Consider the following 57,671-nt stretch of genomic DNA (forward strand, 5'->3'; position numbering starts at 1 on the left):
GGCGTTGACTTTTGGCACGCTGTTGAGTTCTCAAGGAACGGACGCTTCCTTCGTACTCACCCTCTCGGGCTTTCCTCCGGGCGCTTCCCTTCGGTCTTGCGTTTCCGACTCTATCAGATCTTTCCGATCCGATTTCCTCGGTGCTTTCCAGGTTCCCGCTCCGCTTTCGCTTCGCGTTTCCCTTTCCGGCGGTTCCGACTCTATCAGATCCTTTTCGGCCTGACCCCCAGTCAGCGGGGTTCGCCTTCCCGGCCGTTGGGCCGTTCCGACGTCTCACACCTTAGCGGATCCTCGTCGTGATTCCCAATCGGGCCCTTGGCGGATCCGGCCTGAGTCGACGAGTTCCATTCGAATTGAATTCGGGCACGCCGAAATCAACCCGGACGGGAGATCGTGCTGATGGTGTGAGTGCCGCAGATGCGGCGGAGGTGTTGCCGGAAACCGTCACGGCTCCGTGGCAACCCGAAGAACCTTACGGATCCGGCAGAGGCGTGTCAAGGATCCTCTGTCAAGATCTTTAGTCGAGGTCGCTGAGGCGTCCGCCGGCGTCCGGCTGGGCGTGCTCCACCCTGCGCAGCAGGCGGGTCAGGACCTCGCCGAGGACCGCGCGTTCCGCCGGGGTGAGGTCCTGGAGGAGGTCGCCCTCGAAGACGGTGGCGAGGCGCATGGCCTCCATCCACTTCTCCCGGCCTTCGGGCGTCAGCTCCACGATCACGCGGACCCTGTTGTTCTCGTCGCGCTCACGGGTGACCAGGCCCTCGCCGACCATACGGTCGATGCGGTGGGTCATGGCGGCCGGGGTGAGGCCGAGTCGCTTGGCGAGGTCGCTCGGGCCCAGACGGTAGGGCGCCCCGGACAGGACGAGGGCCTTGAGCACCTCCCACTCGGCGTTGCTGATGCCCAGCTCGGCGGTCTGGCGGCCGTACGCGACGTTCATCCTGCGGTTGAGGCGGGACAGCGCCGAGACGATCTTCTCGACCTGGGGGTCGAGGTCCTGGAACTCGCGCTGGTAGGCGGCGATCTGCTCTTCGAGTGTCGGCTCGCTGCCGATGCCGGGGGTGTCGCCCATGTCCGCAGTATCGCACGGACCACCTTGGCGTCGAAGTCCTTCCGGGTGTACTCTTTAGCTTCGAACTTTAGAGTCGAAGTCTTCAGGTCTAACTACTGATCGCTTCAAGGACTCCATGACCGTCCTTCTGTTTGAGAGAGGTGAACGTGACCAGGGCGATGGGCGCAGCGATGCGCCGGATCCACGTGGGCAACGCACTCAGCGCGTTCGGGCTCGGCTTCACCGTCCCCTACCTGTACGTCTATGTGGCGCAGGTGCGGGGTCTGGGGGCCATGACGGCGGGTCTCGTACTCGCCGTCTTCGCCGTGGCCGCGCTGATCGTGCTGCCGTTCGCCGGCCGGGCGATCGTGCGGCGCGGCCCGCTGCCGGTTCTGATCGCCGCCCTGGTCACAGCCGCCCTCGGGGCGCTGAGCCTCGGGCTGGCGGGCGGGGCGGCGGCCGTCCTGCTGTCGGCCGCGGCGCTGGGGGCCGGCCAGGCCGTCATGCAGCCCGCCCTGGCGACGATGATCGTGGACTGCTCGGAGACGGAGACGCGATCGCGGGCCTTCGCCATGCAGTTCTTCCTGCAGAACCTGGGGCTCGGTGTCGGCGGCCTCATAGGCGGGCACCTCGTCGACACCTCACGGGTCTCCTCCTTCACCCTGCTGTTCGCGATCGAGGCGGCGGTCTTCCTGCTGCTCGTCGCGCTGATGGCGACCGTGCGGATGCCGCGCGCCCCGCGCGTCGCGGGGCCCGGGACGGCGGCCGGGGCCGGCCGGAGCGGCCGGCGGCAGTTGCTCGCCAACCGGGCCATGGTGCAGCTGTGCGTCCTGGGCTTCGTGCTCTTCTTCGCGTGCTACGGCCAGTTCGAGTCGGGCCTGAGCGCGTACGGCGTGGAGGCCGCCGGGATCTCGACGTCGGCTCTGGGCACGGCGCTGGCGGCGAACACGCTGATGATCGTGGTGGCGCAGTTCGCCGTGCTGAAGTTGGTGGAGCGGCGGCGGCGCTCCCGGGTGATCGCGGCGGTCGGCGTGATCTGGGCGGTGGCCTGGGCCGCGGCGGCGTACGCGGGCCTCGGGCACGGCAGCCAGGCCATGGCGACGGCGGCGTTCGTGTCGACGTACGCCCTGTTCGGACTGGGTGAGGCGATGCTGTCGCCGACGCTGGCGCCGCTGGTGGCCGACCTGGCTCCGGAGGGGATGGCGGGGCAGTACAACTCGGCCTTCGCTCTGGTGAAGCAGCTCGCGCTGGCGGTCGGTCCGGCGGTGGGCGGTCCGCTGGCGGCGTCGCTGCCGGGGCCGTACGTGGTGACGTTCCTGCTGTTCTCGCTGGGGATCAGTGTGCTCGCGCTGCGGCTGGGGCGTGGGCTCAGCGCCGTGCAGGATCATCCCTGGGGTGCGCGCAGCCGCGTGGTGGCGCGGGGCGGGTCCGCTCACGAGCCGGTGACCGCCAAGGCGTGAGGGAGAGCGGGTGCGGGGCGGCCGTCGTCCTCGGGCGACGGCCGCTTCGTCGTACCGCTGCGCTGCGGCAGTTCCACGGCCGGGGTGCGGCTACGGCCGTCCTGCGGGCAGGGTGAACTCGCACCAGACGGCCTTTCCGCCGTCCGGGGTGCGGCGGGCGCCCCAGTGGGCGGCGATGGTGGCGACGATGGCGATGCCCCGGCCCGATTCGTCGGCGGGTTCGGCGCGGCGGCGTCTGGGCAGGTGGTCGTCGCCGTCGGTGACCTCGACGATGAGGCGGCGGTCGGTGCGGCGCAGGCGCAGGCGCATCGGGGGTGTGCCGTGCTGGAGGGAGTTGGCGACGAGTTCGCTGGCCGCGAGGACGCCCGCGTCGTGCAGTTCGGGCGGGAAGCGCCAGCTGGTGAGGACTCCCGAGGCGAAGGCACGCGCGCGGGGGGCGGCTTCCACGCCGCCGAGGAGTTCCAGGGCGGCGTTGCGGAAGAGTTCGCCCTCGGGGCCGGTGCGGGCGGGGTGCTGGAGGACGAGGACGGCCACGTCGTCGTCGTGGTCGGCCTGGACGCCGGCGGAGCGCACCAGGCGGTCGCAGACGACCTGGGGGGTGCCGGTGGCTCCGGCCAGGGCGCGTTCCAGGGCGGCGATGCCCTCGTCGAGGTCCTGGTCGCGGCGCTCGACCAGGCCGTCGGTGTAGAGGACCGCGGTGGATCCCGGGGTCAGGGGGACCGACCCGGAGGCGTGCATCCAGCCGCCGGTGCCCAGGGGCGGGCCGGTGGGTTCGTCGGCGCGGACGACGGTGCCGGTCTCGTCGCGGACCAGGATCGGCAGGTGCCCGGCGGAGGAGTACACGAGCCGGCCCTCGTTGGGGTCGTGCACGGCGTACACGCAGGTGGCGATCTGGTTGGCGTCGATCTCGGCGGCGAGGCCGTCGAGGAGCTGGAGGATCTCGTGGGGCGGGAGGTCCATGCGGGCGTAGGCGCGCACGGCGGTGCGGAGCTGGCCCATGACCGCGGCGGCGCGGACCCCGCGGCCCATGACGTCGCCGATGACGAGGGCGGTGCGTCCGCCGCCGAGGGTGATGACGTCGTACCAGTCGCCGCCGACGGCGGCTTCGGTGCCGCCGGGCTGGTAGGTGGCGGCGATGCGCAGGTCGTCGGGCTGTTCGAGGACCTGCGGGAGGAGGGAGCGCTGGAGGGTGACGGCGGTCTCGCGCTGGCGGCGTTCGCTGGCGCGCAGGCGGTCGGCGGCCTCGGCGTGGTCGGTGACGTCGGTGACGAAGACGAGGACGCCCGCGCGGCCCTGGCCGGCGGCCGGCTCGCCGCGCTCGGGCTCGGTGACCGGGGTGCAGGTGAAGGTGTAGGACCGGCCGTCGGGGGTCTTGCGGGACTTCAGGGTGCGGGGTCTGCCGCTGCGCAGCACCTGGTCGAGGAGGGGGAGCAGGCCCAGTTCGCGCAGTTCGGGCAGGGCGTCGCGGGCGGGTTCGCCGAGCGGGCGGGCGCCGAAGGCCGCGGTGTAGGCGTCGTTGAGGTAGGCGAGGCGGTGGTCGCCGCCGTGGACGAGGGCGACGAGGGCCGGGACGCGGTCGAGGACCTCGCGGGCGGGGAGTGCGTCGACGGCGGGCACGGGTGCCCTGCCGTCGGCCAGTTGTTCGACGCGGGCGGCGGGGACGGAGCCGTCGCCGCGCCGGTCCGCAGCGGTCGCGAGGTCGCTCCGCGCCGCGGCGCGGCGCTGCGTTCCGGGGATCGGGGGGAGCCGGGCGCTCCAGCGCGTGAAGTTCACGAATCCTTGCCTCGTGTCAGTCGTGTCGGGCCGGCTCCGGGCCCGGCCGGGGTGCGGGGCCGCGCGGTGGTGGCCGCGCCTTTCCCTCGGGTGCCGGGGTGCGGCACGGTGTCCGGGCGTCGTCCGCGGCCGGGGCGGGCGGCTGTCCGCCTCCGGTCGTGGACCAGTGTGGCAGTGCGGCCGCCGCGTACCGGCATCCGTGGGACGCCGGGGCGTCCGGCGGAGTTCCCCTCTCCGGTCAGGACGACCCTTTCGGGTTGATGTTCGGGTCGAGAGGATGCTTTCCACCGGCCGCGAGTTCGAACTCGGCGCGGGGATGTTCCAGCGAGCCGAGGGAGACGATCTCCCGTTTGAAGAGTCCGGCCAGGGCCCATTCCGCGAGGACCTTGGCCTTGCGGTTGAAGGTGGGGACCCTGCTGAGGTGGTAGGCACGGTGCATGAACCAGGCCGGGTAGCCCTTCAGTCTGCGTCCGTAGACCTGGGCGACGCCCTTGTGCAGTCCGAGGGAGGCGACGGAGCCGGCGTAGGCGTGCTCGTACGTCCGCAGGGGTTCGCCGCGCAGGGAGCGGGCCAGGTTGTCGCCGAGGACCTTGGCCTGGCGCACCGCGTGCTGGGCGTTGGGCGCGGTCTCCTTGCCGGGCTCGGCGGCGGTGAGGTCGGGGACGGCGGCCGCGTCTCCGGCGGCCCAGGCGTGCGCGACGCCGTCGACGGTCAGTGCGGCGGTGCACTTCAGGCGGCCGCGGCCGTCGAGCGGCAGGTCGGTGGCGGCCAGCAGGGGGTGCGGTTTGACGCCGGCGGTCCACACGACCGTGCGGGTGGGGAAGCGCTGGCCGTCGCTGAGGACCGCGACACGGCCGGCGCACGACTCCAGACGGGTGCGCAGGAGCACCTGGATGTTGCGGCGGCGCAGTTCGGTGACGGTGTAGACGCCCATCTCCTCACCGACCTCGGGCAGGATCCGGTCGGAGGCCTCGACGAGGATCCACTTCATGTCCTCGGGCCGGATGTTGTGGTAGTAGCGGGCGGCGTAGCGGGCCATGTCCTCCAGCTCGCCGAGCGCTTCCACCCCGGCGTAGCCGCCGCCGACGAAGACGAAGGTCAGGGCGGCGTCCCGGATCGCGGGGTCGCGGGTGGAGGAGGCGATGTCCATCTGTTCGATGACGTGGTTGCGCAGGCCGATGGCCTCCTCGACGGTCTTGAAGCCGATGCCGTGGTCGAGGAGGCCGGGGATGGGCAGGGTGCGCGAGACGGAGCCGGGCGCGAGGACGAGTTCGTCGTAGGTGAGGCGTTCGGTGCCGCCGCTCTCCTCGGTGGCGAGGGTGGTGAGGGTGGCGGTGCGGTGCGCGTGGTCGACGGCCTTGACCTCGCCTGCGATGACACGGCACCGGTCCAGGACGCGGCGCAGCGGTACGACGACGTGGCGCGGGGAGATCGCGCCGGCCGCCGCCTCGGGCAGGAACGGCTGGTACGTCATATAGGGATCGGGGGTGACGACGGTGATCTCCACCTCGCCGCGCCTCAGCTCCTGTTTCATCCGCCGCTGCAGGCGCAGGGCCGTGTACATCCCGACGTAGCCGCCGCCGACAACGAGAATGCGCGCACGTTCCTTCACCATCCCATGACGCACCCGTGACTCTCGTTTGTCCACAGCCCCGGCGATTTGTGTGACCGCCGGGCGGTGCGGGGCGGGATTGGCCGGATCGCCGGGGGCGGGGGCAGGCACGCAGGTCAGCGGGGGTGATCGGGGACCGGGGAAGGACCGTGGCGGGTACCTGGGGGGCTCGTACTCCGATCGGGGGGCGTTCCGTGCGGAACTGCCCCTTCTGAATTGACTCCCTCTCAACTATGTTCGTGTGTCGACGGGGTGTAGGGGATGTGGTCGAACGGGTCCGCGGGTCCCACCGGATCTCGCAGGGCGGGCTCGGTCGTGCGCGAACCCGTTGGGTGCACACCGCATTCAGTGGCGGGGAAAGTCTCCGGGGGGAGACGTCATCACCGGGGGATCAGCTATGCACATTCAGGACACTCATTGGTCCACCGCGTCCGCCGTCGCGTCCGGTGGCGGGGCGACGGGCACGGCGGCGGCCGGCGGGCGCGGGGAGGAGGCCCGGTCGGTGCGGACCACACCGCTGCGGGTGGACGCACAGCGCAACCTGGAGCACGTGCTGCGGGCGGCGCGCGAGGTCTTCGGCGAGCTGGGGTACGGCGCGCCGATGGAGGACGTGGCACGGCGCGCCCGGGTCGGGGTCGGCACGGTGTACCGGCGCTTCCCGAGCAAGGACGTCCTGGTGCGGCGGATAGCCGAGGAGGAGACGTCCCGGCTGACCGACCAGGCGCGGGCCGCGCTGGGCCAGGAGGACGAGCCGTGGTCGGCGCTGTCCCGCTTCCTGCGGACGTCGGTGGCGTCCGGCGCCGGACGGCTGCTGCCGCCGCAGGTGCTGCGGGTGGGGGTCGCCGAGGAGCAGGACGGGGCCGGGGCGGACGGCAGGCGGGTGCCGCAGCAGCGGACCGAGCCGGGCGCCGGTGAGCTGCGGCTGGTGCCCGACCAGGCTTCCGCGCCCGCACCGGAGGTGGTGGACGACACCGGGGCGGCGGAGCTGCTGGAGGTCGTGGGCCGGCTCGTGGAGCGGGCCCGGGCGGCGGGCGAACTGCGGGCCGACGTGTCGGTGTCGGACGTCCTGCTCGTCATCGCCACGGCGGCGCCCTCGCTCCCGGACCCGGCGCAGCAGGCGGCGGCCTCGGCGCGACTGCTGGACATCCTGCTGGAGGGGTTGCGCTCGCGGCCCGCGTGAGCCGGGGCGCGCGCGCCGGGGCGATTCCGTGGAGCATGCCCCGTACGGGTGACGCCGATTCCCCGGGGCGGCAAGTCCCCACGGACGGGTGGAGGATCCTTTCCGCGGAGTCCTGGCGGGGAACCGTTGTGGCACGCTGACCCGGTGATCGGGTCGGCTGAGCTGGCGGCGGGGGCTATCGGCGATGGGCGTTGACGGACGTGGTGAGTCGGTCGGTGACGAGGGGGCGGGCACCGGGGGGCCGCGGCCGCCCCAGGTACCGAGCCGGGGCGGACCGGCCGACGTCCCGGACGATGACGTCCCGTGCGCCGGCGGCCCGTGCGCCGGCGGCCCGTGCGAGGACGTTCGGTGCGACGAGGGCCGGGGTGGTGGGGCCCGGTGTGACGAGGCTCGGGACGGTGAAGGTCGGCGCGGGGAGGCCCCGTTCGACGGACTCCCGCACGACGGGGTTCTGACCGACAGGTCACCGGCCGACGGCGTTCTGAGCGAGGGCGTTCTGGCCGAGGACGAACCGGTGGACGACAATCCCCACACGGACGGACCAGCCGAGGACCAACCGACGGACCACAGACCCCGCGCGGGTGAACCGGCCGGGCTGCGGGCTGTGGGGAGCGGGGCGGTGGGGCTGTGGGAGGGCGCGGCCGGGGTGCCGGCGCAGCGCGAGTGGCGTGAGGACAGCGTGCTTCCGCCGCCGCGGGAGGTGCCGCCGTCCGACGCCGACCTGATCGCCCGGATGCGCGCGGGGGACGACACGGCGTACGAGGACCTGTACCGGCGTCACGCCGATGCCGTACGCCGCTACGCCCGCACCTGCTGCCGGGACGCCGACACCGCCGACGACCTCACCGCCGAGGTGTTCGCCGCGATGCTCCAGGCCGTGCGCGGCGGCTCCGGGCCCGAACACGCCGTACGCGCCTACCTGCTCACCAGTGTCCGGCGGGTCGCCGCGCGCTGGACGAGGACGGCCCGGCGCGAGCAGCTGGTGGACGACTTCGCCGTCTTCGCGGCGCAGGCGGCCCGCACCCCGGAGGCGTCCGGCGACACGGCCACCCTCGGCTCCTTCGGGGCGGGCCTGGACCTGGGCGCGGACGTACGGGCGATGCGGGAGGCCGAGCAGTCGATGGCCATGCGGGCCTTCCGCTCGCTGCCCGAACGGTGGCAGGCCGTGCTGTGGCACACCGAGGTCGAGGACGAGTCGCCGAGCGAGGTCGCCACGCTCTTCGGCCTGGACGCCAACGGCACCCGGGTCCTGGCCAGCCGGGCCCGCGAGGGTCTGAAGCAGGCCTATCTCCAGGCCCATGTGAGCCCGGCCCTGACCGACGACGAGGAGTGTGCCCGCTACGCCGACCAGCTCGGCGGCTACGCCCGGCGCAAGCTGCGCACCCGTGCCGAACGGGGGCTGCGCAAGCATCTGGAGGAGTGTGCGCGGTGCCGGCTGGCGGCCGTGCAGATCGAGGAGGTCGCGAGCGGTATCCCCGCCGTCGTCCCGGTCGCCGTCATCGGCTGGTTCGGCGCCGCCGGGTACGCCAAGGCGCTCGGTCTCCTGGCGGGCGGCGCCGGAGCGGCGGGCGCGGCGGGGGCGGCCGCGGCCGCCGGGGGTGCGGGAGGCGCGTCGGCCGGTGCGGCCGGGGGCGGCTCCGCCGGAAGCGCGGGTGCCACGGGGGGCGCGGCGGCCTCCGAGGGACTCGGCGCGCCGGTGAAGGCCGGCATCGCGGCCGGGGTCGTCGCCGTGGCCGCCGCGGCGCTCGCCTTCGCCCTGACGGGGCAGGACGCCCCGGCCGGGAAGCCCGCGGCGGCCCCACCGCCGGCCCCGGTCGTCGAACCGCAGCCGCCGGCGCCCGCACCACCGCGGCCGGCGCCCCGCCCCGCACCCGGCCGGAAGCCGCCGGTGCGGGCCGCCGCGGCCCGTCCCGTCCACCGGCCGTCCCCCGCTCCCACGCCCACCCGGGCGCCCGAGCCGTCACCGCGGCCCACCCCGGAACCCACCCCGGCGCCGACTCCGCCACCGGCCCCGAAGCCCACGCCGACCCCGTCGCCCGCGCCGTCCGTCTACCGGTGGAGCGAGCTGGACTACGACCTCACCGGCGACGGCACCGGCCCGGAGATGCGGATCGGCCGGAGCAGCTGGGTGTGGCAGCGCGACAGTGTGTCGATCGCGGGCAAGCGGTACCCGCACGGGGTGAGCGTCCACGGCGAGTCCTCGGTCACCGTCGACCTCAACCGCACGTGCTCCGCCTACGACGCGGTGGCCGGGGTCGACGACCTGGCGGCCGGGCTGGGCGAGGTCACCTTCTCCGTGTACGCGGACGGGGTCCGGCTGTGGCACTCCGGCACGGTCGCCGGCGGGGAGGCCGCCGTCCCGGTCCATGTGGGTCTCGCCGGACGCCGGACCGTGCAGCTGGTCGTCCGGCCGCGCAGCGCCTTCGACGCGGTCACCCTCGCGGACTGGGCCGAGTCACGGTTCACCTGCGGGTAGCGGGCTCGCCCGTGGGGAGCCGGTACACCCTGGGGAGGCGGTTCACCCGCGAGGAGCCGGGTGGTCCCGGACGGCCCGGTCGAGTTCGGCGAGGACGCCGTCCGCGGTGAGCGAGGCGCCCCGGGCGCGCTCCGCGGCCAGCCGGCCGGCGGGCAGGGCCGCGCGGGCGGCGGCCTCGGCGCGCTCCGCCGCCGCGCCCTCGGGCAGCGGACGGGGACGGCCGTCGCACCAGTGGTCCGCGGCGGCGAGCAGCCGCATCGCGCACGCCACCTCGCCGAGCCGGGTGAGCACGTCGGCCGCGCTGTACACGAGGGCGGCCGTCACCACCTCCGAACAGCGATGCCCGACGGCCGTGCGCAGTGCCTCCGTCAGCAGCGGAAGCCCGTGCCGCGGGCCGTGCTCGTCCGCCGTGACGAGGGCGTCCATCGCGTTCAGCAGGGCCTCGAACTGCGGGGGCGGACTGCCTCGCCGGCTCTCCTCGCGTGCCCCGTCGCACAGGACCCGCGCGGCGGCCACGTCCCCGTCGTCCAGGGCGAGATGGGCGCGCAGGAGCAGGACGAAGGCCTGGGAGTCCGCGACCCGGTACTGCTCGGACGCCTCGCCCGCCTCGTCCAGGGCTTTCAGGGCACCGGCCCGGTCACCCGAGCGGTAGGCGATCTCGGCGAGCCGGGCGACCAGGAACGGTGTCTCGGCGTAGGCGCCCACCTCGTGGGCGAGCCGCAGCGCCTCCTCGTACTCGGCGTGTGCCTCCCGCAGCCGGCCGCGGGCCATGGCCGCCTCCCCGGCCGCGCTGCACACCTGCGCCCGCATCCAGCGGTCGCCCACGCTGCGGCTGATCCGCCGCAGCTGCGCCAGGTCTTCGTCGACGCCGCGCAGGTTGCCGGGCGAGTCGACGACCATGTGCGTACGGAACATCAGGGCGACGCCGACCTCCCAGTCACCGCCGTACGCCCGGCAGTTGGCGACGGCCATGTCCATGGCGGGGCGGATGTCGTCGGCGCTGCTGTACAGGTAGGTGGTCAGCGGCCAGATGAGTCCCGGCATCCGGGCCGCTCGGGGTCCGCCGCCCTCGAAGGAGGCGCGGACCAGGGAGACGTAGCGCAGGGTCCGCTCGTCACGTGCCACGTCCCCCGGCTCGGTCTCCGAGGTCAGGAACAGGTGCATCATCCGCAGGTCCATGCGCAGTTCGTGCCGCGGATGGTTCACCTCCCCGTCCGGGGCGGCCAGGAGGGCGTCGACGGGGTCGAAGCCGTCGGCCACGGGCGGGGGGACGGCGCCGTCGGTCCGCCCGCCCTCGCCCGCCCGGCGGGCGGCGGCGTCGAGGGCGGCGCCCAGGCACAGCACGCGGCGGAACCACTGCATGGCCTCGCGGCGGTAGTTGCGCAGCCACCAGAACCAGCCCATGCCGAGGGCGAGTTCGCCCGCCCGCTGCTCGTCCCCGGCGGCGAGCGCGCGGTCCAGGGCCGCCCTGATGTTGTCCAGCTCGGTCTCCAGCCGGGCGATCCAGGGCAGTTGCCGGGCCGAGCGCAGCTGCGGCTCGGCCTCCTGGACCAGGGCGTGCGCCCACGCGCCGTGCCGCCGCTCGGCGGCCGCACGCAGGCCGGGCACCTCCGCGGCGCGCTCGGTGGCGTACTCGTGGATGGTCTCCAGCATCCGGTACCGCATGCCGCCGTCGGCGGCCGGGGCGGCGACGACAAGGGACTTGTCGACGAGCGCGCCGACGAGGTCGGCGGCGGGGCCGCCGCACACCGCCTCGGCGGCGGCGAGGTCCCAGCCGCCCGCGAAGACGGACGCCTCGCGCAGCATGGTCCGCTCCCCCTCGTCGAGCAGGTCCCACGACCAGTCGACGACGGCCCGCAGCGTCTGCTGGCGGGGCAGGGCGGTGCGGCTGCCCGCGGTGAGCAGCCGGAAGCGGTCGTCGAGCCGGTCGGCGATCTGCCGGGGGGTGAGCATCCGCAGCCGGGCGGCGGCCAGCTCGATGGCCAGGGGCAGGCCGTCGAGGCGGCGGCAGATCTCGGCGACGGCCTCCTCGTCGCCGAGCACCTCGGCCGCGTCGGGGCGGGCGGCGGCGGCACGCTCGGCGAAGAGGCGGTGCGCCTGGTCGGGGACCAGGGGCTCGACCGGGCGCACCAGCTCGCCCGGCACGCCCAGCGGTTCCCGGCTGGTGGCGAGGACCGTGAGTCCGGGACAGCGGGTGAGCAGGACTTCGACGAGGCGGGCGGTCTCGTCGATGAGGTGTTCGCAGTTGTCGAGGATCAGGAGTTCGCTGCGGGGTGCGCAGTACTCGACGAGCAGGGCCACCGGGTCGCTCTGCGGGGTGACCAGCTCGTTGGTCATCAGGACGGTCTCGCGCAGGCCGAGGGCGCTGACCACCGCGCCCGGCACCGCCTCGGGGCGGTCCAGCGGCGCCAGCTCGACCAGCCAGGCCTGGGGAAGCCCGGCGGCGGCTTCCTCGGCGAGGCGGGTCTTGCCGGAGCCGCCCGGTCCGGTGAGGGTGACGAGGCGGGCCCTGTGCAGATCGGAACGGATGGCGGCGAGTTCGGGTTCCCGGCCCACGAAAGAGGTGAGCCGCGGACGGAGGTTGCCGGTCCGTCCGGGCGGGCGGTGGGCGTGGGGCGGGGCCGGCCGCGTGTCTGGGGGCGGCGCCTGGGCCGGGATCGGGGGCGGGTCCTGAAACGGTTCTGCCGCCGGGCCGGGGGAGGCGGTCGCCGGGGTGAGCAGGTCGGCGTGCAGGGCGCGCAGTTCGGGCCCCGGGTCGGTGCCCAGGCCGTCGGCGAGGGCGCGGCGGACCCGCTCGTAGGCGGCGAGGGCGTCGGCGCCGCGGCCGCTGTCGCGCAGGGCGCGGACGAGAAGGGCGTGCAGTGTCTCGTCGTACGGGTGTGCGGTGGTCAGTTCCGTGAGTTCCGGGACGACGTCCACGGCGCGGCCCAGGCGCAGCCGCGCGTCCGCGCGGGCCCGCAGCGCCTCCAGGCGCAGGCTCTCCGGGCGGGCGGCGGCCGTCCGGTCGGGCAGGTCGGCCAGAGCGGGACCGTGCCACAGGGCGAGGGCCTCGTCCAGGTGGCGGTCCGCGGCGCAGGCGTCGTCACGGGCGAGGGCGGCGGTGCCCTGCCGTACGAGCCGTTCGAAGGCGAAGAGGTCGACGTCCTCCGGTGCCACGGCGAGCCGGTAGCCGCCCGGCTCGGAGCGGACGGCGTCCTTGCCGAGGGCGCGGCGCAGGCGGCCCACCAGGGCCTGGAGCGCGGCGGGGGCGTTCTGCGGCGGGGCATCACCCCACACCTCGTCGATCAGGACGTCCGGGCCGGCGATCCGGCCGGGACGCAGGGCGAGGGCGGTGAGCAGGGCCCGCAGCCGGGGACCGCCCACGGGTACGGCGACACCCCGGCCGTCCTCCGCCCGGGTGACACCGAGAATTCTGTACTGCACCGGACCATTGTCGCCGGGGGCGGGAAGTGGGGCACCGGGATTGTCCCCGGGCGGCCCCGGCACGGCCGGCCGCGCTCGGCGGCTGCGCGCCCGGTACCACCGGCCGCCCGCCGAGCCCGTCCGAGCCCCGGCCCCCCGCTACCGCTCCACCCCGGCACGCTCCCGCACCTCACACCCGGGCCACCGCACTGCCCCTGCGCGCACCCGCACGACGCACCAAGGTCACCGCACCGTCCCTGCGCGCGCCCACACGGGGCGCCCGGCGGGCCCAGGCGACGATCCGGGTCAGCTCCTCCCCTGCGCGCGCCCGCGCGGGGCGCCCGGGCTCCGCACCGGGACGGTCGCCGTCTCACGCCCCGGACGCCAGTGCTCCGCGCTGGGGGGCGATGCCTCCCGGTACCGCGCGCGAGCGGGCGGGGGTGCCCGTCCAGCAGGTGCCGCGGCGGGCCAGCAGGCGGCGCAGCCACATCTCCAGGGAGACCAGGTCCGCGAGGCCGTCCAGGGGCAGCGGTTCGCCCTGGGCCGCCGCGCGCAGGGCCTTGCGGACCACCCGCGCCTCCACCAGGCCCGCCTCGGCGAGCAGGGGGGTGGCGAACAGGGCCATCAGGTCGTCGACGGCCACGCGCAGACCCGCGCGCGCGGCGGACGCCGCGGGGGCGTGCGAGGGCGCGCCCCAGCCGGGGGGCAGCTCGCCCACTCCGGCGCCCTCGAGGACGGTGCGCAGGATGGCCGCGCGGGCTCCCGGCCGCACGCGCAGCGCCTCGGGCAGCGCCCGGCAGGCCCGTACGACCTGGTTGTCGAGGAAGGGGGTGTGCAGCCGCTGGGAGCGGATCTCCGCGGCCTGCTCCAGGACGCGCAGGTCCGCGGCGTGCCGGGCGAGGGCGGCACGCGCGCGGTAGTCGCCCGGCCGCTGCCCGGGGCCGACCCCCGAGCGGTTCGTCGCACTCTGGAGGCGAACCGATACTTCAGCCAGGGCCTCACCGGTCAGCCAGCGGGCCGCGGGGCCGGGTCTGGCCCAGGTGAGCGCGGCCAGGGAGGCGCCCACCGCGCCGCCCGGCTCCTCGAACCGGCGCTGGAGCAGCCGCTCGGCCAGCTCCTCGAGACCGGCCCGGTACGGCGTCCGGGCGAGCCGCCGCGCCGCGCTGTACACGCGCGCGGGGACCGTCACCGACCCGTCGGCCCTGGCGAGCGCGGCGACCGGCCGGACCAGGTGGCGCCGTTGGCGGTCCATCAGGAGGTCGGCCAGGCGGGCGGGGTGCGCGTCCAGGACCTGGCGGGCGCCGTGGCCGGTGAAGTGGTCCGCGCTGCCCGACGCGAGGCGGGCCCGGTGCCGTGCCGCGGTCACCAGCGAGGGGCCGGGCTCGTCGGTCAGCGGGCCCTCCAGGTCGGCGTAGGGCAGTACCTCGTCACCGCCGGCCACCACCACGTGGTGCAGGCGGGGGTTGGCCGCGAGGGTCCCGGCCCGCTCCAGTTCGGCCTCGCGCCCGCCGACGGCGAGGTCGTTGAAGGTGACGGCCAGCAGGCGCTCGCCGGCGCCGGTGCCGTGGCCCAGGAGGGTGCCGGGGTTGCCGGGCAGGCCCGCCGCCAGCAGGGCGAGGGTGCCCGAGGCGGGTCCGCCGGACAGGTCGGCGCCGATGCCGGGCACCGGCATGCCGCGGGCCGCGCGGCGCTCGGCGGGGCCCATGCCCGGGACCGGGCCGGGGTCGATCTCCGGTACGTGCCGGGGCGCGGAGAGGCGGGCGCGGACGGCCTCGACCAGGGCGTCCCGTACGGCGCCGACCGCGCTGTCGGGGTCCGCCGGGGGCGCGGCCACGGCGAGGGAGGCGACCGGCTCGTAGCCCGCGACCTCGCGCGCCCCGGCGCGCAGGATCAGCGCGTGCCCCGGCGGAATGCGCCGTACGGCCTCGTACGGCGTGGAGTCGTCCAGCGCGGCGGGGACGTCGGGGGCGGCGAGCAGGGCGGCGAGGTGCCCGAAGTCGAGGTTGGCCTCGACGAGGTCGGCCAGCGGCAGCGCGGCCGTCGCGTACGCCGTGCCGCCCGCCCAGGGCGTGTGGAACACCGGGCGGGCGCCGGCGAGGTCGCCGCAGACGGTGAGGCGGCGGCCCACCTGGACGACGGCGGTGTAGCTGCCCGGCCAGGCGGTCAGGTGCCGCAGTGCGCCCCCGCGCGCGGCCAGCAGGCCGACCCGCAGCTGTTCGTCGGAGGCTCCGCAGGTGCCGAGCACCGCGATCCGCGTCTGGGCGTCGGCCCGTACCAGCCGGACCTCGTCGGGCCGCCAGTCACCCACCGCCCACAGCGGGTCCGGGTCGCCCCACAGGAGCTGTGAGCCCACCGGCTGCACGGTCTCGCCGTCGTACCCGGTGGCACCCGCCGCACCGATCCCTGCGGTGCCCGCGGCGGCGCTGCTCCATCCCACCAACCACCGCATCGACGCCTCCACGGACCCGGGACCGCACGAACCGGGTCCCATGCTGCCACGAAGGCGGCGCACCGGAGGGGAGGCGGAGCCGCCTTCGGTGCACCGTGCGCGCCCTCGCGCGCCTGCCCGCCCGATGGCCAACGCCCGTACGGGGCAGGGACACTGCGACCTGAATGCGCCCCCTGATGCGCTCCCCGCGATACCCCATGCGCCCTCAACTGCCGTGGTGGGGACGGAAATTCACGGCAGGAGGCAGGGGCGCCTTTCGGCCAAATCGGCGCGCCGGAGACGGACGTGCACACGCTCCGTACACGCTCTGCGCAGGGCGCGGACAACGCGCGGTCCGGGAGGCACGGTTGGCCTCCCGGACCCTTCCGCCGCCCGCGGGGATGAAGGCGGCGGTGTCCCCCAGCCCACTGGATCCAGTACAGCGGGCCGACCCACGCACCGCCCATGGAACCGCTCCCGGGATGGCCGGAGAAGAGCGCACGGGCGGGCGCACGACCACACACAGGGGGCACGTCGCCACCGTGCGTGCAGGGCCCGTACGGCCGTGCGGGCCACAATCCCGCCAACCGGAAGAATGCCCCTTAACGCTTGGGATGCGGCGAACTACGCTGGGTTTACGAATGCCGCGTGGTTATGCCAGCGCGGCAGCCGTCTGTGTCGAGGGGTGGCGCATGTCCAGGGAGCAACGCGGGCCGAACGAGAAACTCGGCGCCGTTCTCGCCCTCGCGGGAATCAGCAACGCAGGACTCGCGCGGCGCGTCAACGACCTCGGCGCCCAACGCGGGTTGACCCTCCGCTACGACAAGACCTCCGTGGCGCGCTGGGTCTCCAAGGGGATGGTGCCGCAGGGTGCGGCGCCGCACCTCATCGCGGCCGCCATCGGCCAGAAGCTCGGCCGCCCGGTGCCGCTGCACGAGATCGGCCTGGCGGACGCGGACCCCGCGCCCGAGGTGGGCCTCGCCTTCCCCAGGGACGTCGACCAGGCCGTGCGCGCGGCCACGGAGCTGTACCGCCTCGACCTCGCCGGCCGCCGGGCCGGCTCCGGCGGCATCTGGCAGTCGCTGGCCGGATCGTTCGCCGTGACCGCGTACGCGACACCCGCCTCCCGGTGGCTGATAACCCCGGCCGACAGCTCGGTGGCGCGCGAGGCGGGCGGGGCGGAGGGCTCGGGCGCACCGGTCAAAGTCGGCCACAGCGACGTGCGGAAACTGCGGGAGGCCGCCGAGGACGCCAGGCGCTGGGACTCCAAGTACGGAGGCGGCGACTGGCGTTCGTCCATGGTGCCCGAGTGCTTACGCGTGGAGGCCGCGCCGCTCCTGCTCGGGTCGTACTCCGACGAGGTCGGCCGTGCGCTGTTCGGCGCCTCGGCCGAACTGACGCGGCTGGCCGGCTGGATGGCGTTCGACACCGGCCAGCAGGAGGCCGCCCAGCGGTACTACATCCAGGCGCTGCGCCTCGCGCGCGCGGCGGCCGACGTGCCCCTGGGGGGATACGTCCTGGCGTCGATGTCCCTGCAGGCCACCTACCGGGGCTTCGGCGACGAGGGCGTCGATCTCGCGCAGGCCGCCCTGGAACGCAACCGCGGCCTGGCCACGGCCCGCACCATGAGCTTCTTCCACCTGGTCGAGGCACGTGCCCACGCGCGCGCGGGCGACGCCCAGGCGGCGGGCGCCGCCCTGAAGGCCGCCGAGGGCTGGCTGGAGCGGTCCCGGGAGGGCGACAACGACCCGACCTGGCTCGGTTTCTACGGCTACGACCGGTTCGCCGCCGACGCCGCCGAGTGCTACCGCGATCTGAAGGCGCCCCGCCAGGTCCGGCGCTTCACCGAACAGGCGCTGTCGAAACCGACGGAGGAGTTCGTGCGCTCGCACGGCCTGAGACTGGTGGTCTCGGCGGTCGCCGAACTGGAGTCGGGCAACCTCGACGCGGCCTGCGAGCAGGGGGTGCGGGCGGTGGAGGTCGCCGGACGCATCTCCTCCGCGCGGACCACCGAGTACGTCCGGGACCTCCTGCACCGGCTGGAGCCCTACAGCGACGAACCGCGGGTGGTCGAGCTGCGCGAGCGGGCCAGACCGCTGCTGATGACCACGGCCTGAGCGGGACACCGAGGGGCCCCGGTCCGGGCGGGCCGCCGAGGATCACGGCCCGAGCGGGACGGGGCCGGCCGGGCACAGGGGGGACACCCGGCGCACACGGACGGGCCGCTCCCGGTTTGAAGGCATTGTCAGTGGCGCAGTGCACTATCGGAACCGGGAGGTGGAGCAGGTGCGGGAGATCGCTCACGACTGCGATGCGCTGGTGATCGGCGGCGGCATCGTCGGCCTGTCGACGGCGTACGCGATCACACGCGCCGCGCCGGGCACCCGGGTGACGGTGCTGGAGAAGGAACCGGGCCCGGCCCGCCACCAGACCGGACGCAACAGCGGGGTCATCCACAGCGGGATCTACTACCGGCCGGGCTCCCTCAAGGCGCGGTACGCGGTGCGCGGTGCCGCGGAGATGGTCAAGTTCTGCGCGGAGTACGGCATCGCGCACGCCGTCACCGGCAAGCTGATCGTCGCCACCCGGCGCGAGGAGCTGCCCCGGCTGCACGCCCTGGTGCAGCGCGGCCGGGAGAACGGCATACCGGTGCGTGAGCTGGGCGCCGCCCAGATCGCGCAGTACGAGCCGGAGGTGCGCGGCCTGGCCGCGATCCACGTGGGCACGACCGGCGTCTGCGACTACACGGCCGTGGCCCGGCAGCTCGCGGCCGCCTCGGGCGCGGAGATCCGCTACGGCGCCCGGGTCGTGCGCGTGGACCGGCGTCCCGGCCGGGGCGTGGCCGTCCGGACGGCCCGCGGCGACGTCGTCCGCGCGCGCGTGCTGGTCAACTGCGCGGGGCTGCACTGCGACGAGGTGGCGCGGCTGACCGGGGACGAGCCGGAGGCGCGGATCGTCCCCTTCCGCGGGGAGTACTACGAGCTGGCGCGGCCGGAGCTGGTGCGGGGGCTGGTGTATCCGGTGCCCGACCCGGCCTTCCCGTTCCTCGGCGTGCACCTCACGCGCGGGATCGACGGCGGTGTCCACATCGGTCCGAACGCGGTGCCGGCGCTGGCCCGCGAGGGGTACGGGTGGGGCGTCGTACACCCCCGTGAGCTGGCGGGGACGCTGACCTGGCCCGGCTCGTGGCGGATCGCCCGGCGGCACTGGCGCTACGGGGCGGGGGAGCTGCGGCGGTCGGTGTCCAGGGCGGCGTTCACCGAGGCGGTGCGCAGGCTGCTGCCCTGCGTCGAGGAGAGCGACCTCGTGCCCGCGCCCGCGGGCGTCCGGGCGCAGGCCGTCCTGCGGGACGGGACGCTGGTGGACGACTTCCTCATCCGGGAGGGGGCGCGGGCCGTGCACGTGCTCAACGCGCCGTCCCCGGCGGCGACGGCCTCCCTGCCGATCGGGCGGGAGGTGGCCCGCCGAGCGCTGCGTGCCCTGGCGACGGGATGAGCCCCGGACGCAGCGCCGAGCGGCGCCCCCGGGGGGGCGGCGGGCGGCCCGTGCGGGAGGGCCGGGGCAGCCGGGGGCCGGGGAAGCGTCCGGGGCCCGGGCAGCCGGGGCCGACGGAGCGTCCGGGGCGGGCGCCGGACGGAACAGAGGCGGGCGGTCCGAGCCGGAGGGCCGGGCCGACCGACGGGCCAGGGGGGCGTCCGGGGCCGGCGCCGACGTGAGAGGGACGGGCGGGGAGGCCGGGTGCGTCGCTCGGCATCGTCCCGTGCCGTCCGGCCCGTAAAATGGAACGCACTGTGTCTGACTCCTTGAACACCCCCGCCGCCTCCACTGCCCCGCACGCCCCCGGTGTGTCCGTCCGGCACACCCGGGCCAAGGGAGAGCCGCGGTTTCCCGACGGGCCGCAGGCGGACCCGGCCGGGTCGCACTTCGAGCGGCGGATCCGCAGTTTCCAGCCGCGCCGCAGCCGGGTGACCGCCGGGCAGGCGGACGCGCTGCAGCGGCTGTGGCCCCAGTGGGGACTGGACATCGACGGACAGCGGGTGCTCGACCTGGCCGAGCTGTTCGGCAACGCCCGCCCCGTCGTCCTGGAGATCGGGTTCGGCATGGGCGAGGCCACCGCGCAGATGGCCGCCGCCGACCCGGACACCAACATCCTCGCCGTCGACGTGCACACCCCCGGCCAGGGCAATCTGCTGAGCCTCGCCGACCGGAGCGGACTCACCAACGTCCGGGTCGCCAACGGCGACGCGATCATCCTGCTGCGCGAGATGCTCACCCCCGACTCCCTGGACGGACTGCGCGTCTACTTCCCCGACCCGTGGCCCAAGAAGCGGCACCACAAGCGGCGGCTGATCCAGCCGGAATTCCTGACTCTGGCCGCCGCCCGGCTCAGGCCCGGCGCGATCGTGCACTGCGCGACCGACTGGGAGCCGTACGCCGAACAGATGCTTCAGGTGCTGAGCGCGCACCCCGCCTTCGCGAACACGCGGCCCGACGGCGGTTACGCGCCCCGCCCCGCCTTCCGCCCGCTGACCCGCTTCGAGGGCCAGGGCCTGGACAAGGGCCACGTCGTGAACGACCTGCTCTTCCGGCGCGTACCGCACGGGGACGCCCACGGCACCGGCCCCCGCACCGGACACCCCGGCCGGCACCCCGGCCTGGACTGACGCACCGCCACACCCCCTCGCCCGGACCGACGCACGACCCCACACCCTGTCCCGGCGGACGCACCACCACGCCCCCCGGTCCCGGCGGACGAGGCACCGTCGCGATCGTCACCTCCCCTCGTTAGGGTCAATGACGTGGCCACCTGTCCCCCGTACCCGACGTATCCGAGCGGTCCGCCGCCCATAGCCGACGGCCGGCCGCGGCACGCGCACTGGTGGCACGGGCGAGGGGTGCGCTACGGCGCTCTCGCCGCGCTGCTCGCGCTGTCCGGGCTCGTCATCCTCGCCCTGGTCCGCCGGCAGACCGGCACCGAAGGGTTCCTGGTCGGTCTCGGCCTGGCCGTGCTGCCGGTCCCGCTGCTGACGGCCGCCTTCCGCTGGCTGGACCGGGTCGATCCCGGCCCCTGGCGGAACATGATCTTCGCCTTCGCCTGGGGCGCCTGCGCGGCGGCGCTGATCGCGATCGTCGCGAACAGCTTCGCGACCAAGTGGATCGCGACCGCGACCGCCGACCCGGCCGGCGCGGACACCCTGGGCGCGACGGTGATAGCGCCGGTCGTGGAGGAGTCCGCGAAGGCCGCCGCCGTCCTGCTGATCTTCCTCTTCCGCAGACGCGACTTCACCGGCATCGTCGACGGCGTGGTCATCGCCGGGACCACGGCCACCGGCTTCGCCTTCACCGAGAACATCCTCTACCTCGGCACCGCCTTCGGCACCGACCAGATGACCGGCGGCCAGGGCATCGCCTCCGTCACCGCGGCGACCTTCTTCGTGCGCGTGATCATGTCCCCGTTCGCGCATCCGCTGTTCACGGTCTGCACCGGCCTCGGTTTCGGGATCGCCGCCCTGGCCGGGGAGCGCCGGCGCCGCGGCCGGCTGCTGCTGCCACCGGCCGGCCTGCTGCTCGCGATGGGCATGCACGCGTTCTGGAACGGCTCGTCGACCTTCGGCCGGTACGGGTTCTTCGCGGTCTACGGCGGTTTCATGGTGCCCGCCTTCGGACTGCTCACCTGGCTGGTCGTCTGGACCCGGCAGCGCGAGCTGCGCGCCATCCGCGAGGAGCTGCCCGCGTACGCCGCCGCCGGCTGGCTGACGGCCGCCGAGCCGTTCGCCCTGGGGTCCATGCGAGCACGCCGGCTGGCCCGTGAGTACGCCGGCCGGCACCTGGGCAAGGCCGCGGCGCGGACGGTGGCGCAGTACGAGGCCTACGCGACCTCGCTGGCCTTCCTGCGCCGCCGGGGGCGCCTGGGCCGGGTCCGCGCCGGCTTCGGCGAACGGGAGCGGGAGCTGCTGCACGAGATGTGGCGCAGGCGCGAGGTGGCCCAGCCCGCCCTGGACCACGCGGCACGGATGACCGCGCCGCCCGTACGGGTCGTCCCGCCGCCCTGGCCGACGTACGGCCTGTACGGGTACGGGACGTCCGGGTACGGATACGGGCAGGCCCCGCAGGGACAGCCCGTGTACGGGCAGCCGCCGTACGGGCAGCCGCCGTACGGGCAGCCCTCGCCCGGACAGCCTCCCCACGGGCCGGCGGGACCCGCGGGGCCGGTCGCGCCGTACCCCGCGGGCTCGGCGGGGTACGGCCCGCACCAGCCCTACCGGGCGCAGCCGTGAGGCCGTGACGCCGTGAGGCTCAGGCGGAGGCCTGCGTGAGCCTCGTGACCTCTTCGTCCGTCAGTTCCAGTCCGGCCACCGCCAGCAGCGCCGGGAGCTGTTCCACCGTCCGGGCCGAGGCGATCGGGGCGGCCACGGTCGGCTGGGCCGCCAGCCAGGCCAGGGCCACCGTGGCCGGCTCGGCACCGCGGGCGCGGGCGACCTCGTCGAGCGCGGCCAGGACCTTCTGGCCGCGCTCGCTCGCCAGGTGCTTGGCCGCACCCTCCGCGCGCGGGCTGTCGACCGTGGCGCCGGGCCGGTACTTGCCGGTCAGGAACCCCGAGGCCAGCGCGAAGTACGGGACGGCGGACAGACCGGCCCGCTCGGCGAGGTCCCGCAGGCCGCCCTCGTAGGTGTCCCGGGAGACGAGGTTGTAGTGCGGCTGGATCGCCACGTACCGGGCGAGTCCCTCGCGCTCGGAGAACTCCAGGGAGGCGGCCAGGCGCTCGGCGGAGATGTTGGAGGCGGCGATGTGCCGCACCTTGCCCGCCCTCACCAGTTCGTCGAGGGCGCCGATGATCTCCTCCACCGGCACGTCGGGCTGGTCGAAGTGGGTGTAGTAGAGGTCGATGTGGTCGGTGCCCAGACGCTTGAGGGAGGCGTCGGCCGCGGCCCTGATGTTGGCTGCGGACAGGCCTTGGAAGTCCGGGTGCTGGCTGACCTTGGTGGCGATGACGACGTCGGAGCGGTTGCCGCGCTCCTTGATCCACTTGCCGATGATCGTCTCGGACTCACCGCCGTGGTTGCCCTCCACCCACGCCGAGTAGGAGTCGGCGGTGTCGATGAAGTTGCCGCCGGCCGCCGTGTAGGCGTCCAGGACGGCGAAGGACTGCGCCTGGTCGGCGGTCCAGCCGAAGACGTTGCCGCCGAGGGCGAGCGGGAAGACCTCGAGGCCGGACGGGCCCAGCTTGCGTAGAGAAGTCATGCTTCTCATCAACGACCAGTGCGGAGTGCCCCATTCCGCGCCCCGCCGGTGACCGGCGCAAAGGTTGCGCAAACCACCCGGTCGGCAGGCGGACCGCACAGACCTGAAGGGGCGGGGCCCGGGCCGCCGGCGGGGCCGGACCATGGGCGGGCAGCGACCCGTCGGCGGGCCGGGCCGAGGGCGGGAACCGGTCTGTCGACGACCAGCGACCCGTCGGCGGGACCCGGCCTCTCAGCGGGCGTGGCCCGTCGGCAGGACCCGGGCCGTCAGTGGGGTCCGGGCCCGTGCCCTCGCGGGCGGCGGCGTGCCGGTGGGCGGCGGTCCGTCAGGGGGTGAGGCCCTTGGACTGGAGCCACGCCATCGGGTCGATGCCGGCGGCCTGGCCGTCCGGGTGGACCTCCAGGTGCAGGTGCGGCCCCGTGACGTTGCCGGTGGCGCCCACCCGGCCGATGACCTCGCCCGTGCTCACCTTCTGGCCGGCCGCGACGCTGATCGACGACTGGTGGCAGAACCACAGTTCGGTGCCGTCGTCCAGGGTGAGGATCGTGCGGTAGCCGTAGGCGCCGGCCCAGCCCGCCTCGGTGACGGTACCGCTGTGGACGGCCTTGATCAGGGTGCCGGTGGGCGCGGCGAAGTCGAGTCCGGTGTGGTGCCCGGAGGACCACATGGAGCCGGCCTGCCCGAAGGTGGAGGTGAGGGTGTACGAGGAGGTCGGCAGCGTGTACTGCTTGGCCAGCGCGGCCAGCCGGGCCGCCTCGGCCTCCTTCCGGGCCTGCTCCTCCGCCTTCTTCTTCGCGGCGGCGGCCTTGGCCTCGGCCTCCTTCTTCGCCTGGGCCGCGGCCTCCTCGGCCTGCCGGACGGCCTTGCGGACCGCGGCCGCCTCCGTGGCCGCCCTGGCCCCCGCCTCGGCCTGGGCCTGCTGCTGCTCGGCCTGGGCCATGATCCGGTTGCGCAGCGCCTCGCCCGCGTCCGGGGCGGTGTGCGCGGTCGTTGCGGCACTCCGGGCCGGAGTCTCGGCGACGTCGCTGAGCGCGGTCGCGGAACCCTCCTGGCCGTCGTGGCCGGATGCCTCGAAGAGACCACCCACGGCGGGCAGGCCCTGCAGGGCGGGAACATCGGGCAGGGAGATCGAGACCGGCGGCTTGCCGGTGTTGGCGCTGGCCATGCCGCCCGCCCCGACGGCCGCCATGACGCCCACGCCGAGCACGGTGGAACTGCGGGCGAGCCCGCCGCCGCGCTGCTTGGCCACACGGTGCCGGCCGCGGACGGGACGCAGGGAGTCCTCGGTGGGGTTCCACTCCTCCCAGGGGCCCTCGTCGGGGTGCCGGTCACCGTAGGCGAAGGACTCGGTGCGCCGGCTCGGCACCGACGGGGCTTCAGAGGCAGGCGGGTTGGACGCCACGCGGGCGTGCTCCTTTCCTTCCGTCTCGCCTACCGGGTTAGCTGACGGGTTCGGAGCGGGAAGGTCTCCTACGCGCGTCAACCAGCCGCGTACGCACGGCGGATGACGCCCGATTCACCCCAAGTTGGTGGTTCCCCGGTTCCCTCGCGGGATTCGGCGCGCGCGCACGGAGCCGCCTTCGGTGACGGCTGGGACGACCGCGCTGCGTTATCGAACGTTAATAGACCTGGGGCCCCGATTCCAAGCCGGTCGTCTTGATCCTTAAACCTTTTTGGCCAGAACATAAGCCTCACGAGGGATGAAAGCGGGGTGAGTTGACTGGACTTCAGGCCACATCACGGCGCCATCGGGCCGCGTCCGGCCCGGACGGTTCGGTGATGGTGTGTCAGTTGTTATGCGGACGGGGACGGCCCGCTCACGTCGGGTCACCGCGATCAATGAGCGGCCGGAGCACCGGAACGAACGGACCCGAACGGATACGAACGGAAAACGACTCAGGGCCGGAATCCTTGATCGGATTCCGGCCCTGGGCCTTCAGTAGCGGGGACAGGATTTGAACCTGCGACCTCTGGGTTATGAGCCCAGCGAGCTACCGAGCTGCTCCACCCCGCGTCGTTGAAACCAGTGTACGTCATCCCCGGGGTGGAATGCACACCCGTCACAGCAGGTGGCGATTGGGCGCCTTGGCCCGACCCTCGAACTCCGGCAGGACGACGACGTCCGCGCCCGCGGCCGCCAGCACCCCGGACCCGTCGGCCGCCTCGACGAACGTGTCCGGCTCCCGCCAGGCCGTGACCACTCGCCGCACTCCCGCGTCCAGAATCAGCCGGGCGCACGGACGCGGCCGGGAGGCGCGTCGGGCGCACGGTTCCAGACTGCTGTACACCGTGGCGTCCGGCAGCCGCGGATCGGCCGGATCGATCTTCGCGAGCGCGGCCTCCTCGGCGTGCACCACCGGATCGCCGGCCTCCCGCGAGTGGCCGCGGGCCAGCTCGGTGCCGTCGGCGGCGACCACCACCGCGCCCACGCTGAACGCCGTCCGCGACGGCCGGCACTGGCCGGCCAGCTCGCACGCGATCCGCAGCCAGTGCCGGTCGGCGGGAACGGGGGCGGCTCCCGTGCCGGGGGCCGTGGGCTCGTAGCGCATGAGGACGACGTCGCCGAGGGCCCGCGTCTCCACCAGCCGCAGCCGTCCCCTCTGGTACGCGCCCGGCCCGAACAGCCTTGGGGCGCCGGGGTCCCCGACGAGCAGCGGCGCGAGCACGAGGTGCAGTTCGTCGGCGAGGTGCCGCTGGAGCAGCTGGGTGTGCACGGTGCCGCCGCCCTCGACCATGAGCCGGCGCACCCCGCGCACGTCGTGCAGGTGCTCCAGCACCGCGTGCCAGTCGAGTTCGGCGCCGAGCGCCACCACGGAGACGGCCTCGGCACCGGCACCTGCCGCGGCATCCGCACCGGCGTCGTCGGTGCCGGCGTCGCCTGCCGGCCCGGTGCCGATGCCCGCGCTGCGCAGGCGCTCGGCGCCCTCGTCCGTCGTGTAGACGGCCTTCTCCCCGCCGGTGTGCCAGAAGCGGGCCCGCGGGTCCAGCTCCCCGGAGGCGGTGACCGTGACTTTCAGCGGATGCTCGGGCCGGCCCGCCGCGACCCGGGCGGCGCGCCGCTCGGGCGAGTTGACCAGCAGGCGGGGGTTGTCGGCGCGCACCGTCCCGGCCCCGACGAGGATCGCGTCCACGCTCGCCCGTACGTCGTCGACCCGGTCGAAGTCGGCGGGGCCGGACAGCAGGAGACGGCTCGGACCGGTGTCGTCCAGGAAGCCGTCCAGGGAGACGGCGGCGGACAGCAGGACGTGGGGGAGGGGCATCGGCGCACTCTCTCTCGGCGATGGGCGGGCTGCTCGCAGGCGTGGGGGCGCCTCGGGTTTTCTACCAGTCCGTCCGGGCGGCCCGGCGCGCTGGGCCGTGCGCCGGCGCGGGGAGAGGGCGTGCCGGCGCGGGGAGGGGGTGCGTCACGCGCCGGGGGTCACCCCGTCCAGTGTCCCGAGGTGAACGTCACCGCGAGGACGGTCGTCAGCGGCGCCACCACGCCGACGTAGGCCTCCTTCACCCAGCGGTGCCGCAGGCTCCAGTGCGCCAGGCCCGTCCACAGCGGCCACCAGATCAGGGTGGCCCGCGGCACGGAGAGGTACCAGTAGGAGGTGCCCAGCGCCCACAGGTTGAGCGCGATGAACACGGCCTCCGGCCAGCGGCGGCGCACCAGCAGGACGCCCAGCAGCAGCACCCCGGCGGCCATGGCGGCCAGTTCCAGCTGGAACTCGACGGCGTACCCGGTGCTCTGGAGGTGGCCGAAGGCGTTGCGCCAGGTGTGGCGGAACGCTTCGGCGGGGCTGTGGAAGTCGCGGTACCAGCCGCGTTCCTCGGCGTGCTTCCAGGCCATCCAGTCGCCGGTCCGTACCCGCAGGTAGACGGTGTACGCGGCGGCGGGCACCGCCGGCAGCAGGCACCAGCCGAGCGGGCGCAGCCGGCGGGGCAGCGAGCGGCGGGAGGGGTCTCCCGTCCGCCCTTGTGAGCGGATGACGATCACGAGTTCGACCGCGAGGGCGGCGGCCAGGAACAGGCCGCTGATCCGCACGGTGGTGGCGGCGGCGCACAGGAGGGCCGCGAGCGGCCAGTTGCGGTGCCTGGCCGCCAGCCAGGCCGGGAGGGCCAGCGCGAGGAAGAGCGACTCGGTGTAGCCGGCGGCGAGGAACACCGCGGCGGGCGAGAACAGCAGGAAGGCGGCGGCCCGCGGGCCGGACCGGTCACCGTCCGCCCGGCCGGTTCCGGCGATCCGGGCCAGGGCCACCACGGCCACCGCACCGCTCACCAGGGAGACCAGCAGTCCGGCCACGGTCCAGTGCGGGACGAGGACGTGGACGGCGCGCAGCGCGAGGGGGAAGCCGGGGAAGAAGGCCACCCGGTTGTCCTGCAGGGGATCGACGCCGGGGAACGGGTCGAAGTAGCCGTACTGGGCTATGTGCTGGTAGTGGACCCAGTCCCACTGCTCCCAGCGCGACAGCCAGGTGGCGGGTGTCCTGTCCGGGGCGCCGGCGGGGGCCAGCCAGGCGCTGGCGTAGGCGACGAGCCACAGTCCGAGGCGGGTGAAGAGGTACAGGCGCAGCACCCGCAGGTCGGTCGGGGTGAGCCGGCCGGCCAGGCGCCGCAGCCGGCGCCCGCCGGGCGGCCCGGACCCTTCGGCGGAGGCGGGGCGCGGTGCGCGGGTACCGCCCGCCCGGGGCGTGCCCGGTGTCTGGGCGGTGGGCAGGGTCGTGGTCATCGGGCGTCCGTTCCTGGGGGTACCGGGCGGGCGGGTCGGGGCGGGTGGGCCGGCAGGGCTGGGGGCGGTCGGGAACGGGGGCGCGCGGGGCGGGTGGGGTGTGACGGTCGCGTAGGTGGGGGCGGTCCGGCCCGGGCGGGCCTAGCCGGGCGGCCCGGTGAGGGACGAACTGCTGGGCGGGGGCATGGTCCACGAGGGCGGGGCGTACGTGGCCGGCGGGGAACTCCCGGCCGTGCCCCGCGCGCCGCCCGTCCCGGTCGTCTCCGCCCCGGCCGCCGTCCCTGTGGTCCCTGCCGTCCGGGTCCCGCTCGTCGCGTCGGTCGTCTCCGACGCACCCGGCGGCCCGGCGGGGGACATCGAGGAGGTCCGGCCCGCCGGTGGCGGAGAGGTCGGGCCGCCCGGGGTGAAGCCCGGTGCCGGTGACGTCCCGGGGAAGGAAGGCGAGGGCAGCGGGCTGGACGCCGGGCGCGGCACGGGCGCGGCGGGCTCCACGCCGGCGCGGGTGCCGGGCAGCAGGAAGACCCCGACGCCGACACCCGCGACCGCGAGCAGCGACCCGACGGCCCGCTGCGCCGTCCGGGCCCGGCGGCGGGCCCGCACCCCCGCCCACAGGCGCTCGCGGTGGCGGGCCTCGAAGGGAGCGTGCTCCTCGGCGGCGCGCATCATCCGCGTCAACTGCCGTTCGAAGTGGTCCATGTGTCTCCTTCAGCCCACCGACTCGCTGACGTCGTCCAGGAGCTGCCGCAGCCGGGCCACTCCGCGCGCGGCGTGCGACCTGGCGGTGCCCACCGGGCAGCCCAGCGCGTCCGCCACCTGGCTCTCGGAGAGGTCCTGGTAGTAGCGCAGCACCACCACCGCCCGCTGCCGCGCCGGCAGCCGGGCCAGCGCCGCTTCCAGGCGCGAGCGCTCCGCGACGGTCGCGGACACGTCCCCCGACTCCGGCAGCTCGGGCACCTGGTCGACGGGGCGCTCACCCCACCAGCGCCGGCGCGCCGAGCGGGCCGCCGCGCGCGCCATCACCGTGCGTACGTACGCCTCGGGCGCCTCATGGGCCACTTTCGGCCATACGAACCAGAGTTTGACGAGCGACTCCTGCACGAGATCCTCGGCCCGGTGCCGGTCACCGCCGGTGAGCAGCCGGGCGAGGTGGAGCAGGACCGCCCAGCGGGCCGCCACGAACTCGTCGAACTCACCGCCCTGAGCCTGCCGCATCCACACCGTCCCCGTTCCCGCCGGTCGCTTACACCCGGGGAAAGACTGTGACAGGCGCCGTTCTATGCACCGATCCGCTGTGATCCGGATCACTGGGGGCTGTGGCTCGGGGGTTCATCAGGCAGGAACGCCGTAGGAAGGGCGGCCACATAGCGGACCGGCCGTGCCGCATGGCATCGATCATGACCAGGCGGAGGAGCGGCCGCCGTTCAGCGGGTGGGGAACTGCCTTAAGAGCTGCGAACACGTGCCCGCCCTCGGCCCGACAGCGTTCGATCCGCGGGCCACCGGCACATCCGCGCATGCGTCACACGCGGATTGACGCCGAGTCCGAAAAGCAGCGGGGAGTGGAGGCCGTGTCACTCGCTCGGCCTGGGTCCCACTCCTCTTCCCCCTCCATGCACCGGAAGGCGTCACGGGACAGTGAGGCGGTCTCTGCGCAGGCCCTCATACCGCTTCCCTCGCTGGATAGGGGCGTCACCGCGATCCCGGCGACGCCGGTGCTCGCCGTGACGGGGAGTAGCGTGGTCAGAGGCGAGGCGCATCCTGTGTTCGCCTGACCTCGAACGGGTGGTCCTCATGACCGTCTCCGACCCATCCCCTGAGCCCCGGCATCTGCCGAGTGGCATCCACCAGACCGTACGACCGGGGTGCGCCTTGCTCCGGCTGGAGACGACGGCATCACGCGAAGGGGTTCTCGACGGGGCGTGGTGGCCGAGGTCCCATGACATCGGTGCGGAGTTGCCGGCCCTGCTGGCGGCGCTCACGGAACACCTCGGTCCCCTGAGCCGGGTCGGGCTGGACGCCACGGCCTGGGAGGGGCTCCCGACGCGGATCATCGTGGACGATCGCGTGGTGCACGTGGTCTCCTTCCCGGTAGGTGATGACACCATCTTGATCACCCGGGGCGACAGGGACCACTTCTCGCTGCTGGTCGTCCCTCCGGAGGCCACACCCGAGGCCGCTCGCGCGGCGATGGCCCAGGCCGTCCTGGGCGGCAACGTCAGCTCGGCGGAGCAGATCCTCGTCGACACGGGAGGCGGGCGGACGACGGCGAGCTGAGTCCCCCGTACCGGGGCGGACCCAGCGGTCCGGTCAGCCGCGCCACTCCAGCAGGAGCAGCGTGGCGTCGTCCGTGGTACGGCCGCCCCGTGCCCGCATGAGGGTGTGCGAGAGGGCACGGGCCACCGCCCGGACCCCGCGGCCGGTCCTCTCCAGCCCGTTCACCCAGTCGATCAACTGTTCTTCCCCGAACTGTTTCTCGCCGGCCGTGTGCTCCTCGATCAGCCCGTCGGTGAAGCACAGGACGCGGTCTCCCCGTTCCAGCTCCAGCTCACTGCTCTCCGGCTCCGCACCGCCCAGGCCCACCGGGAGCGTCGTCGGCGCGACGAGCCGGCCCGTGACACGGTGGTCGCGCACGAGGAGCGGCGCGGGGTGGCCGGCGTTGACCCACTGGAGGTGCCCCGTCTCCGTGTCCAGCCGCATCATCTGCGCGGTGACGAAGTGCTCGGTGCCGAACTGCTTCGCCACGGCGTCGTCCATGAAGGCGTAGATCTCCGTCAGGCCGATGCCGAGGCGGCGGGCATGGCGGTAGGCCCCGATGGCCACGGTGGCCATGGTGGCCGCGTCGAGGCCGTGTCCCATCGCGTCGATCACGGCCAGATGGAGCACGTCGCCGTTGAGCGCGTAGTCGAAGCTGTCCCCCGCCACGTCGTACGCGGGCTCCAGGACCCCGGCCAGGGCTACGCGCGGCATGATCATGGCCAGGGGCGGCAACAGGGACCACTGGATCTCGGCGGCCACGCTCATCGGTTCGCCGCGCCGGGTACGGAAGAACAGGTCGGAATACCCGTGCTTGGTCACCAGCAGGTCGGCCACCAGTCCGGAGAGCCGGAGCAGTATTCGGCGCCCGTCGTCGTCGACCCGGTCCAGCGTCACAGCCAGGACGCCCACCTGGTCGCCACCGTCCAGCAGCGGCAGGTGGACGCGTACGCCGTCGTTCTCGGGCATCTCGACGGGCAGCGCGTCGAGAAAACACCGGCCCGCTGCGGAATCGTCGATCAACTGCGGGTCCCCGCCCGTGAGGCCCTGGCCGGGCAGGGGTACGAGCAGCAACTGGCCGTAGTCCTGCAACAGCACCTGCGGGCTGCGGCCCCCCAGCCGCTCCACCACGTCGGCGACCAGCGGGCCGATGTGGTGGGGCGGAAGCTCGTGCGCTCGATCGAGAACCGCCCCCAGCAGCGCTTCCCCGAAGCTCTCGGAGCGGTCCGTGCGCGGCTCGGCCGTCATACCCTCACCGGATCCACGCGGACCGGGGCGGCGGGGGTGGCCGGTGAAGGAATCTGCCCGTCCCATCACTCCATCATGGGCCGTTCCGTCATCCGCCGCTCTGGGCCGACGCCGTCCTCCACCCGGGCGAGGACGGCGTCGGCCGACAGCGTGTTCCAGGGATCGGCGGCGTCCGTCATCAGGCGACCGGCTGTTCCGACCGGTTCGTCGGGCGGGACGACCAGCAGTTCCCAGCACCCGACCGTGCCGCATTCCAGGGTGATGGCATGCGCTTCACCGGCGGCGTCGCTCAGGACGACCTCGATCACGTGGTCGGGCGCCGGCACCGTGTGCGGGGCATCGGGCCAGTCCGCAACGTCCACCGTGACGCGGGTGACCGTACCGCGACCGGGGTCCAGCGAACCCACGAGCGCGGGCAACTCCAGTGCCAGGGTGTCACAACGCGGCCACCACGCCCCGTCCAGCGGACCGTGACTGGCCTCCGGTGTGAGATTCAGACGCGACAACGGCATCGTGTACGTGTGCACGTCATCCTGCGGTGCACCTCCGGCGGGCGGTGTGAGGGAGTCCATCGCGCGGTCCCGTCCCGGACAGCCAAGCCGCTGCCCTCGTTCGTCACTCGCCGGGAAGGGCGCCGCCCGGACTGTGCGCCCGACATGCTCTCGGTGTCTCCCAGGCTACGCCCGGCCCAGGCCAACGGCCGCAGGCGCGGGTACCGGCCCCTTCTCCCGGAACAGCACCAGCAGCATGCGGGGGGCGCCCCGGCCGGGCAGCCCCACCATCTCCCCGCAGTTCCGCCAGCCCCAGGACTGGAAGGTGGCCTGTCCGGCCTGGTCCGCCGGACGGAGCAGGACGACTCCGAGGACGGCGTGCCGGTCAGTCAGCAGACGCTGTTGCAGACGGCGGCCGATGTCGCGGTACTGGGCGTGGTGATGCGCCACGACCTGTGTGAGGAGCAGGAACCGGGCACAGCCGGTGAGCCGTTGGACGCTCTCCTGCAGCCCCCGCTCGGAGCGAGCACCGGGGACCACCGGGAATCCGAAGGCGCACCCGACCAGCACCGTCGTCTCGGCGACCAGCAGCGCGAAGCCGGGCCGTCGGGCGCTGACGGCAAGGCGGCCCAAGAAGACGTCCCGCTGCCGGTCCCCGTACGCGGACAGGCCCGCAGCGGGCTCCACAGCCAGGTCGGCGATATCCTCGCTCATCCCCTCCGCCTGCCAGCGGGTCAGGCGCCGGAGCCGGATCGCGTCCTTGACGAGAAGTGCGCGGTCGCCGCCCTGCGGCTCGTCGGCCGGCAAAGACGCGCCCGGCAAGTCGCTGAGCAGGGGCGCGGAGCCGGTGACGGCGAGGAGCCGGGCGATCTGCGCGCACGGATGGTGCAGCCGCAAGGAGGCGTGCACCCGGCCGGCGCACCGCGACGCCGTCAGGAAGACGTCCAGGCCCTTGGAGTCGCAGGAGCCGACGGTGGTGAGATCGACGTCGATGGCGGTCACACCGTCCCGCAGGCACTGCTCCAGCGCGGCCCGCAGCAGGGGAGCCGTGGCCGGACCGATCGCACCGGCGAGCGTGACGAGGGCCCGCTCTCCCCGGTCACGCCGGTGGATGTCCAGCCGCTGCACGACCATCACGTCGCTCCTCGGGCAGGCGCCGCAACCGGCGAGGATCTCGGAACTGCTGTGATCGCGGCGGACATGTTGTCGACCCGTCTCCGCACCGTCCGCTCGGGCGGCCCGGGGTTCGTCACTCGCCGAGGACGACCCGACAGGACGGCCGGACTCCGTGATGCCCTCGGTACCTTCACCGTACGTCGCCGGCGACCGCGAATGCGGCGCCGGACGGTCTCGTCCACGCCGAGCACACCGCCTGCCGACCGGACGCACGGGAACATCCGTGACAGACGGCCCATCATGGGGCACTCGGCCTGACGCGGGATGCCCAGGGAGCCCGGCCCAGGCACGCTCGGCAGACCACAGGCACGTCCGCTCACGCACGCGCTCGAAAACAAGTCGGCGCCCGAGCCGACCGAAGCCGGCCCGGGCGCCGCGCAGCAGGTCAGAGGGGTGAACCCTCTCCCGCTCCCGTAGGCCCTGTGGGACTCGAACCCACAACCAATGGATTAAAAGTCCACTGCTCTGCCAATTGAGCTAAGGGCCCGGGCGATGTTGCATCCCTGAGCATAGCCGTAGGAGGCCGCGTCTCCGATCGGGTATCGGGCGGCGCGGCCGGAAGTGTGGCGTACGGACGGCGCGCGGGCGGGCCCGTGGGGCGCCCGGGGCCGGAGGGCGTTCAGCGCTGCCGGACGGGCGGTGGCGGGGTGGCGGTGCCGTGGTGGGGGCGGCGGTCTGCGTGGGCCGGGTCGAGGAACCAGTGGCGGGCGGAGGCGAACCACCACAGCGCGGCGAAGCCGAGGACGACCAGGACGGCGACCGGGGCGTAGTTGAAGGTCTGCCGGGTGACCGGGGAGACCTGGGGCAGCATGAAGAGGACGGTGATGACGCCGACCCAGACCACCGACACGATCCCGATCGGCCGCGACCAGCGGCCCAGGTGCCAGGGGCCCCGCTCGAAGGCGTCGCCCTTGCGCACCCGCAGCAGGGTGGGGATGACGTAGGCGATGTAGAGGCCGATCACCGCGATCGAGGTCACGGCGGCGTACGCGGTCTCGTTGATCAGGTAGGGCAGGCCCAGGACCAGCGCGCCGAGCGCGGCCAGCCACACCGCGGCCACGGGGGTGCGGGTGCGCGGTCCGACCGTGTGCCACAGGCGGGAGAAGGGCAGCGCGCCGTCGCGCGAGAAGGCGTAGATCATGCGGCTGTTGGCCGTCACGGACGCCATGCCGCAGAACAACTGCGCGCCGATCACCACGAGCAGCAGCAGCTTGCCCGCGCTCGCGCCGAGGGCGTCCAGGAGGATCTGCGCGGGCGGCGCGCCGGTCGGGGAGTCCAGCTCACGGCCGTAGTCCTGGATGGCGTAGGTGAAGCCGAGCAGCAGGACGAAGCCCGCGATCCAGGAGGTCCAGATGGAACGGACGATGCCCTTCGGGCCGGCCGTGGACGCGTCCCGGGTCTCCTCCGTCATGTGGGCGGAGGCGTCGTAGCCGGTGAAGGTGTACTGCGCCATCAGCAGACCGAGCAGCACGACGTACACGCCGCTGCCCCAGCCGGTGTTGTTCACGTAGTGGGTGAGGACGAAGGACGTCGAGCGGTGGCGGTCGGGCACGAAGGCCAGCGCGGCGACGATCAGCGCCACACCCAGCACGTGCCACCACACGCTGACGCTGTTGAGGAAGGCGACGATGCGCACGCCGAAGGTGTTCAGCAGGCCGTGCAGGAGCAGGATCGCCGCGAAGAGCAGGACCGTGCGGCCCGGGGTGACCCGGAAGCCGAACTGGAGGTTGAGGTAGGCCCCGAGGAAGGACGCCGCGCCGAAGTCGATCCCGGCGGTCACCGCCACCTGTCCCAGGACGTTGAACCAGCCCGTGAACCAGGCCCAGGCGGCCGCCGAGCGCGGGGGCGCCAGCCGGTGCGCCCAGAAGTACAGGCCCGCGGAGGTCGGGTACGCCGAGCAGATCTCGGCCATCGACAGGCCGACGAACAGCGTCATCAGGCCCACGCCCACCCAGCCCCAGGTGATCACGGCCGGGCCGCCGGTGTTCATCCCGAAGAGGTACAGCGTCAGACAGCCGGACAGGACGGAGATGATCGTGAAGGAGACCGCGTAGTTGGCGAAGGCCGACATGCGGCGGGCGAGGACCTGCGTGTAACCGAGCTGGGCCAGCCGCTCCTCGTCCGACGGCCCGGCGTTCCCTGGCATCGGCGCCGGCGCTCCGGCGCCCTCGTCATCTGTCATGCCCCCAGCAATTCCCCTCCCGGAGGTGTGACATGCATCACGCGGCAACGCGAAAGGGCCCGTACGACGGGTGTCGTACGGGCCCTCTCGGGTCAGCTCGCAACAGGCTGTCCGCCGTCGCGCCTCAGCTCACGGACTGTCAGCCGTTGCGCTTCCAGCGCGGCTTGTCCTCGCGGCGGCCGAAGGAGCCACCGCCGCGGTGGTCGTCACGGCGGCCGTAGGGACGCTCGTGGCCACCGGACCGGAAGCCGGGGCGCTCGCCCTGGCGGTCACGGTTGAACGGACGGTCGCTGCCGCGGTGCCCGCCACGCTCGTCGCGCCGCGCCGGACGGTCGTCGCGGCGGAAACCGCCCCGGTCGTCACGACGCTCGAAGGAGCGGGGAGCGCGGTCACGGTCACGGTCGCCGCCGAAGGAACGGTCCCGGTCGTCACGGCGGAAACCACCGCGCTCGCCCCGGTCCTCACGACGCTCGAACGAACGGCCACCACGGTCACGGTCACGGTCGCCGCCGAAGGAACGGTCCCGGTCGTCACGGCGGAAACCACCGCGCTCGCCCCGGTCACGGTCGAAGGAACGGCCGCCGCGGTCGTCCCGGCGGAAACCACCGCGGTCACCGCGGTCACGGTCGCCGCCGAAGGAACGGTCCCGGTCGTCGCGGCGGAAACCGCCCCGGTCCTCACGACGCTCGAACGAACGGCCACCACGGTCACGGTCGCGGTCGCCGCCGAAGGAACGCTCGCGGTCGTCGCGGCGGAAACCCCGGTCACCCCGGTCGTCGCGGCGCTCGCGGCGGTCGTACGACGACGAACCCGCCGTACGCTCCTCGCGCTCGCCCCGCCCGGCGTGCTCCGCCCGGTCGACGTCCTGCGCCGCGGGCTGCTCCGGCAGCGACACCTCGGCGGTCCGCTCGGCCGCGGCCTGCGCCTCGGCCACCGCCGTCTCCGGGTCCTCGCCGCGCTCGCGGGCGACCCGGGCGACCAGCCGGTCGGCCTCCTCGCGCAGCTCCGTGGCACGCCGCTGGGCGCGCTCCAGCTCCTTGGTGAGCTGGGCGACCTCACGCTCGGCCTGCTGCGCGGCGTTGCCCGCGGACTCGGCCTGGACCTCGGTCATCGACCGGGCACCGGTGATCTCGGCGACCTCCGGCTCGAAGGCCGCGCCGCCCTGGATGATGTGGCGCGTGGCGTCGACGCCCGCGTCCTCCATCAGCCGGAAGATCTGGCGGCGCTGGTGCGGCAGGGACAGGGAGACGACCGTGCCGGTGCGGCCGGCCCGGGCCGTGCGGCCCGCGCGGTGCAGGTAGTCCTTGTGGTCACCGGCCGGGTCCACGTTCAGCACCAGGTCGATGCCGTCGACGTGGATGCCGCGCGCGGCGACGTCCGTGGCGACCAGGACGTTGACGTAACCGTCCTTGAAGTCGGCCAGGGTGCGGGTGCGGGCGCCCTGGGTCATGCCGCCGTGCAGCGCGTCGGACTTCACACCGGCGTCGCGCAGCTGCTCGGCCACGCGGTCCGCGCCGAGCTGCGTGCGCACGAAGATGATGGTGCGGCCCTTGCGGGAGGCGATCGCGGCGGTGACCGGCGCCTTGTCCTTGGGCTTCACGACCAGGATGTGGTGCGACATGGTCGTCACCGCGCCCTGCGCAGCGTCCACCTCGTGGTGGACCGGGTCGGTCAGGTAGCGGTCGACGAGGGTCTTGATCTCGTTCTCCATGGTGGCGGAGAAGAGCATCCGCTGACCGCCCGCCGGGACCTGGTCCAGCAGCTCGGTGACCTCGGGCAGGAAGCCCAGGTCGGACATCTGGTCGGCCTCGTCGAGGACGGCGATCCGCACGTCCTCCAGGGAGCAGGCGCCGCGGTTGATGATGTCGCGCAGCCGGCCCGGGGTGGCGACGAGGATGTCGACGCCCTTCTCCAGGGCGTAGATCTGGTTGCCCATCGACGTACCGCCGCAGACGACCTTCATCTTCAGGCCGAGGACGTCGCCGTAGGGCTGGAGCGCGTCGGCGACCTGCATCGCCAGCTCACGGGTCGGGGTGAGGATGACGGCGCGCGGCTTGTGCTTCTGGGTGCGGCCGCCGGCCAGGGTGGCCAGGGTCGGCAGACCGAAGGAGAGGGTCTTGCCGGAACCGGTGCGGCCCCGGCCCAGGATGTCCTTGCCGGCCAGGGCGTCCGGGATGGTCGCGGCCTGGATCGGGAAGGGGGTGGTCACGCCGTTCTGCGCGAGCTTGCGCACGACGCCCTCGGGCAGACCGAGGTCGGCGAAGGTGATCTCGGGGGCCTGCTCGGTGCGGTCCTCGGCCGCCCCGGTGACCTCCTGGCCGGCCGGGGTCTGCGGGCCGGTCAGGTTCTCGGGGGCGTCCTCGGTGCTCTCGGGCACGACGACGTGATCAGTACTGGCAATGGACATGCGAATGCGAAACCTTCCGGAGTCTCGTCGGCACGCGCCCGTCAACTCCGTGTTTCGCACCACGACCGCCTCGATGCGGTCCGCCACGGCAAAGGAGAGTACGCGCCACACGGCGCGCTCTGCGTGGGCGCCGGGCAAATGGGATCAAACGATCTACCACCATACGCACCTACCACCCCTCAAGGCAAACCGACGCCGTAAGCGCAGGTCACGCCCGTGCACCGGCGGGCCGACGCACCCTGCCCGGCTCAGGCGCCGGCACCCACTGCTCCAACTGCGGCCCCGGACCCTCGTGCGCCGAGGACGACGGCTCCGCCGGTGTCGGATCGGGCGAGGCCGGCGCCGTGGGCGTCGAGGGCGGCGGCTCCTGCGGCGGGGCGGACGTCTGCGGCGGCACGGGCACCACCTCCGTCGGCGTCGGGTCACCCGCCTCGGGCGGCCTGCCCGGCCCGGCCGGCGCCGCGGCCGACGCGCTCCGGGCGGCCGAGGGCGAGGCCGAGCCCGACGGCGACCCCCCGGACGCGCCCTCGTCCTTCCTCCCGCGCCCCCCGTGCCTGCCGTCGCCGGCACCGCCGGCCCGGTCCGCGACACCGCCGGACACCACCGCGCCGCCGTCCGCGACCTCACCGCCGCCGCGCCGCGCGGAGTGCGACGGCCGGGCCCCGCCGCCGGAGTCCTCCCCCACGCTCACGCACCCGGCGGTGGCGGCCAGGGCGGCGACCGCGGCGGCGAGACGGACGGATACGTACAAGGGGCGCACGGGAGCCACCTCCGGGAGGGAGAAGTCGCCGTGCCCAACTCCTCGCGCCCGCAAGAGGACACGCCGGTCTCCCGGCCGGTCCTCAGCCGTAGCCCAGGGCGTGCAGCCGCGCGTCACCGATCCCGAAGTGGTGGGCGATCTCGTGCACCACCGTCACCTCGGTCTCCGCGACCACGTCCTCCCGGCTCTCGCACATCCGCAGCGTCGGCCCCCGGTAGACCGTGATCCGGTCGGGCAGCACACCCGCGTACCACTCCCCGCGCTCGGTCAGCGGCGTGCCCTCGTACAGCCCGAGCAGCTCAGGATCGTCGGCGGGCGGTTCGTCCTCGACGAACACCGCCACGTTGTCCATCAGCCGCGTCAGCTCCGGCGGGATCCGGTCGAGGGCCTCGGCGACCAGTTCCTCGAACTCCTCGCGCGTCATCTCCAGCACAGCCCCATTGTCCGGCACCCGGCCCGCCCGGCACCCCGTCCGCCCGGCTGCCCCGCACCCCGGCCCCCACCCGCCGGAGGCCGCCCGGTCCCCCGGCCACACACGCATGTCCGGCGCCCCGGGCGGGCATACGCGCCCAATGGCTCGCGTCCGCCTCGCCGACCTGAACCCCTGGAAACGCCCCCGCCGCGGCGAGATCCGCCCCGGCGACACCCCGCGCGGCACCACCCGCGACGGGGACACCGGCCGCGGGGCCGTGCGCTCCCGCAGGGCGCTGACCTCGCGCGGGACAGTTCGCACCCGCCGGACGGTGCGCACCCTCGCCCTCACCCCCGAACCGCACCCCTGGGTCCGCGCCCTGGGCCTGGTGGCCGTCGTGGTCGCCGGCGCCTGGCTCGGCCTGCTGGTCGTCGGCAACGTACGCGCCCCGGTCGGCCCCGTGAACACGACCATGGCCCTGCGCCCCTCCCTGAGCGGCGGCACGAAGATCGACATCGCGCCGCTGGGCGCCCTCGGCCTGGACAGCCACACCGCCCCCGTACGCCTCGACGTGAACGTCGACCGGCTCGACCCGGAACGCGCCCAGGCCCTCGTCGACCACCCCGAACGGCTCTCCGGCCTCCAGGACGAGGTGGTGCACGACGTCGAACACGGCACCCTCGACCTGGCCGTGCGGTCCTGCGCCGCGGTGGTCTTCGGCGCCACGGCCCTCGGCCTGGCCGTCTACCGCCGCCCGCGCCGCGCCCTGGCGGCCGGCGGGCTGGCCCTGACCCTGCTCGCCGCGTCCGGGGCCACCGCCTACGCCACCTGGAACCCGAAGTCGGTGCTGGAACCCCGGTTCTCCGGGCTGCTCTCCTCGGCGCCCTCACTGGTGGGCAACGCACGCAGCATCGTCACCGAGTTCGACGTCTACCAGAAGGAACTGGCCCGCCTGGTGACGAACGTGACCAAGCTCTACGACGTCACCTCCACGCTCCCCGCCTACCAGCCCGACCCCACGACCCTGCGCGTCCTGCACGTCTCCGACATCCATCTCAACCCGGCGAGCTGGAAGATCATCGCCTCCCTCGTGCGGGAGTACAGAGTGGACGTGATCGTCGACTCCGGCGACACGATGGACCACGGCACGGCGGCGGAGAACGGCTTCCTGGACCCGGTGGGCGATCTGGGCGTGCCCTACGTCTGGGTGCGCGGCAACCACGACTCGCCGGCCACCCAGCACCACCTGGAGCGCATGAAGAACGTGCACGTGCTGGACGACGGCCGGGCCGAGACGGTGGCGGGCCTGCGCTTCGCGGGCATCGGCGACCCGCAGTTCACGCCCGACCGCTCGGCCGCGCCCGGCGGCGACGCGGCCGAACGGCTGGCCGGCGCCCGCCTCGCCTCCTCCCTGCGCGACCAGCAGACCAGGGGCACACCCGTCGACATCGCCGTCGCCCACGAACCGGTGGCGGCCCGCGAGACCGACGGCGCGGTGCCGCTGGTCCTGTGCGGCCACCTGCACCACGAGGGAACGGAGATCCTCAAGTACGGCACCCGGCTGCGCATGGAGGGCTCCACGGGCGGCAGCGGGCTGCGCGCGGTCGAGCACGAGCACCCCGCCCCGGTCGAGGCGTCGGTCCTCTACTTCGACCGGGACAGCCGCCGCCTGCAGGCCTGGGACGCGATCAGGCTGGGCGGCCTGGGCCAGACGACGGCGGAGGTCAGCCGCCATCTGGCCGAGGACAACCGCCCGGGCGCCTCTCCCACCCCGTCGGCACCGTCTTCTCCCGCCTCGTCGGCGCCGCTCCCGGCCCCCTCCCCCTCGGGCTCGTAAACGGTTTTGGCGATACCCCCCGCCATCCCATATGCTTCTCACGTCCCCGACGCGCTGAGAAGCGCCCAGGCGGGCCGATAGCCCTCATCGTCTAGCGGCCTAGGACGCCGCCCTTTCAAGGCGGTAGCACGGGTTCGAATCCCGTTGGGGGCACGCAGTACGGTGTGTAAGACTGACTCTCGTCGGTACACACACTGCCACATGGTCCTGTGGAGCAGTTTGGAGTGCTCGCCACCCTGTCAAGGTGGAGGCCGCGGGTTCAAATCCCGTCAGGACCGCTGAGGTTTCACGTGAAACCTCGTGGCTGGGTAGCTCAGTTGGTACGAGCGTCCGCCTGAAAAGCGGAAGGTCGCCGGTTCGACCCCGGCCCCAGCCACAACCGCCCCCACCAGGGCATCGAGCCCCTCTCCGAGTCACCTCGGAGAGGGGCTTCTTCGTGCGCGAGGAGTCCCGACCGGCGTGAAAGCCCTGCACCCCATCGACCCGACGTTGCCGGCCGACGCCGCCCCGGAGCAGGTCTGGTACACCTCCTACGGCTCGAACATGGACCTCGGCCGGCTCGCCTTCTACCTCCGCGGCGGCCGGCCTCCGGGAGCCGCCAGAGCCACCCCCGGGTGCCGCGACACCCGGATGCCGACCCGCTCGGTCCCCGTCGAACTGACCGGCGCCCTGTACTTCGCCACCGAGTCACCGGTGTGGGGCGGCGGCCGGGCCTTCTACGATCCCCACGTCCAGGGCCGGGTCCTGGCCAGGGCCCATCTGCTGTCGGCCGAGCAGTTCTCCGACATCGCCGCCCAGGAGATGTACCGGGAGCCCGGTGAACGGCTCGACCTGACGGACGTGCTCAGCAGCGGCCGGGCCGTGCTGGGCCGGGGCCGCTACGAGACGCTCGTCTGCCCCGGCCAGGTGGACGGCCTGCCCGTCCTCACGTTCACCGCTCCCTGGGGCCTGGACGACGTGCCCTGGAACCCGCCGTCCGCCCCCTACGTCCGCTTCCTGGGCGGCGGGCTGCTGTCGGCCGGTGTCTGGGACTGCGACGCCGTCGCCTCCTACATCGCCGCCTGCCCCGGCGCGGGCGGACACTGGTCGGAACCGGCCGTCGCGGACCTGCTGCGTTCCGGCAGGTGACCCGCCCCCACCGTCGCTCACCGCCCTCGCGGGCCGCTCCCGACACCACCGCTCGCCGCCCCCGCGGACCGCTCCGCCGCCGGCGGCCACCGCCGGCCGCTTCCACCGCGGCCACGGTCCGCCGCCACGGCCCGCCGTCCCAGCCGCCCGCACGCCCGGCGGCCCACCGGGCGCGGCCCGCTCAAATCATTCGCGCGAGATTTCCCCGAGGTGAGATCCTGGGACGCGTATGTCTACGCATCCCGCCCCCGCCCTGGGCTCTCTCGCCGCCCGTCTGACCGAGCTGTCGCTGCGTGACGCGCACCGGCTCGGGCGCAGACTCGAAGGCGCGCGCAAGATCCGCAAGCCCGAGGCGCGCGCCGCCGTCCTCGCCGAGATCGAGGCCGAGGCCGACAAGGCCGCGCACCGCATGGCCGACCGGCGTGCCCGTGTGCCCGCGGTCACCTACCCCGAGCAACTGCCGGTCAGCCAGAAGAAGGACGAGATCGCGGCGGCCATCCGCGACCACCAGGTCGTCATCGTCGCCGGTGAGACCGGGTCCGGCAAGACCACGCAGATCCCGAAGATCTGCATGGAGCTGGGCCGGGGCGTGCGCGGCATGATCGGGCACACCCAGCCGCGCCGGATCGCGGCCCGCACCGTGGCCGAGCGCGTCGCCGACGAGCTGCGCACCCCGCTCGGTGAGGCCGTCGGCTGGAAGGTCCGCTTCACCGACCAGGTGGACCCGGACGCCACCTTCGTGAAGCTGATGACGGACGGCATCCTGCTCGCCGAGATCCAGACCGACCGCGAGCTGCGCGCCTACGACACGATCATCATCGACGAGGCCCACGAGCGGTCCCTGAACATCGACTTCCTGCTCGGTTACCTGGCCCAGCTGCTGCCGAAGCGTCCCGACCTGAAGGTCGTCATCACCTCGGCGACCATCGACCCCGAGCGTTTCTCGCGCCACTTCGGTGACGCGCCGATCGTCGAGGTCAGCGGCCGGACGTACCCCGTGGAGGTGCGGTACCGGCCGCTCCTCGAAGAGGACTCCGAGGACGCCGACCGGGACCAGATCACCGCGATCACCGACGCCGTCGAGGAGCTGCTGGCCGAGGGCCCGGGGGACATCCTCGTGTTCCTCTCCGGTGAGCGGGAGATCCGGGACACCGCCGACGCCCTCACCAAGAAGCAGTACAGGTCCACGGAGGTGCTGCCGCTGTACGCGCGGCTCTCGCACGCCGAGCAGCACCGCGTCTTCCAGCCGCACACCGGCCGCCGGATCGTGCTGGCCACCAACGTCGCGGAGACGTCGCTGACGGTCCCGGGCATCAAGTACGTCATCGACCCCGGCTTCGCCCGGATCTCCCGCTACAGCCACCGCACCAAGGTGCAGCGGCTGCCCATCGAGCCGGTCTCGCAGGCCAGCGCCAACCAGCGCAAGGGCCGCTGCGGCCGTACGTCGGACGGCGTGTGCATCCGGCTGTACAGCGAGGACGACTTCCTGGCGCGGCCGGAGTTCACGGACGCGGAGATCCTGCGCACCAACCTCGCCTCGGTGATCCTGCAGATGACCGCGGCCGGCCTCGGGGACATCGAGAAGTTCCCGTTCATCGACCCGCCGGACCACCGCAACATCCGCGACGGCGTGCAGCTGCTCCAGGAGCTGGGGGCGCTCGACCCGGAGCAGAAGGATCCGCGCAAGCGGCTCACGCAGACCGGCCGCAAGCTGGCCCAGCTGCCCGTCGACCCCCGTCTGGCCCGCATGGTCCTGGAGGCCGACAGGAACGGCTGTGCGCGCGAGGTCATGGTGATCGCCGCCGCGCTGTCCATCCAGGACCCGCGCGAGCGTCCCGCGGACAAGCAGGCGCAGGCCGACCAGCAGCACGCCCGCTTCCGGGACGAGACCAGCGACTTCCTGGCCTTCCTCAACCTCTGGCGCTATCTGCGCGAGCAGCAGAAGGAGCGCGGCTCCTCGTCCTTCCGCCGCATGTGCAAGCAGGAGTACCTGAACTTCCTGCGCATCCGCGAATGGCAGGACATCTACTCCCAGCTGCGCACGGTGGCCAAGCAGATGGGCATCCACCTCAACGAGGAGGACGCCCCGGGCGACCGCGTCCACGTCTCCCTGCTGGCGGGTCTGCTCTCGCACATCGGCATGAAGGACGTGAAGGACGGCGCCAAGAACGAGTACCTGGGCGCCCGCAACGCCAAGTTCGCGATCTTCCCGGGTTCGGCCCTCTTCAAGAAGCCACCGCGTTTCGTGATGTCCGCCGAACTCGTCGAGACGTCGCGGCTGTGGGCGCGGGTCAACGCGAAGATCGAGCCCGAGTGGGTCGAGCCGCTCGCCGGGCACCTGCTGAAGCGGACGTACAGCGAGCCGCACTGGGAGAAGGACCAGGCCGCGGTGGTGGCGTACGAGAAGGTGACGCTGTACGGCGTGCCGATCGTCGCCCAGCGGAAGGTCAACTACGGCCGGATCGACCCCGAGGCCAGCCGGGAGCTGTTCATCCGCAACGCGCTGGTCGAGGGCGACTGGCGCACGCACCACAAGTTCTTCGCCGACAACCGCAGGCTGCTGAGCGAGGTCGAGGAGCTGGAGCACCGGGCCCGGCGCCGGGACATCGTCGTCGACGACGAGACGCTGTTCGACTTCTACGACCAGCGGGTGCCCGAACACGTCGTCTCCGGTGCCCACTTCGACTCCTGGTGGAAGCACAAGCGGCACGAGCAGCCGGACTTCCTGGACTTCGAGCGGGAGATGCTCGTCCGGGAGTCGGCCCAGGCGGTCACCAAGGCCGACTATCCCGACTCGTGGCGCCAGCGGAACCTGAAGTTCCGGGTGACGTACCAGTTCGAGCCGGGCGCGGACGCGGACGGTGTGACCGTCCACATCCCGCTCCAGGTGCTCAACCAGGTCACCGACGAGGGCTTCGACTGGCAGATCCCGGGCCTGCGCGAGGAGGTCGTGACCGAGCTGATCCGCTCGCTGCCCAAGCCGGTCCGCCGCCACTACGTGCCCGCGCCGAACTACGCGAAGGCGTTCCTGGAGCGGGCGGTGCCCCTCCAGGAGCCGCTGACGGTCACGATGGCGCGTGAGCTGAGGCGCATGGTCGGCGTGCCGTTCGAGGCCGAGGACTTCGACTGGGCCAAGGTCCCCGACCACCTGAAGATCACCTTCCGGATCGTCGACGAGCGGCGCCGCAAGCTGGCCGAGGACAAGGACCTGGAGGCGCTGAAGCTCAGCCTCAGACCGAAGGCGCGCAAGGCCCTCTCGCAGGCCGCGGCGGCGACCGCCGAGCGCGCCGGCGGCGAGTCGCTGGAGCGCGGCGGGCTGACCGACTGGACGATCGGCTCGCTCACCCGGGTCTTCGAGACCCGCAGGGCCGGTCAGCCGGTGAAGGCGTACCCGGCGCTCGTGGACGACGGACCGGCGGCGGGCACCGTCTCGGTGCGGCTCTTCGACACCGAGGCCGAGCAGGCCGAGGCCATGTGGAAGGGCACGCGCCGGCTGATCCTGCGCAACATCCCGGTGAGCCCGGCGAAATACGCGAGCGATCACCTGACGAACCAGCAGAAGCTCGGTCTGTCGGCCAATCCGCACGGTTCGGTCCAGGCCCTGTTCGAGGACTGCGCGACGGCGGCGGCGGACCGGCTGATCGCGGACTTCGGCGGACCGGTGTGGGACGAGGAGTCGTACCGGAAGCTCTACGACAAGGTCCGGTCGGAGATCGTGGACCTGACCGTGCGGACCGTGGGCCAGGTCCAGCAGGTGCTGGCCGCCTGGCAGGCCTGTGAACGCCGTCTGAAGGCGGTGCGGAGCCCCGCGCTGCTGGCGAACCTGACGGACGTACGGCAGCAGTTGGACGCGCTGGTGAAGCCGGGCTTCGTCACGGAGGCGGGGATACGGCGGCTGCCCGACCTGATGCGCTATCTGGTCGCCGCGGACCGGCGGCTCCAGCAGATGCCGACCAACGTCCAGCGGGACACGACGCGTATGGAGAAGGTCCAGGAGATGCGCGACGAGTACGCGTGGCTGCTGGAGCAGATGCCGCAGGGCCGGCCGGTGCCGCAGCAGGTGCGGGACATCCGCTGGATGCTCGAGGAGCTGCGGGTCAGCTACTTCGCCCACGCGCTGGGCACGGCCTACCCCGTCTCGGACAAGCGGATCGTGAAGGCGATCGACGCGGCGGCCCCGTGACCGCCGTGACGGGACCGGCACCCTGAGTGAGTTCGACCAGGCGGCCCGCCTCCTGTAGAGTCTCTTTTCGCAGCGCAACGCGAGATCAGCGCCGCGAAACCAGGTCCTGTGGAGCAGTTTGGAGTGCTCGCCACCCTGTCAAGGTGGAGGCCGCGGGTTCAAATCCCGTCAGGACCGCAGTCGAAGGCCCGCATCCGGCAACGGAAGCGGGCCTTTCTCTTATGCCCCGGACCTCACCCACCGAGGCCGGCCGCGCTCCTGCCCGAGACCCCGAACCCAGGCCGCGCCCGCGGCGGCAGCCGCCGTCGGACCCAGCAAATCCCGTCAGGACCGCAAGTGAAGGCCCGCACCCGGCAACGGAAGCGGGCCTTTCCCATACCTCCCGCGCTCCCCCGCCGATGCCGGCGGGGGCCGCCGCCCGAGACCCCGAACCCAGGCCGCGCCCGCGGCCTCTCGTGTGCCGGTCCCTCCGTCCGTTCCCGGTCCCTTGACGGCGTCACATTCCCTCGGTACCCCAGAAGCAGGGTCCGTTCGGGCGCGGCCCGCCGGAGGTGGCGTATGGCGGCATCGGCCAGGCACGAGACGCGGGCGCTGCTCCGCGCGCACCTCGCGGCCGCCTCGTCGTACGGCCACCTCACCAGTCGCTGTCCTGCCTGCCACCGCCTGCTGCGGCTGGCGATGGAGGCCGCCCCCCGCCCCGTCCCGGCCGGGGACGTCCCCCGGGCGCCGGGCGCCGGACAGGAGGCGCTGGGCGGCGCCGTGACGGCCCGGAAGCCGCTCGGGGCCCTGGAGGTCCAGGACGTGCTGGAGACCGTGGAGGAGGAGCGGCCGTCGACCGCGTGAGCGCGCCGCCCGGATCCCGAACTCCCGTGCCTGCAGGGGCCGGTGGAAGCGGAGCCTCCTTTAGCGCACGGCGGCGGCAGCCAACAAGCATCGCGCCATGTGACGGGTGTCACCGCACGAGTTTTTGAAAGCCCTCTCCTTACACCCCTCCTACACCCAGTCAATTTAATATGTGCAATTGCACTGGTCTTCACGGCTGTTCACAGGGGATCCGACACCCCTCCCCAGGGTCGGACAAGCCCGCTCACAGAGTCACTCGCCGGCCCCCTCGGAGCGCACAAAAAAGATCGCGCTGGACCCGGCGGAGTCCAGCGCGATCGACGACGCACCCTGTTCACTTGCCTGCGAAGCTCTGACGGCTTGGGCGTGGGGCCTGTTGGGGCAGGACCCGCGTCGCTTGGAGCTAGGGGTCCGGGCGTCCTGGCCGGTTGGGGGGCCGACCGGTTTGCCCGGTTATGGAATTGTTCAGGCCTCGCTGCGCTGCTGCGGGATGCCCGCGAGCAGAGCGCGGACCTCGGCCTCGCGGTAGCGGCGGTGCCCGCCGAGCGTGCGGATCGACGTGAGCTTGCCGGCCTTCGCCCAGCGCGTGACCGTCTTCGGGTCGACGCGGAACATGGTGGCGACCTCAGCCGGGGTCAGCAGCGGCTCGGCATCAGGGGTGCGAGCGGTCATGAGCGGCCTCCTCGGGAGAACCGAACCTTCTCGGTTCTTTCCTCTAAATTCTGCACCTTGACCCGCGTTGCCCGAAATGGCGGACGCGAGTCGAGTCGGTTATAGGACGAACGGCTTGTCCTCGGCACTACAACTACACCATCTGTCCAGCCGCGTCGGCCAAACCGATGGAATTGCCCTCCCAGGTGTTCATCAGCGACGGAAGCCGATGGACCATGCCATAGCGGACAGTCACACCACTGTGACGATCAGTCACAGGGTGATCAGGAAGTCACCAGACCCCCCAAAGCGTGCAATGCTGAGATTCCGTCCAGCACGGAGCATAAGCGGACGGAAGGAGCCCTCCCCGGACTCCTTGTCCTATTTTGGCATGAGGAGGGGCAAGCAAGGCAAGGGTCTGGTAAGTGCAGTCCATCACCCTTGACACAAACGCCCGGATCGGGCCCCTACGTCCCCTCAGCTCCGCAAAGGACGCTTGACCGTACGCTGTTCGATGCCGTTCGAGCCGTGACGCAGATCACTCGCTGACGAATCGTCATCACATCGTCAGTTGGCCGAGCGCCGCTCCCGCACCCCGCGCCAGCGCTCCACGAGCCGCCCGTAGGCCTCCGCCGCCGCCGTCCCGTCGCCCCGGCGCAGCGCCTCGATCCCCTCGGCCACGTCGGCCGCCGAATGGTCGCCCTCCAGCTCACCGACCGGCAGCACGTGCACCAGTCCGCCGTAGTCCAGCTCCACCAGGGAGCGCGGGTGGAACTCCTCCAGCCAGCGGCCGACGTCCAGCAGGCCGTCGACCAGCGGGCCCTCGTCGACGGCGTCCCGCAGCGCGCGCAGGCCCCGCGCCACCCGCCGCCGGGCCTGCACCATCGGCGTCCGGTACCGCAGCGCGGGCGGCTCCTCCCCGAGGCCGCCGGCGGCGCCGAGCCCCTCCCCGGCGGCCGAGTCGCCGCCGCCCTTGCCCGCCGCACCGGCCGCGGCGGCCCCCACGCCCCGGACGTACTCCCGCTCCTCGTCGGAGACGAGCACGAACCAGTTCAGCGGCACCTGCCAGGTCGCCGTGCGGATCCAGGGGCGGGCGTCCGGGTTGCGGGCCAGCCAGCGCTCGTAGTCCTGGGCGGCCTGGCGGCGTACGACCGGGGGCAGCACCGCGTCCAGGACCACCGCCGGAAGCTCCTCGGTGAGATCGTCCAGCGCCTGCCAGCCGCGCAGCCGGGTGCGCCAGGGGCAGACGCAGACCACCCCGTCGACGTCGAGCACGAACGCGTCCCGGCTCTCGTGCACCGGGACCGCCACCGGCGGGGTGGGCAGCAGGTCGGCCAGCGAGCGGCGCAGTTCGTCCTGGTAGGAGGGGCGGCCGGGTCGGCGGGCGTAGCGCGCCCAGTGGCTGCGCTCCGGCTCCGGGAAGGCGGCCAGCGGCTCGTAGACGCGCAGATAGGTCGCGTACGGGACGACCACGGAGGACACCTTGGGCACGCCTGCTCCCTCCCCACCGGACCGGGCCCGAAACCCGCCCGGCCCGCGCCCGGACGGACGGAAAACCACTGCAGATCGTCGCATGGGCGGGCAGGAAGGTACTCCTTGGGAGGGTGATCCGGACCACCGCGCCCCGGGCGGACGGGGTCAGGGTCTAGTCTCCTGCCACGGCCCCGCCACCCGCACGGGGACGACACACCACCCGCCGCTACTTACCTGGGAGTCACCACCGTGACCGACGTAACCGGCGCGCACGCTGACGTACTGCACACCCTGTTCCGCTCGGAGCAGGGCGGCCATGAACAGGTCGTGCTCTGTCAGGACCGCGCCAGCGGCCTCAAGGCCGTCATCGCCATCCACTCCACCGCCCTGGGACCCGCCCTCGGCGGCACCCGCTTCTACCCGTACGCGAGCGAGCAGGAGGCCGTCGCCGACGCGCTGAACCTCGCCCGCGGGATGTCGTACAAGAACGCCATGGCCGGCCTGGACCACGGCGGCGGCAAGGCCGTGATCATCGGCGACCCGGAGCTGGTCAAGTCCGAGGAGCTGCTGCTCGCCTACGGACGGTGCGTGGCCTCGCTCGGCGGGCGCTACGTCACCGCGTGCGACGTCGGCACGTACGTGGCCGACATGGACGTCGTGGCGCGCGAGTGCCGCTGGACCACCGGCCGCTCCCCCGAGAACGGCGGCGCGGGCGACTCCTCCGTGCTGACCGCCTTCGGTGTCTACCAGGGCATGCGGGCCTCGGCCCAGCACCTGTGGGGCGACCCGACGCTGCGCGGCCGCAGGGTGGGTGTCGCGGGTGTGGGCAAGGTCGGGCACCACCTGGTCCGGCACCTGCTGGACGAGGGCGCCGAGGTCGTGGTCACGGACGTGCGCGAGGAGGCCGTGGACCGCGTGGTCGCCACGCACCCCGCCGTGCGCCGGGCCGCCGACACCGACGCCCTGATCCGCACCGAGGGGCTCGACATCTACGCCCCCTGCGCGCTCGGCGGCGCCCTGAACGACGACACGGTGCCGGTGCTGACCGCCGCGGTGGTGTGCGGGGCGGCCAACAACCAGCTCGCCCACCCCGGCGTCGAGAAGGACCTCGCCGACCGCGGGATCCTCTACGCGCCGGACTACGTGGTGAACGCCGGCGGGGTCATCCAGGTCGCCGACGAGCTGCACGGCTTCGACTTCGACCGGTGCAAGGCGAAGGCCGCGAAGATCTTCGACACCACGCTCGGGATCTTCGCACGTGCGAAGGCGGACGGGATTCCGCCGGCCGCGGCGGCGGACCGGATCGCCGAGCAGCGGATGGCGGAGGCGCGCGCCGCGCACACCCTGTGACGCGCGCGGTGAGCCGCGTGCGCGCGGGGGCCGGCACGCCCTCCGTGTGACGTTTGACCGGTACCTGCCGGTGGACAGTTGGAGAGAACTCTCACTTCCACCGGCGGGTCGCTCGCCGATAAGTGGTTAAAATCGCCACTGACCAGCGAGGACAGGGCGCCTCGAAGGCACTGCGCACACGCGCGTCCTACGGGCGACGTACCGTATGGCCGCGGGCTCAGGTACCGTGGAAGCCCTACGGACCGGTCTCTCTGCGGAGAGCCCGTGCCGGATCATGAACGCGTGTCAGACTCTGGGGCCGTTGAGCCCCGTCGTTGAGGGGGTCGAGCCATGGGGCGCGGCCGGGCCAAGGCCAAGCAGACGAAGGTCGCCCGCCAGCTGAAGTACAACAGCGGTGGGACTGACCTCTCACGCCTGGCCGAGGAGCTGGGCGCATCGACGTCGAATCCGTCGCCGCCGACTAACGGCGACCATTTCGAGGGCGATGAGCAAGACGACGACCTGTACGCACGGTACGCCGACCTCTATGAGGACGACGACGAGGACGAGCAGGACGGCTCCTCCTCACAACACCGTCGCGGCGCCTGACACCAGCGGCCGGTTCTGCCGTCCCACGCGCGTCGCAAGGTCCTCCACTTCACCCGGTCCGGTGCTTCCAGCGCCGGACCGGGTTTCGTGCTGTTCTCACCCGCGGCTCACGCGTGGTCGCCCACCAGGGCCGCTCCCGTGGTGTGCGCGCCCCGCGCGGTGATCTCACCGGCGACCCAGGCGTCGACCCCGCGGTCGGCCAGGGTGGTGAGGGCCGCGTCCGCCGACTCCTGGGGCACGATCGCGATCATGCCGACGCCCATGTTGAGGGTCTTCTCCAGCTCCAGCCGCTCCACGTCACCCGTCCGGCCGACCAGGCCGAAGACCGGGGCCGGGGTCCAGGTGGAGCGGTCGACCACGGCATGCAGGGTGTCCGGGATCACACGAGCCAGGTTGGCGGCGAGTCCGCCGCCGGTGATGTGGCTGAAGGCGTGGACCTCGGTGGTGCGGGTCAGCGCCAGGCAGTCCAGGGAGTAGATCTTGGTCGGCTCCAGCAGTTCCTCACCGAGGGTGCGGCCGAAGTCCTCGACGTGCGCGTCCAGGGACAGGCCCGCCCTCTCCAGCAGCACGTGCCGCACCAGCGAGTACCCGTTGGAGTGAAGACCGGAGGACGCCATGGCGATCACCGCGTCACCCTCGCGGATGCGGTCCGGGCCGAGCAGCCGGTCGGCCTCCACCACGCCCGTGCCGGCGCCGGCGACGTCGAAGTCGTCCTCGCCGAGCAGACCGGGGTGCTCGGCGGTCTCGCCGCCGACCAGGGCGCAGCCGGCCAGGACACAGCCCTCGGCGATGCCCTTGACGATGGCGGCGACCCGCTCGGGGTGCACCTTGCCGACGCAGATGTAGTCGGTCATGAACAGCGGTTCGGCACCGCAGACCACGATGTCGTCCATGACCATGGCGACCAGGTCGTGGCCGATGGTGTCGTACACGCCCAGCCGGCGGGCGAGGTCGACCTTGGTGCCGACGCCGTCGGTGGCGGAGGCGAGCAGGGGGCGCTCGTAGCGCTTGAGGGCGGAGGCGTCGAAGAGGCCGGCGAAGCCGCCGAGGCCGCCGAGGACCTCGGGGCGCTGCGTCTTCTTCACCCACTCCTTCATCAGCTCGACGGCGCGGTCGCCCGCTTCGATGTCGACGCCCGCCGCTGCGTAGCTGGCACCGGTTGTCTCAGACATGACGATGAGAACTTTCGTGTCGTACTGCGGGTGTGGCGGGCTGACTACGGGCGACGGATGGCGTCGGCCGCGGCCGTGGCGGCGGGCCCTGCGGCCAGCTCGGTCTCCAGCAGCTGCTTGCCGAGCAGCTCCGGGTCGGGGAGTTCCATCGGGTACTCGCCGTCGAAGCAGGCACGGCACAGGTTCGGCTTGGCGATGGTGGTCGCCTCGATCATGCCGTCGATGGAGATGTACGCCAGCGAGTCGGCGCCCAGCGAGGTGCCGATCTCGTCGATGCTCATGCCGTTGGCGATCAGCTCGGCGCGGGTGGCGAAGTCGATGCCGAAGAAGCACGGCCACTTCACGGGCGGCGAGGAGATCCGGATGTGGACCTCGGCGGCCCCGGCCTCGCGGAGCATGCGCACCAGGGCGCGCTGGGTGTTGCCGCGGACGATCGAGTCGTCGACGACGACCAGGCGCTTGCCCTTGATGACTTCCTTCAGCGGGTTCAGCTTCAGCCGGATCCCGAGCTGCCGGATGGTCTGCGAGGGCTGGATGAACGTACGTCCGACGTACGCGTTCTTGACCAGGCCGCTGCCGAAGGGGATGCCGGAGGCCTCCGCGTACCCGATCGCGGCGGGGGTGCCGGACTCCGGGGTCGCTATGACGAGGTCGGCCTCGACGGGCGCTTCCTTCGCCAGCTTGCGGCCCATCTCGACGCGGGAGAGGTAGACGTTGCGTCCGGCGATGTCGGTGTCGGGGCGGGCCAGGTAGACGTACTCGAAGACACAGCCCTTCGGCTTCGCCGGTGCGAATCGCGAAGTACGCAGGCCGTTCTCGTCGATGGCGACGAACTCGCCCGGCTCGATCTCGCGCACGAAGCTGGCACCGCAGATGTCGAGCGCGGCGGACTCGGAGGCGACCACCCAGCCGCGCTCCAGCCGGCCGAGGACCAGCGGGCGGATGCCCTGCGGGTCGCGGGCGGCGTACAGGGTGTGCTCGTCCATGAAGACGAGGCTGAAGGCGCCCTTGACCTGCGGGAGGACGGCGTGGGCCCCCTCCTCGATGGTCAGCGGCTTGCCGTCGGCGTCGACCTGGGCGGCCAGCAGGGCCGTCAGCAGGTCGGTGTCGTTGGTGGCCGCCACCCGGGTCGAGCGGCCGTTGGTGTCCTTGGGCAGTTCGGCGACCATCTCGGCGAGCTGCGCCGTGTTGACCAGGTTGCCGTTGTGGCCGAGCGCGATCGAGCCGTGCGCGGTGGCACGGAACGTCGGCTGGGCGTTCTCCCACACGGAGGCGCCGGTGGTCGAGTAGCGGGCGTGTCCGACCGCGATGTGACCCTGGAGCGAACCGAGCGAGGTCTCGTCGAAGACCTGGGACACGAGGCCCATGTCCTTGAAGACGAGGATCTGGGAGCCGTTGCTGACCGCGATACCCGCGGATTCCTGGCCCCGATGCTGGAGGGCGTAGAGCCCGAAGTACGTGAGCTTTGCGACCTCTTCGCCCGGAGCCCAGACACCGAAGACGCCGCACGCGTCCTGGGGGCCTTTCTCGCCGGGGAGCAGATCGTGATTGAGTCGACCGTCACCACGTGGCACGCAATCGAGTGTAGGCGAGGTCGACCACTGGTCCGAATTGGGGAATGTCAAAAAAACCCCGAGCGGCCGGGTCACTCCCGCGCGACCGCTCCCGAACGCTCTGTATTTTCGCAGGTCAGAGGGGCATTGTCAGGGTGCGGGGCCGGTCCCGGCGCCCGCGGTGTCCCGCGCCCGGTCCCCGCGCACCGCGAGGACGAGTGAGTTGTCGCACACCGCGGGGCGGTCCGGGACGGCGCGACACGCCGGTGAGCGGTCAGGCCATCAGGGGCAGCAGGGCGCCGAGGTCCGCCCGTTCCCCGCTCGCGCTGAGCCGGGCGCTCTCCAGGGCGTCGTGCCACGAGAGGCGTCCGGTGGCCAGCCGCACCCAGGTCAGCGGGTCGGTCTCCACGACGTTGGGCGGGGTGCCGCGGGTGTGACGAGGGCCCTCGACGCACTGGACGACGGCGTACGGCGGTACGCGCACCTCGGTCGAACCGCCCGGTGCTCTGGCGGCGAGCGCGTCGGCGAGCAGGCGGGTGGCGGCGGCGAGCGCCTGCCGGTCGTGGGGGACCTCCAGACCCGGTACGGCGGCGTTCAGGTCGTCGGTGTGGACGACGAGTTCGACGGTCCGGGTGACGAGGTAGTCGGCGAGCGGCAGCGCGCCCGCGTTGGTGGCCAGGAGCCGCGTGCCGGGGTGTTCGTCGAGCTGCCGCTCCAGGGTCCGGCCGATGTCCCCGAGGTAGGCGCCGAGGTCCGGGGTCCCGGCGGCGAGCCGGCGGGTGAACTCGTCGATGGCCGCGGCGTTGGACGCGATCGCCCGCGGCCAGTCGAGCAGGACGGCGTCCTGCCGTGCGGGCTCGGGCAGTTCGAGGGAGCGGCCGACGGCGGTGACGGCCATGCCGATGTGCGCGACCAGCTCCCGTACCGTCCAGTCCCCGAGCCGTGTGGGCAGCGCCAGTTGGCCGGGCGTCAGGGTGCGCACGCCCTCCCGGACGGCACCGAGCTGGGCGAGGACCGCCGCGCGAATCCTGGCGGGGTCGTAGGTCCTGGGGCGTTTCCTGGCCGGGGGCATGGGGTGAGCCTATGCCGTGGCGCGGGACGGGTGCCGGGGGTTTCCCGGGCCCGGAACTTGAGGGGAAGGTGAGCGCCCGGCCGTCTCCTCGGCGGAGCGGCCGGGCTGCTCGTCCGGTCTGCGGCGGGAACTACGCCAGCAGTGCCGGGATGGTGCTCTCGTGGGCCTCGCGCAGCTCGGCCAGCGGCAGCGCGAACTCGCCCTGGATCTCCACCGCGTCACCGTCGACGACACCGATGCGGGTGGCGGGCAGGCCCCGCGCGCCGCACATGTCGTTGAAGCGGACCTCCTCGGAGCGCGGCACGGCGACGAGCGCGCGGCCGGCCGACTCCGACAGGAGGAAGGTGAACGCGTCCAGGCCGTCCGGGACGACCAGCCGCGCGCCCTTGCCGCCGAGCAGCGCCGACTCCACGACCGCCTGGATCAGGCCGCCGTCGGAGAGGTCGTGCGCGGAGTCGATCATGCCGTCGCGAGAGGCGGAGATCAGGATCTCGGCCAGCAGCCGCTCGCGCTCCAGGTCGACCTTCGGGGGCAGACCGCCGAGGTGGTCGTGGACCACCTGCGACCAGGCCGAGCCGCCGAACTCCTCGCGGGTGTCGCCGAGGAGGTAGAGCAGCTGGCCCTCCTCCTGGAAGGCGACCGGGGTACGGCGGGCCACGTCGTCGATCACGCCGAGGACGGCGACGACCGGTGTCGGGTGGATGGCGGCCTCGCCGGTCTGGTTGTAGAGCGAGACGTTGCCGCCGGTCACCGGGGTGCCGAGCTGGAGGCAGCCGTCCGCCAGACCGCGCACGGCCTCCGCGAACTGCCACATGACCGCCGGGTCCTCGGGCGAGCCGAAGTTCAGGCAGTCGGAGACGGCCAGCGGCTTCGCGCCGGTGGTGGCGACGTTGCGGTACGCCTCCGCCAGGGCGAGCTGGGCGCCGGTGTACGGGTCGAGCTTGGCGTAGCGGCCGTTGCCGTCCGTGGCGAGGGCGACGCCGAGGCCGCTCTCCTCGTCGATGCGGATCATGCCGGAGTCCTCCGGCATGGCCAGGACGGTGTTGCCCTGCACGAAGTGGTCGTACTGCTGGGTGATCCACTTCTTGGAGGCCTGGTTCGGAGAGGCGACCAGCTTCAGGACCTGCGCCTTCAGCTCCTCGGCCGTCCGCGGCCGGGGCAGCTTGTTCGCGTCGTCGGCCTGGAGCGCGTCCTGCCACTCGGGGCGGGCGTAGGGACGCTCGTAGACCGGGCCCTCGTGGGCGACCGTGCGCGGGTCGACGTCGACGATCTTGCCGCCGTGCCAGTAGATCTCCAGCCGGTCGCCGTCGGTCACCTCACCGATGACGGTGGCGATGACGTCCCACTTCTCGCAGATCTCCAGGAACCGGTCGACCTTCTCCGGCTCGACGACCGCGCACATGCGTTCCTGCGACTCGCTCATGAGGATCTCCTCGGGCGAGAGCGTGGAGTCGCGCAGCGGGACGTCGTCCAGGGTGACGCGCATGCCGCCGGAGCCGTTGGAGGCCAGCTCGGAGGTGGCGCAGGACAGGCCCGCCGCGCCGAGGTCCTGGATGCCGACGACCAGCTTCTCGGCGAACGCCTCCAGGGTGCACTCGATGAGCAGCTTCTCCTGGAAGGGGTCGCCGACCTGGACGGCGGGGCGCTTGGACGGCTTGGCGTCGTCGAAGGTCTCGGAGGCGAGGATCGACGCGCCGCCGATGCCGTCGCCGCCGGTCCGGGCCCCGTACAGGATGACCTTGTTGCCCGCACCGGACGCCTTGGCGAGGTGGATGTCCTCGTGCCGCATCACGCCGATGGCACCGGCGTTGACCAGCGGGTTGCCCTGGTAGCAGGCGTCGAAGACGACCTCGCCGCCGATGTTGGGCAGGCCCAGACAGTTGCCGTAGCCGCCGATGCCGGCGACCACGCCGGGCAGCACCCGCTTGGTGTCGGGGTGGTCGGCCGCGCCGAAGCGCAGCGGGTCGACGACGGCGACCGGGCGGGCGCCCATCGCGATGATGTCGCGCACGATGCCGCCCACGCCCGTGGCCGCGCCCTGGTAGGGCTCGACGTAGGACGGGTGGTTGTGCGACTCCACCTTGAAGGTGACGGCGTAGCCGTGGCCGACGTCGACGACGCCGGCGTTCTCGCCGATGCCGACGAGCATGGCGTCGTTCTCGGGGGCCTTCTCGCCGAACTGGCGGAGGTGGACCTTGGAGGACTTGTACGAGCAGTGCTCGGACCACATCACGGAGTACATGGCCAGCTCGGCCCCGGTGGGGCGGCGGCCCAGGATCTCCACGACCCGCTCGTACTCGTCCTTCTTCAGGCCGAGTTCGGCCCAGGGCAGCTCGACGTCGGGGGTCGCGGCCGCGTGCTCGACCGTGTCCAGAGGCGTCCTGCTCATGCGGTGACCAGCTTCTTGAGGATCGAGGTGAAGAACGGGAGGCCGTCGGTGCGGCCGGTGCCGATCAGCGGCTCGGTGGCGTGCTCGGGGTGCGGCATGAGGCCCACCACGTTGCCGGCCTCGTTGGTGATGCCGGCGATGTCGCGCAGCGAGCCGTTGGGGTTTCCATAACCCTCGGCGGCTTCGCCGCGGACCAGGTAGCGGAAGGCGACGCGGCCCTCCGCCTCCAGCTTGTCGAGGGTGTACTCGTCGGCGACGTACCGGCCGTCCATGTTCTTCAGCGGGATGTTGATCTCCTGGCCGGCCGTGTAGTCGGCGGTCCAGGCGGTCTCCGCGTTCTCCACCCGCAGCTTCTGGTCGCGGCAGATGAAGTGGAGGTGGTCGTTGCCGAGCATCGCGCCGGGCAGCAGGTGGGCCTCGGTGAGGACCTGGAAGCCGTTGCAGATGCCGAGGACCGGCAGGCCGGCCTTCGCCTGCTCGATGACGGTGTCCATCACCGGCGAGAAGCGGGAGATGGCGCCGGCCCGCAGATAGTCGCCGTAGGAGAAGCCGCCGGGCAGGACGACCGCGTCGACCTGCTTGAGGTCCTTGTCCTTGTGCCACAGGGCGACGGGTTCGGCGCCCGCGAGGCGGATCGCGCGCTGGGTGTCCCGGTCGTCGAGGCTGCCCGGGAAAGTGACGACGCCGATACGAGCGGTCACTTCGCGGCCTCCGCGACCACGTCGCCGGACTCGACCTTCACGGTGAAGTCCTCGATCACGGTGTTGGCGAGGAAGGATTCGGCAAGCTCGTGAATGCGGGCGAGGGCGGCCTCGTCGACGGGCCCGTCCACTTCCAGTTCGAATCGCTTTCCCTGACGGACGTCGGAGATGCCTTCGAAACCCAGCCGCGGCAGTGCGCGCTGCACCGCCTGGCCCTGGGGGTCGAGGATCTCCGGCTTGAGCATGACGTCGACTACGACGCGTGCCACTGGCACTCCCGGTGTGTGGTGCTGAGCAGGTTCCTTCAGACTACCCGCACAAAATTTCTACGCGAGTAGACTGGTAGGAATCTACGTGACGCCCGTCACGGAGCCGCCTCGATCGGGGGGCTTCGTGAAAAGTTCTGGAAAAGTTCGGCCTTCCGCCTCGCGCCCGGTATTGCAGGGGTGCCACGCCGGGACACGCAGAGAG

39 protein-coding genes, 6 tRNA genes and 1 riboswitch are annotated in these 57,671 nt (G+C 73.2%); of the genes, 18 read left to right on the plus strand and 27 right to left on the minus strand.

Annotation, left to right across the window (positions count from 1 at the left end; genetic code table 11):
* Nucleotides 1-517: 517 nt before the first annotated feature.
* Nucleotides 518-1,069, minus strand: coding sequence for a MarR family transcriptional regulator (locus tag ABZ719_RS25505; RefSeq protein ID WP_037864485.1), 552 nt, complete (start codon nucleotides 1,067-1,069; stop codon nucleotides 518-520).
* 170 nt (nucleotides 1,070-1,239) lie between these two features.
* Between ABZ719_RS25505 and ABZ719_RS25510 the strand changes: the two genes are divergently transcribed.
* Complete coding sequence (locus ABZ719_RS25510; RefSeq protein ID WP_366727553.1) at nucleotides 1,240-2,508, plus strand: MFS transporter; 1,269 nt, start codon at nucleotides 1,240-1,242, stop codon at nucleotides 2,506-2,508.
* A gap of 90 nt (nucleotides 2,509-2,598) precedes the next feature.
* On the opposite strand, the gene ABZ719_RS25515 is transcribed toward ABZ719_RS25510, so the two are convergent.
* Nucleotides 2,599-4,281 carry a SpoIIE family protein phosphatase gene (locus ABZ719_RS25515; protein ID WP_366727500.1) on the minus strand — a complete coding sequence of 561 codons (1,683 nt, stop codon included), beginning with the start codon at nucleotides 4,279-4,281 and terminating at the stop codon, nucleotides 2,599-2,601.
* 238 nt (nucleotides 4,282-4,519) lie between these two features.
* A complete protein-coding gene (locus ABZ719_RS25520; RefSeq protein WP_366727501.1) occupies nucleotides 4,520-5,896 on the minus strand; it encodes an NAD(P)/FAD-dependent oxidoreductase in 1,377 nt (458 codons plus the stop codon).
* A 394-nt stretch (nucleotides 5,897-6,290) separates the two neighbouring features.
* Here ABZ719_RS25520 and ABZ719_RS25525 point away from each other — a divergent pair, with 394 nt between their 5' ends.
* Nucleotides 6,291-7,073, plus strand: a complete 783-nt coding sequence (locus ABZ719_RS25525; RefSeq protein ID WP_366727502.1) for a helix-turn-helix domain-containing protein — start codon at nucleotides 6,291-6,293, stop codon at nucleotides 7,071-7,073.
* 184 nt (nucleotides 7,074-7,257) lie between these two features.
* The gene (locus ABZ719_RS25530) at nucleotides 7,258-9,549 is read left to right on the plus strand and encodes a sigma-70 family RNA polymerase sigma factor (RefSeq protein WP_366727503.1); all 2,292 of its coding nucleotides are present in this window, start codon (nucleotides 7,258-7,260) and stop codon (nucleotides 9,547-9,549) included.
* 42 nt (nucleotides 9,550-9,591) lie between these two features.
* Here the strand turns inward: ABZ719_RS25530 and ABZ719_RS25535 are convergent, their stop codons facing one another.
* Together ABZ719_RS25535 and ABZ719_RS25540 are read right to left on the minus strand one after the other, a co-directional pair.
* Nucleotides 9,592-12,972, minus strand: coding sequence for a BTAD domain-containing putative transcriptional regulator (locus ABZ719_RS25535; RefSeq protein ID WP_366727504.1), 3,381 nt, complete (start codon nucleotides 12,970-12,972; stop codon nucleotides 9,592-9,594).
* Nucleotides 12,973-13,321: 349 nt separating this feature from the next.
* Nucleotides 13,322-15,400 (minus strand): asparagine synthase-related protein, encoded by a 2,079-nt coding sequence (locus ABZ719_RS25540; RefSeq protein WP_366727505.1) that lies wholly within the window; start codon nucleotides 15,398-15,400, stop codon nucleotides 13,322-13,324.
* A 671-nt stretch (nucleotides 15,401-16,071) separates the two neighbouring features.
* On the opposite strand from ABZ719_RS25540, the gene ABZ719_RS25545 reads away from it, so the two are divergent.
* The 4 genes from ABZ719_RS25545 to ABZ719_RS25560 all read left to right on the plus strand — a co-directional run bounded on the left by ABZ719_RS25545 (nucleotide 16,072) and on the right by ABZ719_RS25560 (nucleotide 21,657).
* Nucleotides 16,072-17,496, plus strand: a complete 1,425-nt coding sequence (locus ABZ719_RS25545; RefSeq protein WP_366727506.1) for an MFS transporter — start codon at nucleotides 16,072-16,074, stop codon at nucleotides 17,494-17,496.
* A 160-nt stretch (nucleotides 17,497-17,656) separates the two neighbouring features.
* Nucleotides 17,657-18,874 (plus strand): L-2-hydroxyglutarate oxidase, encoded by a 1,218-nt coding sequence (gene lhgO / locus ABZ719_RS25550; RefSeq protein ID WP_366727554.1) that lies wholly within the window; start codon nucleotides 17,657-17,659, stop codon nucleotides 18,872-18,874.
* A 296-nt stretch (nucleotides 18,875-19,170) separates the two neighbouring features.
* Nucleotides 19,171-20,043 carry a tRNA (guanosine(46)-N7)-methyltransferase TrmB gene (gene trmB, locus ABZ719_RS25555; protein WP_366727507.1) on the plus strand — a complete coding sequence of 291 codons (873 nt, stop codon included), beginning with the start codon at nucleotides 19,171-19,173 and terminating at the stop codon, nucleotides 20,041-20,043.
* Between the two features lie 135 nt (nucleotides 20,044-20,178).
* Complete coding sequence (locus ABZ719_RS25560) at nucleotides 20,179-21,657, plus strand: PrsW family glutamic-type intramembrane protease (protein WP_366727508.1); 1,479 nt, start codon at nucleotides 20,179-20,181, stop codon at nucleotides 21,655-21,657.
* 19 nt (nucleotides 21,658-21,676) lie between these two features.
* Here the strand turns inward: ABZ719_RS25560 and ABZ719_RS25565 are convergent, their stop codons facing one another.
* From ABZ719_RS25565 to ABZ719_RS25595, 7 genes are all read right to left on the minus strand, one after another.
* Nucleotides 21,677-22,621 (minus strand): aldo/keto reductase, encoded by a 945-nt coding sequence (locus ABZ719_RS25565; RefSeq protein WP_366727509.1) that lies wholly within the window; start codon nucleotides 22,619-22,621, stop codon nucleotides 21,677-21,679.
* A gap of 325 nt (nucleotides 22,622-22,946) precedes the next feature.
* A complete protein-coding gene (locus tag ABZ719_RS25570; RefSeq protein ID WP_366727510.1) occupies nucleotides 22,947-24,023 on the minus strand; it encodes a M23 family metallopeptidase in 1,077 nt (358 codons plus the stop codon).
* Between the two features lie 11 nt (nucleotides 24,024-24,034).
* Nucleotides 24,035-24,192: riboswitch (cyclic di-AMP (ydaO/yuaA leader) on the minus strand.
* Between the two features lie 369 nt (nucleotides 24,193-24,561).
* Nucleotides 24,562-24,635: transfer RNA gene (locus ABZ719_RS25575), tRNA-Met, on the minus strand.
* Between the two features lie 46 nt (nucleotides 24,636-24,681).
* Nucleotides 24,682-25,881, minus strand: a complete 1,200-nt coding sequence (locus ABZ719_RS25580; protein ID WP_366727511.1) for a dihydrofolate reductase family protein — start codon at nucleotides 25,879-25,881, stop codon at nucleotides 24,682-24,684.
* A 158-nt stretch (nucleotides 25,882-26,039) separates the two neighbouring features.
* Nucleotides 26,040-27,332 carry a mannosyltransferase family protein gene (locus tag ABZ719_RS25585; protein WP_366727512.1) on the minus strand — a complete coding sequence of 431 codons (1,293 nt, stop codon included), beginning with the start codon at nucleotides 27,330-27,332 and terminating at the stop codon, nucleotides 26,040-26,042.
* Between the two features lie 141 nt (nucleotides 27,333-27,473).
* Nucleotides 27,474-28,028, minus strand: a complete 555-nt coding sequence (locus tag ABZ719_RS25590) for a hypothetical protein (RefSeq protein WP_366727513.1) — start codon at nucleotides 28,026-28,028, stop codon at nucleotides 27,474-27,476.
* 9 nt (nucleotides 28,029-28,037) lie between these two features.
* A complete protein-coding gene (locus tag ABZ719_RS25595; protein WP_366727514.1) occupies nucleotides 28,038-28,544 on the minus strand; it encodes a SigE family RNA polymerase sigma factor in 507 nt (168 codons plus the stop codon).
* Nucleotides 28,545-29,122: 578 nt separating this feature from the next.
* Here ABZ719_RS25595 and ABZ719_RS25600 point away from each other — a divergent pair.
* Nucleotides 29,123-29,605 (plus strand): DUF5994 family protein, encoded by a 483-nt coding sequence (locus ABZ719_RS25600; protein WP_366727515.1) that lies wholly within the window; start codon nucleotides 29,123-29,125, stop codon nucleotides 29,603-29,605.
* 33 nt (nucleotides 29,606-29,638) lie between these two features.
* Here ABZ719_RS25600 and ABZ719_RS25605 read toward each other — a convergent pair whose 3' ends face one another.
* From ABZ719_RS25605 to ABZ719_RS25635, 7 genes are all read right to left on the minus strand, one after another.
* Nucleotides 29,639-30,832, minus strand: coding sequence for a PP2C family protein-serine/threonine phosphatase (locus ABZ719_RS25605; RefSeq protein ID WP_366727516.1), 1,194 nt, complete (start codon nucleotides 30,830-30,832; stop codon nucleotides 29,639-29,641).
* A 65-nt stretch (nucleotides 30,833-30,897) separates the two neighbouring features.
* Nucleotides 30,898-31,344 carry a DUF5994 family protein gene (locus tag ABZ719_RS25610; protein ID WP_366727555.1) on the minus strand — a complete coding sequence of 149 codons (447 nt, stop codon included), beginning with the start codon at nucleotides 31,342-31,344 and terminating at the stop codon, nucleotides 30,898-30,900.
* Nucleotides 31,345-31,509: 165 nt separating this feature from the next.
* Nucleotides 31,510-32,457 carry an STAS domain-containing protein gene (locus ABZ719_RS25615; RefSeq protein ID WP_366727517.1) on the minus strand — a complete coding sequence of 316 codons (948 nt, stop codon included), beginning with the start codon at nucleotides 32,455-32,457 and terminating at the stop codon, nucleotides 31,510-31,512.
* Nucleotides 32,458-32,913: 456 nt separating this feature from the next.
* A tRNA-Lys gene (locus ABZ719_RS25620) sits at nucleotides 32,914-32,986 on the minus strand.
* A 132-nt stretch (nucleotides 32,987-33,118) separates the two neighbouring features.
* Entirely contained in the window at nucleotides 33,119-34,681 is a 1,563-nt protein-coding gene (locus ABZ719_RS25625; protein ID WP_366727518.1) for an amino acid permease, read from the minus strand.
* 139 nt (nucleotides 34,682-34,820) lie between these two features.
* On the minus strand, nucleotides 34,821-37,088 hold the full coding sequence (locus ABZ719_RS25630) for a DEAD/DEAH box helicase (RefSeq protein ID WP_366727519.1): 2,268 nt from the start codon (nucleotides 37,086-37,088) through the stop codon (nucleotides 34,821-34,823).
* Nucleotides 37,089-37,930: 842 nt separating this feature from the next.
* Nucleotides 37,931-38,281, minus strand: a complete 351-nt coding sequence (locus tag ABZ719_RS25635; RefSeq protein ID WP_037862781.1) for a metallopeptidase family protein — start codon at nucleotides 38,279-38,281, stop codon at nucleotides 37,931-37,933.
* 139 nt (nucleotides 38,282-38,420) lie between these two features.
* Here ABZ719_RS25635 and ABZ719_RS25640 point away from each other — a divergent pair, with 139 nt between their 5' ends.
* From ABZ719_RS25640 to ABZ719_RS25675, 8 genes are all read left to right on the plus strand, one after another.
* Complete coding sequence (locus ABZ719_RS25640) at nucleotides 38,421-40,097, plus strand: metallophosphoesterase (RefSeq protein WP_366727520.1); 1,677 nt, start codon at nucleotides 38,421-38,423, stop codon at nucleotides 40,095-40,097.
* 80 nt (nucleotides 40,098-40,177) lie between these two features.
* Nucleotides 40,178-40,250: transfer RNA gene (locus ABZ719_RS25645), tRNA-Glu, on the plus strand.
* A gap of 50 nt (nucleotides 40,251-40,300) precedes the next feature.
* Nucleotides 40,301-40,375: transfer RNA gene (locus ABZ719_RS25650), tRNA-Asp, on the plus strand.
* Between the two features lie 24 nt (nucleotides 40,376-40,399).
* Nucleotides 40,400-40,473 (plus strand) — tRNA-Phe (locus ABZ719_RS25655).
* A gap of 83 nt (nucleotides 40,474-40,556) precedes the next feature.
* Nucleotides 40,557-41,225, plus strand: a complete 669-nt coding sequence (locus tag ABZ719_RS25660; protein ID WP_366727521.1) for a histone deacetylase — start codon at nucleotides 40,557-40,559, stop codon at nucleotides 41,223-41,225.
* A gap of 229 nt (nucleotides 41,226-41,454) precedes the next feature.
* Nucleotides 41,455-45,408, plus strand: coding sequence for an ATP-dependent RNA helicase HrpA (hrpA, locus tag ABZ719_RS25665; protein WP_366727522.1), 3,954 nt, complete (start codon nucleotides 41,455-41,457; stop codon nucleotides 45,406-45,408).
* Between the two features lie 102 nt (nucleotides 45,409-45,510).
* A tRNA-Asp gene (locus ABZ719_RS25670) sits at nucleotides 45,511-45,585 on the plus strand.
* 381 nt (nucleotides 45,586-45,966) lie between these two features.
* Complete coding sequence (locus ABZ719_RS25675; protein WP_366727523.1) at nucleotides 45,967-46,251, plus strand: DUF6274 family protein; 285 nt, start codon at nucleotides 45,967-45,969, stop codon at nucleotides 46,249-46,251.
* 465 nt (nucleotides 46,252-46,716) lie between these two features.
* On the opposite strand, the gene bldC is transcribed toward ABZ719_RS25675, so the two are convergent.
* Entirely contained in the window at nucleotides 46,717-46,923 is a 207-nt protein-coding gene (bldC, locus tag ABZ719_RS25680; protein WP_003949541.1) for a developmental transcriptional regulator BldC, read from the minus strand.
* Between the two features lie 546 nt (nucleotides 46,924-47,469).
* The gene (locus ABZ719_RS25685) at nucleotides 47,470-48,393 is read right to left on the minus strand and encodes a hypothetical protein (RefSeq protein ID WP_366727524.1); all 924 of its coding nucleotides are present in this window, start codon (nucleotides 48,391-48,393) and stop codon (nucleotides 47,470-47,472) included.
* A 231-nt stretch (nucleotides 48,394-48,624) separates the two neighbouring features.
* Here ABZ719_RS25685 and ABZ719_RS25690 point away from each other — a divergent pair, with 231 nt between their 5' ends.
* Together ABZ719_RS25690 and ABZ719_RS25695 are read left to right on the plus strand one after the other, a co-directional pair.
* The gene (locus ABZ719_RS25690) at nucleotides 48,625-49,725 is read left to right on the plus strand and encodes a Glu/Leu/Phe/Val dehydrogenase dimerization domain-containing protein (RefSeq protein ID WP_366727525.1); all 1,101 of its coding nucleotides are present in this window, start codon (nucleotides 48,625-48,627) and stop codon (nucleotides 49,723-49,725) included.
* 330 nt (nucleotides 49,726-50,055) lie between these two features.
* Nucleotides 50,056-50,313 (plus strand): DUF3073 domain-containing protein, encoded by a 258-nt coding sequence (locus tag ABZ719_RS25695; protein WP_366727526.1) that lies wholly within the window; start codon nucleotides 50,056-50,058, stop codon nucleotides 50,311-50,313.
* 107 nt (nucleotides 50,314-50,420) lie between these two features.
* Here the strand turns inward: ABZ719_RS25695 and purM are convergent, their stop codons facing one another.
* The 6 genes from purM to purS all read right to left on the minus strand — a co-directional run bounded on the left by purM (nucleotide 50,421) and on the right by purS (nucleotide 57,469).
* Nucleotides 50,421-51,485, minus strand: coding sequence for a phosphoribosylformylglycinamidine cyclo-ligase (purM, locus tag ABZ719_RS25700; protein WP_366727527.1), 1,065 nt, complete (start codon nucleotides 51,483-51,485; stop codon nucleotides 50,421-50,423).
* Nucleotides 51,486-51,529: 44 nt separating this feature from the next.
* Complete coding sequence (gene purF / locus ABZ719_RS25705) at nucleotides 51,530-53,059, minus strand: amidophosphoribosyltransferase (protein ID WP_037862764.1); 1,530 nt, start codon at nucleotides 53,057-53,059, stop codon at nucleotides 51,530-51,532.
* A 253-nt stretch (nucleotides 53,060-53,312) separates the two neighbouring features.
* Complete coding sequence (locus tag ABZ719_RS25710; protein WP_366727528.1) at nucleotides 53,313-54,110, minus strand: sterol carrier family protein; 798 nt, start codon at nucleotides 54,108-54,110, stop codon at nucleotides 53,313-53,315.
* Nucleotides 54,111-54,240: 130 nt separating this feature from the next.
* Nucleotides 54,241-56,499, minus strand: coding sequence for a phosphoribosylformylglycinamidine synthase subunit PurL (purL, locus tag ABZ719_RS25715; protein ID WP_366727529.1), 2,259 nt, complete (start codon nucleotides 56,497-56,499; stop codon nucleotides 54,241-54,243).
* Nucleotides 56,496-57,200, minus strand: a complete 705-nt coding sequence (purQ, locus tag ABZ719_RS25720) for a phosphoribosylformylglycinamidine synthase subunit PurQ (protein ID WP_366727530.1) — start codon at nucleotides 57,198-57,200, stop codon at nucleotides 56,496-56,498. The genes purL and purQ overlap by 4 nt, the downstream gene beginning before the upstream one ends.
* The gene (gene purS / locus ABZ719_RS25725) at nucleotides 57,197-57,469 is read right to left on the minus strand and encodes a phosphoribosylformylglycinamidine synthase subunit PurS (protein WP_366727531.1); all 273 of its coding nucleotides are present in this window, start codon (nucleotides 57,467-57,469) and stop codon (nucleotides 57,197-57,199) included. The genes purQ and purS overlap by 4 nt, the downstream gene beginning before the upstream one ends.
* Between the last annotated feature and the right edge of the window lie 202 nt (nucleotides 57,470-57,671).

This window comes from Streptomyces sp. NPDC006743 (assembly GCF_040703815.1).
Lineage (GTDB): Bacteria > Actinomycetota > Actinomycetes > Streptomycetales > Streptomycetaceae > Streptomyces.

Bases quoted from the DNA above. Each gene is read 5' to 3' on its own strand.
- ABZ719_RS25505 (WP_037864485.1), bottom strand. From the start codon at position 1,069: ATGGGCGACACCCCCGGCATCGGCAGCGAGCCGACACTCGAAGAGCAG.
- ABZ719_RS25510 (WP_366727553.1), top strand. From the start codon at position 1,240: ATGCGCCGGATCCACGTGGGCAACGCACTCAGCGCGTTCGGGCTCGGC.
- ABZ719_RS25520 (WP_366727501.1), bottom strand. From the start codon at position 5,896: ATGGTGAAGGAACGTGCGCGCATTCTCGTTGTCGGCGGCGGCTACGTC.
- ABZ719_RS25525 (WP_366727502.1), top strand. From the start codon at position 6,291: ATGCACATTCAGGACACTCATTGGTCCACCGCGTCCGCCGTCGCGTCC.
- ABZ719_RS25530 (WP_366727503.1), top strand. From the start codon at position 7,258: ATGGGCGTTGACGGACGTGGTGAGTCGGTCGGTGACGAGGGGGCGGGC.
- ABZ719_RS25540 (WP_366727505.1), bottom strand. From the start codon at position 15,400: ATGCGGTGGTTGGTGGGATGGAGCAGCGCCGCCGCGGGCACCGCAGGG.
- ABZ719_RS25545 (WP_366727506.1), top strand. From the start codon at position 16,072: ATGTCCAGGGAGCAACGCGGGCCGAACGAGAAACTCGGCGCCGTTCTC.
- ABZ719_RS25565 (WP_366727509.1), bottom strand. From the start codon at position 22,621: ATGACTTCTCTACGCAAGCTGGGCCCGTCCGGCCTCGAGGTCTTCCCG.
- ABZ719_RS25580 (WP_366727511.1), bottom strand. From the start codon at position 25,881: ATGCCCCTCCCCCACGTCCTGCTGTCCGCCGCCGTCTCCCTGGACGGC.
- ABZ719_RS25585 (WP_366727512.1), bottom strand. From the start codon at position 27,332: ATGACCACGACCCTGCCCACCGCCCAGACACCGGGCACGCCCCGGGCG.
- ABZ719_RS25590 (WP_366727513.1), bottom strand. From the start codon at position 28,028: ATGGACCACTTCGAACGGCAGTTGACGCGGATGATGCGCGCCGCCGAG.
- ABZ719_RS25595 (WP_366727514.1), bottom strand. From the start codon at position 28,544: ATGCGGCAGGCTCAGGGCGGTGAGTTCGACGAGTTCGTGGCGGCCCGC.
- ABZ719_RS25600 (WP_366727515.1), top strand. From the start codon at position 29,123: ATGACCGTCTCCGACCCATCCCCTGAGCCCCGGCATCTGCCGAGTGGC.
- ABZ719_RS25605 (WP_366727516.1), bottom strand. From the start codon at position 30,832: ATGACGGCCGAGCCGCGCACGGACCGCTCCGAGAGCTTCGGGGAAGCG.
- ABZ719_RS25610 (WP_366727555.1), bottom strand. From the start codon at position 31,344: ATGCCGTTGTCGCGTCTGAATCTCACACCGGAGGCCAGTCACGGTCCG.
- ABZ719_RS25615 (WP_366727517.1), bottom strand. From the start codon at position 32,457: ATGGTCGTGCAGCGGCTGGACATCCACCGGCGTGACCGGGGAGAGCGG.
- ABZ719_RS25625 (WP_366727518.1), bottom strand. From the start codon at position 34,681: ATGACAGATGACGAGGGCGCCGGAGCGCCGGCGCCGATGCCAGGGAAC.
- ABZ719_RS25630 (WP_366727519.1), bottom strand. From the start codon at position 37,088: ATGTCCATTGCCAGTACTGATCACGTCGTCGTGCCCGAGAGCACCGAG.
- ABZ719_RS25640 (WP_366727520.1), top strand. From the start codon at position 38,421: ATGGCTCGCGTCCGCCTCGCCGACCTGAACCCCTGGAAACGCCCCCGC.
- hrpA (WP_366727522.1), top strand. From the start codon at position 41,455: ATGTCTACGCATCCCGCCCCCGCCCTGGGCTCTCTCGCCGCCCGTCTG.
- ABZ719_RS25675 (WP_366727523.1), top strand. From the start codon at position 45,967: ATGGCGGCATCGGCCAGGCACGAGACGCGGGCGCTGCTCCGCGCGCAC.
- bldC (WP_003949541.1), bottom strand. From the start codon at position 46,923: ATGACCGCTCGCACCCCTGATGCCGAGCCGCTGCTGACCCCGGCTGAG.
- ABZ719_RS25695 (WP_366727526.1), top strand. From the start codon at position 50,056: ATGGGGCGCGGCCGGGCCAAGGCCAAGCAGACGAAGGTCGCCCGCCAG.
- purM (WP_366727527.1), bottom strand. From the start codon at position 51,485: ATGTCTGAGACAACCGGTGCCAGCTACGCAGCGGCGGGCGTCGACATC.
- ABZ719_RS25710 (WP_366727528.1), bottom strand. From the start codon at position 54,110: ATGCCCCCGGCCAGGAAACGCCCCAGGACCTACGACCCCGCCAGGATT.
- purL (WP_366727529.1), bottom strand. From the start codon at position 56,499: ATGAGCAGGACGCCTCTGGACACGGTCGAGCACGCGGCCGCGACCCCC.